Source organism: Longimycelium tulufanense, assembly GCF_014645795.1.
Lineage (GTDB): Bacteria > Actinomycetota > Actinomycetes > Mycobacteriales > Pseudonocardiaceae > Longimycelium > Longimycelium tulufanense.
The window spans coordinates 1-43,424 of record NZ_BMMK01000042.1; the positions used below are offsets into that span (position 1 = coordinate 1).

A 43,424-nucleotide genomic window follows, 5' to 3' on the forward strand; every position below is an offset into this window, starting at 1 on the left:
ACCAAGACCAGAAGACACAACTTTCAGACAAGGAAAACTGAGCCAAAAACTTGACGCGGGACAGCCGAGGAGTCGGTAGACGGTGGCGACGCTGGGGTTGCGGCCGCGGTTCTTGCCGGTGCGGATCACCAGGCGGGTGGCGATCTCCGGGACGGGCACGCCCTCGCGGTGGGGGCGGATGGCGGTGTGTTTCATGTCCTGGTCGGTGGCGGTGGGGCGGCCGCCGTGGCGGCCGCGTTATGAGTTGAGACATCTGTCCCGTTGTGCGAATCGGCATTTTATGACCTGTTCCAGAGGCCAATAGGGTCGGATTCATGGAGTGGAGTTTTCAGACGGCCGAAGAGCTCGCGGCTGCCTTGCGTGCCGGTGAAGTGACCTCGGTGGAGCTGACCGACGAGGCGATTGCCCGTATCGAGCGCGACGACAAGGTGATCAACGCGATCTGTGTGCCGGACTTCGACCGTGCGCGGGCCGCCGCGCGCGGCGCAGACCAGGCACGCGCCCGCGGCGAGGACCGGCCGCTGCTCGGTATTCCGGTGACGGTCAAAGAGTCCTACAACATCGCCGGGCTGCCCACGAACTGGGGCATGCCGCAACACCGGGACTATGTGCCGGCCGAGGACGCGGTACAGGTGTCGCGGCTCAAGGCCGCGGGCGCGGTGGTGCTGGGTAAGACCAATGTGCCGTTGGGGCTGCAAGATATCCAGAGCTTCAACGAGATCTACGGCACCACCAACAATCCGTGGGATCACGATCGCACGCCGGGCGGATCCTCCGGCGGATCAGCGGCGGCCCTGGCGTCCGGATTCTGCGCGCTGTCCATCGGCTCCGACCTCGCCGGTTCGCTGCGCACCCCCGCGCATTTCTGCGGCATCTATGCGCACAAGCCGACACTCGGACTGGCGGCAACCCGCGGCATGGTCGCGCCGCCGGCACCGCCATTGCCGGTCGACCTCGACCTCGCCGTCGTCGGTCCGATGGCGCGCACTGCCCGCGACCTCACGCTCCTGCTCGACGTCATGGCCGGACCGGACCCACTGACGCTCGGCAAGGCGCACGACTTGACGCTGCCGCCCGCGCGCCACGAGCGGCTCGGCGACTTCCGGGTCTTGGTCGTCGACGAGCATCCGCTCATTCCGACCGGGTCCGCTGTGCGGGCGGGCGTGAACCGGGTGGCCGACGCGCTCGCCGACGGCGGCGCCCGCGTCCAACGGCACAGTCGGCTGCTGCCCGACCTGGCCGAGGCCGCGACGCTCTACACGCAGTTGCTGTTCTCGGGCTCCGTCGCGCGTTTCCCCGTCGAAGCGCACGGGCAGCTGCGAACCCGCGCCGCCGGACTGAGCGCGGACGACCAGAGCCTCGACGCGGCGCGGCTGCGCGCCATGGTGTTCAGCCACCGCGACTGGATCGAGGCGAACAACCATCGCGAGCTCCACCGCCACGGCTGGCGGCAGCTCTTCGCCGAGTTCGACGCCGTGGTGTGCCCGATCACGCCCACTCCCGCGTTCCCGCACGACCACAACCCCGATCCGATGCGGCGTCGGCTCGACATCGACGGCGTCGAGCACCCGTACTTCGACCAACTCGTCTGGGCCGGTCTGGCCACCATGCCCGGCCTGCCCGCCACCGCCATACCAGCGGGCCGGTCCCCCGAGGGCCTGCCGGTGGGAGCGCAGCTCATCGGCCCGATGTTCGAGGACCGCACCCCACTGCGGCTGGCCGAACTGCTCGAGCAGAAGATCGGCGGCTTCCAGGCGCCGGAGTAGGGCGCATTACCGGGTGTCCGTCGAGGACGAGGCGCGGATGGCGAGCGAGGGCTGGGGCCTGGTCCTGACGCTCGCGGCCTGGCACGCGGGACCGGCCATGCCGGCTGTCCAGTCGCCTACCGGCGGCCGATGCCGGCCAACTGGCGACGCCGGGCCTCCGGGATCACCGACACATCCAGGCCGTCCACGCCCATGCCGCGCAGGAACCGGACCTTGTCCAGCTCGCCCTTGATCCCCGACGGGGACTAGGAGACCGCTGATTTCCGTGGGAAGCCGCCCGCACCCTCAAGATCGGACGATCCACCGCCTACGTCGCACTCCACCACGCCCCATCGTGAGCCTCACCGGTCGACATCCCAGCCGCGGCCTGACCCCGTTCCCACACCTGTACCCGATCTCCGGGAGGGGACCTCATCAACAGGGGTGTGGGTCGGGGTGCGGGCTGCCGTACTCGGAACTTGTTGTACCCAATAATTTCAGTGTCGACAAAAATAATCACCAACCACCACCCTAACAACAAGTCGGTTGCGGTCACGGTTGACCGTGCGCCAAGGGGAAAATCAGTCATCACGCCAATCGAAGCCAAGCAGCTCAACCCGCGCCTAGATGACTTATGCGGAGGTTGGGTCAGTGGTCGTAGGCGGTGAGTGAGCGGTGGACCGGGGCGCTGGTGTGGTCGTTGTGCCAGACCGCGGCGGTCAACGCGAGGATGCGTTGCAGCACCCGCACGATCACGCCGGTGGGGGTGTGGCCGCCGTGTCGTTCCAGATCAAGGTGGCCCTTGAGGGTCTGGTTGATGGATTCGATGGTCTGGCGGAGCGGCGTGAACAGTCGGGTGCCGGGCCGGGCGGGCTCGCCCTTGCGGGCCGGGCGCAGCAGGATGATCCCGGCCCCGGCCAGTTGCTGCTCGAAGTCCTTACCGTAGTAGTGCTTGTCCGCAATCAGGATCTGGCCGCGCCGGGCACCGGCCAGGTCGGGGTCGGCGTGCAGCATGGCGAGCAGGGTCTGGCGTTCGTCGGCTTTGGCGCCGGTGAGGGCGAAGGCCACCGGCAGCCCACCCAGGGTGCAGACCAGGTGCAGCCGCAGGCCGGGAGAAGAAGCGGGAATGGGAGGCGCAGTAGCCGTACTCGGCCCAGCCGGCCAGGTCCGAGCGCGTCACGGTGGGGCGGGAGCGGCCGCACTCCACCGGGGTGGAGTCGACCACCCACACGTCGTCGGTCCACAACGTGGTGTCGATGGCCAACACCCGGATCATCGTCGTGATGAGCGTGGGCGTGGCGGATCCAGCGGGCCTCGGAGGTGAAACCGAGCAGTGCCTGCATCACTGCCAGGGTGACCAGTTCGGCATCGGTCAGCCGAGGCTGCAGACCGATCGCCGGGCGCCACGGCGCCCATTCGGGGTGCTGGCGCAGCAGGTCATCGGTCCTGACGTACAGTGCGGTGGCGAGGGTGTCCAGGTCGTCGTCACACAATGATCATGGACACCCTCGCTTCATGCCCCCGGCACCCCTCCGCATAAGTCATCTAGCCGCGCTGGGCGGCGTTGGCCTGCAGTCGTGGTCCAGGATCGCCCGAGGCAGCAGAAGGGGCAGGGAGAGCGGTAGCCTACCTGCCCGGGCTGGCGATGAGACGCATCGCCGACCTCTACCCCGGCACCGCCAAGGCCGACGCCCGCGACGCCTACGTCATCGCCGATGCGGCCGGCACCCTGCCCCACGCGCCGGGTCGACGTCGGCGACGAGGCCCTGGCCGAGCTCGAGGTCCTGGTCGGCTTCGACGACGACCTCGCGGCCGAGACCACCCGCCTGACCAACCGCATCCGCGGGCTGCTCACCGGCATCCACCCCGCCCTGGATGAACACATCCTGGGACCCAAGATCACCCACCCCGCGGTGCTGGAGCTCCTCGCCCGCTGCGGCGGCCCCGCCGGCCTGCGCAAAGCCGGCCGCCGCAAACTGCGCTCGATTACGACCCGGGCAAGGATGTCCGCGATTACCAGCGTGGTTATACCCAACTGCTCATCGTGGGGAACTCGGCGGTGCTGGACTCCCGGCTGAACCGCCGTCGGAAGGAGATGCGACACGCCCAAGTCGCAGTATGATCATTGTTACATCTGCGGTGGTGTGATTTCTCGGTCTGTGGGAGCGGTAGGCGTGCGGCATCGCTGCCGAGGAAGCGGCCGTTCAGCGCCGTTTTCCGGCTGCTATAGACCAGTGGGGCCGGGCGCCGTGGGCCACATTTCCGTGCCTGCGCTGCGTCGGCAACAGCTTTTCCGGTCTTGTGGTCTGGAGTCGACTTCTCGCACAAGTCCGTGTTCACTGGAGCAGATCGGCGGCATGGCGATCACCGCAGTCCGGTGGAGCTGGTGCGACGGCACATTTCGCGAGACCGGCGAGCGAACTCCCATTCCGTCCGAGCAGCGATGCCGTGACCACCGAGTGCTACCGGAACGGTTGGCTGTCACGTTGGGCTGTTGCGGCCCGACGCCTTCGGCGAGCCTGGGCTTCGCGGCGAACTGTAGTCGGCACGAATTCCGGCCCGATATGGGCGCTGCGTGTGTTCTGGCCGCGGCGCAGCCCATCATGGGTGGCGTCACGGCGGGACAGGTGGGCACCGCACTCGTCGGCACAGACACAGACAGAACAGAAGGGCCGTGCGTGTTTGTCGCGACCCCGACACAGTCAATGGGAGTGGTGCGCCGTGGGGGAGGGGCGGCACGTGACGGCCTTCGGCAATGTCGATCATCGCGAGTGCCTCGAGGCGGCTTGGGCGAGTGTCGGCATTTCGGTGGCGCGGGCACGTAGGGAATGCAAATATCATTGGGAACGCCCCGAGTTCGGTGTCCGGGTTCGCGAGGCGCGGCACCGTAGCGCCGACAGCCCTGGCGCGACGACGGCCGGTTCAGCGTCTCGCACGGGAGTTTCCCCAATGGCCGCCCCGTGACAATGGGTGACGTCCGGCCTACCGAACTCTGCCGAGAGAAGGTCAGCAGATCCGTCAGGTCAGCGTGTGTCCGCGGAGGAAGAGGCGTCGTTGTCTCCCCGTTCCCGGGGCGCCGGTTGAGGCGTGTGCCGGGTGGTGCTGCGGGGAAGGCGGCGGTGACAACCGGGGCTCGAAGAACATGTCTCGAACCGTTCTGGCGCCAGCGGCGGGAGGGGGGCTGGCTCCCTGCCGGGTCCGCACCCCGGTAGGGGCTCGGTCGTGTCGTCGCATACACGTTTCGAATCGAGCAAATGTTTCTTGAACCGGTGACGATGGGGCGGGGACGTGTTTCTCCGGTCGGAGAGTCGTTCTTCCGTGGCCGTCGTGCGGGGAGCCCAGCAGAGCCCGTCGACGGGCGGTGGAGCGTGGCTCTCGCCCACCCCTAAATCATCCACAACAGACTGTCCATAATAGACTTTCTGGGACATCGCTGGGACATCGGAGGTTGGGTCCGGTCGGGTCGGGACGGGCTCTGACCAGGGGTAACGAGAAGATCGGGTGATCTCGCCGGTACGCCCCTGGGTGGGGGTGGTGGACGGGTATCTCGCCCCGCCCACCACGCCCGGTGTTCTCAGTCCTGGCCGTGGTGGCGCCACCAGTCCTGGCCGGTCTCGGGCAGGGTCTGGATCGGGTCGTAGTAGGGGTAGTGGCGGGTCAGGGCTTCGGGGTCGTCCAGTTCGATGTGGGTGCGGTAGTTCTTGGTCCAGTAGGAGATGCCGCGTTCGCGGTCGTATTCGGCGACCTGGTGCACCCAGCGCTTGCCGACGTAGGGCACGTCGCAGATGATCCGCGGGGTGGCGTAGCCGGGCAGGTAGCCCATGATGGCGTGCTGCAGGATCTGGGCTTCCCACACCGCGGTCCGCCAGTGCTCCGCGTTGGGGATCATGTCGCACATGTAGAAGTAGTAGGGGAGGATGTTGGCCTCGCCCTGCAGTGCGAAGCACAGGTCCAGTAGGTCGTCGGGCGTGGCGTTGACACCTCTGAGCAGCACGCCCTGGTTGCGCACGTCGCGGACGCCCACCTCCAGCGCCGTGCGGGTGGCCTCGGCGACCAGCGGTGTCACCGAGTTGACGTGGTTGACGTGGGTGTGGATCGCCAGGTTGACCCCCCGCCGGAGCGCGGTCCGCGCGACCCGTTCGAGACCTTCCACCACGCGTGGCTGCAGCCAGTGCTGGGGGAGACCGGCCAGTGCCTTGGTGGCCAGGCGGATGTCGCGGATGGTGTCGACGTCCAGCAGCCGCATCAGGAACGCCTCGAGCTGGTGCCAGGGCACGTTGGCCACGTCCCCGCCGGAGACGACCACGTCGCGCACCCCGGGGGTGCGCTTGAGGTAGTCCAGGATCTGTTCCTGCCGGTCGACCGGCTTGAGTCCCAGCTTGTGCTTGTCGACCTGGCTGGTGGAGTTGCCCACCAGGTCCATGCGGGTGCAGTGTCCGCAGTACTGCGGGCAGGTCGACAGCAGCTCGGCCAGGACCTTGGTGGGGTAGCGGTGGGTCAGACCCTCCACCACCCACATCTCCGCTTCGTGCAAGGAATCGCGGGTGGCGTAGGGGTGGCTGGGCCAGTCGGTGGCGCGGTCGGAGCGCACCGGCAGCATGTAGCGGCGGATCGGGTCGGCGTAGAAGGCGGCGGTGAAGGCCCGTGGGTCACCGGTGTCGACGTCGGTGCCGCAGGCCATCGTGTTGAGCATCTGCGGCGGCAGCAGCATCGACATGGTGGCCATCTGCTCCTGGTCGGCCACCAGGTCCGCATAGAAGTCCTCGGTGAGCAGTTCGCCCATCACGTTACGAAGCTGTCGGACGTTCTTGACGCAGTGGACCCGCTGCCACTGCGCGTCCCGCCACTGGGCCACGGTGACGTCACGCCAGCCGGGGAACCGTCGCCAGTCGGGCTCGACAAGCTCCCGTCGGGCGTATTCGTATGGCTGGTGTCCGGTGCGCGCGATCGCCTCGGAGACCGTGGTGCGGGTGTACTCCGGGGTGGTCGGTGCTTCGTGAACGACAGTCATATCTGCTCCTAGCCCTCAAGGTGGCGTAAAGATATGCTGCCACTAACCCGCTTTGACGTAAATATTTCGGAGGCTGGCGTGACGGACTCGGTCCTGACGCACAACGCACGGGTCGCGGGCGCTCCCTCTCCCTACGGCCTGCACCGGGTGCTGGAACCGACCGGGGTGTTGCCGCAGCAGGCCTGGCGGCTGGACCCCGACCCCCGCCCCTGGCCGGACGAGGTCATCGTCGACGTCGAGCGGCTCAACCTCGACGCGGCCTCCTACCGGCAGCTGCGGGAGGCCCACATCACCGGGGCCGCCATCCGGCACGCGGTGCTGCAGATCGTCGACGAGCGCGGCAAGATGCAGAACCCCGAGACCGGCTCGGGCGGCATGCTGCTGGGCACCGTGCGCGAGGTCGGCCCGCACTCCCCCCTGGGCCTGCAGGTGGGCGACCGCATCGCCACCCTGGTCTCGCTCACCCTGACCCCGCTGCGCATCACCGACGGCTTGGCCCGCTGGGACGGCACCTCCGAGCAGGTGCCCTGCGCGGGCACCGCGGTGCTGTTCGGCCGCTCGATCGCCGCGGTCCTGCCCACCGACCTGGCCGACGAGCTGGCGCTGTCGGTGTTCGACGTCTGCGGCGCCCCCGCCCTCACCGACCGGGTGGTCCGCCGCAAGACCGCCGAACGCGGCACCGCCCCCGCCGTGTGCGTGCTGGGCGGGGGCGGCAAGTCCGGCTCACTGTCGCTGGCCGCGGCCCGCCGCGCCGGCGCCCGCCACCTGCTGGCCGTGGTACCGACCGAGGATGAGGCCGCGCTGGTGCGCAAAGCCGGGCTGGCCGACCAGGTCGTCGTCGCCGACGCCCGCAGCCCAGTCGCCGTGCTGGAGGCCGTCGGCGACCAGGTCGACGTCACGGTCGTGTGCGTCGACGTGGCCGGCTGCGAGCACGGCGCGATCCTGGCCACCGCCGACGGTGGCACCGTCGTCTTCTTCTCGATGTCCACCTCCTTCCCGGCCGCCGCACTGGGCGCCGAAGGCCTGGCCGCCGACGTCGAGCTGCTCATCGGCAACGGCTACACCCCCGGGCACGCGGCGTTCGCCCTGGAGCTGGTGCGCACCGAGCCGGGGGTGCGCACGGTGTTCGCCGCCCGCGAACGGCAGACTCCGCAGGCGTGACGGATGTGACGACGATGGGCCGCAAGACCACGCTGCTGCTCGGGGGCCGGATCTACTCCCCGGCCGCCCCCGACGCCACCGCGATGGCCGTGGTGGACGGGGTGGTGGCCTGGGTCGGCCAGGACACGGTTGGCCAGGCCCTGCACCCCGACGCCGACGAGGTGGTGTGGCTGGAGGGGGCGTTCGTGGCGCCGGCCTTCGTCGACGCCCACGTGCACGCCACCGCCACCGGGCTGCAGCTGACCGGCCTCGACCTGGCCGGATGCACCTCGCTGGCCGAGTGCCTGCGGCGGCTGCGCACCCACGTGCACGCCCATCCCGGCGAGCCGGTGTGGGGCCACGGCTGGGACGAGACCGCCTGGCCGGAGGGTCGCCCACCCACGCGTGCCGAGATCGACCAGGCCGCCAACGGCGCCGCCGTGTACCTGTCGCGGATCGACGTCCACTCCGCGCTGGCCAGCACCGCGCTGCGGGAACGCGCCCCCCGGGCCGGCCAGGCCGCCGGCTTCGCCGCCGAGGGCCCACTGTCCCGCCAGGCCCACCACGAGGTGCGGCGCGCCGCCCTGGCCGCGCTCACCGACGTCCAGCGACGCACCGCCCAACGGGCGTTCCTGCGTCGGGCCGCCGCGCACGGGGTGGCCTGCGTGCACGAGTGCGCCGGCCCGGAGATCTCCGGCGCCGAGGACCTGGCCGCGCTGCTGGCGCTGGCCCGGGCCGGGGACCTGCCCGAGGTGGTCGGTTACTGGGGCGAGATCGGCGGGTGGGAGACTGCCCGTGCCCTGGGCGCCCACGGCCTGGCCGGCGACCTGTTCGTCGACGGGGCACTCGGCTCGCGCACCGCGGCCCTGCACCAGCCCTACGCGGATGCCCCCGACACCTGCGGGGCGCTGTACCTGAAGGCCGCGGAGATCACCGACCACGTCGTGGAGTGCACCCGCGCCGGCGTGCAGGCCGGCTTCCACGTCATCGGCGACGCCGCGATGACCGAGGTCGTGGAGGGATTCACCCACGCCGAGCAGGTGGTCGGGCGCCCCGCACTGGCCGCGGCACACCACCGCCTGGAACACGTCGAGATGATCACCGCCGACCAGGCCGCCCGCCTGGCCGCCTGGGGCGTGGTCGCCTCGGTCCAGCCCCTGTTCGACGCCGCCTGGGGCGGTGCGGAGGGCATGTACGCCCAGCGGCTGGGGCTGCCGCGCGGCAGCAGCCTCAATCCGTGGGCTCCGATGGCCGCCCACGGCGTGACACTGGCATTGGGCTCCGACGCCCCGGTGACCGAACTCGACCCGTGGGCGGCCGTGCGCGCGGCGGTGCACCACCGCACCACCGGGTCGGGCCTGTCCCCACGGGCGGCCTTCACCGCCCACACCCGGGGCGGGTGGCGCGCGGCGGGCGTGGACGACGGGACGACCGGCACATTGCTGCCCGGGGCCCCCGCCACCTACGCGGTCTGGGACGCCGGGGACCTGGTGGTGGCCGCCCCGGACGCGCGGGTGCGGCGCTGGTCGACCGACCCGCGTTCGCGGGTGCCGGCGTTGCCCGTGCTGGAACCCGGGGTGGCATTGCCCCGCTGCCGGCGCACGGTGCTGCGCGGGCGGGTGATCTACGAACGGGAGGAGCGGTGACATGACCGTGCTGGAGCTGGACCCGGGGCTGGTGCGGCGGGCCCGGCAGATGGCGGCCCGCGCTGCCGACCCGGTGATCGCTCTGGCCCGCGCGCACACCACCGTTGCGGTGGAGCGGGCCGCGCTGCGGCTGGCCGGCATCACCGGCGCCGACACCACCTACCGCTCCGGCGACGTGCCGTGGGTGAACCGGGTGGTGGACACGGTGCGCGAGCACTGCGGCCTGCAGCACGGGGTGGCGGTGCCGGCCTTCCACGCACTGGCCGAGCACGACCTGGCCAGCCTCACCGAGCTGGCCGAGGCCACCGCAGCCGGGCAGGTCCGCTTCACCGTCCCCACCGGACGCGCCCGCACCCGGGCGGCCCGGGCCGCGCGCACCGCGATCGCGCGTGGGCTGCGCCAGGTGGACCGCGCCCGTACCCGGCGGGACAAGCTCATCGCGCGCTGGGGCGATCCGCCGCAGCGGCCGTGGATCTATCTGATCGTGGCCACCGGCGACATCGACGAGGACGTCGTGCAGGCCGCCAACGCCGCCCGCGCCGGTGCCGACATCATCGCGGTGATCCGCTCCACCGGACAGTCGCTGTTGGACTACGTCCCCGAGGGCGCGACCCACCACGGTTTCGCCGGTACCTATGCCACGCAGGAAAACTTCCGCATCATGCGGGCCGCCATGGACGAGGTGAGCAAGGAGGTCGGCCGCTACATCCGGGTCACCAACTACGCCTCCGGGCTGTGCATGCCCGAGATGGCGGTGCTGGCCGGCCTGGAACGGCTGGACATGATGCTCAACGACTCCATGTACGGGATCCTCTTCCGTGACATCAACCCGATCCGTACCTTCGTCGACCAGCGCTTCTCCCGGCAGGTGCACGCCCGCGCCGGAATCATCATCAACACCGGCGAGGACAACTACCTCACCACCGCCGACGCGGTGGAGGCCGCCCACACCGTCACCGTGTCCCAGCTGCTCAACGAGCGTTTCGCGCACGAGGCCGGGCTGGCCGACGGGCAGCTGGGGCTGGGACACGCCTTCGAGATCAACCCCGAGCTGCCCGAGTCGTTCCGGCTGGAACTGGCGCACGCGTTGCTGGCCCGCTCGCTGTTCCCGGACGCCCCGTTGAAGTGGATGCCGCCCACCAAGCACATGACCGGCGACGTGTTCCGCGGCTATCTGCTGGACGGGTTCTTCAACCTCGCCGGTGTCCTCACCGGACAGAGCATCCTGCTGGTCGGCATGATGACCGAGGCCGTGGTGACCCCGTTCTTGTCCGACCGCGACCTGGCCCTGGCCAACGTGCGCTACGTGCTGAACGCGGCCGGCAAGCTCGCCGAGGACTTCACGCCCGAACCGGATGGGTTCATCGCCAAGCGTGCCCAGCAGGTGCTCTCCGAAGCGGTCGACTTGTTGGAGCGCATCGTCGACGACGGGCTGCTGGATGCCATCGCCGACGGCACCTTCGGGTTGATGCGCCGTCCCGCCGAGGGCGGCAAGGGCCACGACGGCGTGGTGGAGAAGGCCGAGGACTACTGCAACCCGGCCGTGGACCTGCTCGAGGAAGGGGCCACGCGATGACCATGACCCTCGACGGAGACCGTCCCGACGTCACACCCGCCGCCCGCGAGAACCGCAGGCGGTACGTGCGGCCCTACGGCGACACCACCGGCGACGGCATGGTGCAGGTGTCGTTCACCCTGCCCATTCCGCACGGGCCCCACGCCGAGGGCGCTGCCCAGCAGCTGGCGGCCAAGATGGGCCTGGACCCGGCGTTGGTCGTGCACTCCCACCCGATCGGCACCGACTTCACCTTCTTCGTGGTCTACGGGTCGGTCACGCACCTGGTGGATCTCGACGAGGTGCACGTCGTGGAACGCGAGTACCCGCTGCTGACCCCCGGCGAGATCAATGCCGCGGTGAAGAAGGCGTTGCGGCGCAAGCTCGTCGTGGTCGGCGCCTGTATCGGCACCGACGCCCACACCGTCGGGATCGACGCCATCCTCAACATCAAGGGCTTCGCCGGCGAGAAGGGACTGGAGTACTACCGCGAGCTGAAGGTGGTCAACCTCGGCGCGCAGGTGTCGGTGCCCGAGTTGGTCAAGCGGGCCCGTGCGGACAAGGCCGACGCTGTACTGGTATCCCAGGTGGTCACCCAGCGCGACGCACACATCCTCAACACCCGGGAGATGGCCGCGGCCTTCCGGGAGGCGATGGGGGAGCGGCGGCCGCTGCTGGTGGCCGGTGGTCCCCGCTTCGACCCGCGGATGGCCGACGAGCTCGGCGTGGACCGCGTGTTCGGCCGTGGTACCACCCCCGGCGAGGTGGCCAGCTACCTCGTGCACGCCCTGACGACGCAACGAAAGGCGCTGGTGTGAGTTCCCTGGTGGAAGGTTTCTCCGTCACTCACCGTCGGTACGTGCCACATGCGCACGTTCACTACGGCGGCAACCTCGTCGACGGCGCCTACAGCCTGGGCCTGTTCGGTGACGTGGCCACCGAGCTGTGCATTCACACCGACGGCGACGAGGGCTTGTTCGCCGGCTACGACCAGGTCGAGTTCGTCGCCCCCGTACTGGCCGGTGACGTCATCGAGGCCACCGCCACGCTCACCCGGATCGGCACCCGGTCCCGCGGCTTGAGCTTCGAGGCGCGGGTGGTGTGCCGGTCCACCCCGGACCGCGGGCCCTCCGCGGCGCAGGTGCTGGCCGAACCGCTGGTGGTCACCCGCGCCCGGGGCACGGTCGTCGTTCCTCCACAAGGGAGCTGAGCGAGCGAGTCCCCGTTCCCGGGGCTTTCCGGCCGACCCCGGTGGATAGTCCATACTGGACCATCCACCGGGGTGTCCGCTGGCCCGGGCCCCGGCGGACATGTCGACCAGGGCCGGCTCACACGGTCACGAAGTCCGGTGGCCGAGGGTGAACACGAAGCGGTCGGTGAACTCCAGCGGGTCCGCGGGGTTCTGCTCGGCGATCTCGGCCAAGCCACGCTCGAGCTCTTCGTCGGAGAAGGTGGACAGCACCGACATCCAGCGGTTGGCCACCAGCTGCAACCACCGCTCCCGCTCGATGGTCACCGGGAACTCCTCCACGGTGGTGGTCACCGTCAGCCCGGCCCGGCGCAGCGCGGCGGCCACCGTCTCCGCCTCGGGCTGCAGGGCCGCGAAGCGTTCCCAGGCGGCCCGGAACAGCGGGTAGTCGAGCTTCACCGGGGTCGCGACGACCAGGATGCGACCGTCGGGCGCCAGCCGGTTGGCCAGGCCGGTCAGGGTCTGGTCCAGGTCGGCGAAGTGGTGGACAGCCTCCTTGATCAGGATGGTGTCGAAGGCCGGACACGGCAACGCCACCCGTCCGGCCGCCACGTCCTCGGCCGTGGCCTGCAGGGGATGGAGGCGAGGGTCGCGGGGCAGACGCGCCAGCATGGCCGCCGAGGGGTCGATGCACACCAGGGGTGTGTGCTCGGTGGCAAACGGCAGCAGGCGGCGCAGGAACAGGCCGGTACCGGCGCCGATGTCGGCCATCCACCCACCGGGGCGGGGGAGCAGCCGACGGCGGATGTGGTCTGCCATCCAGTCCAGGTAGGCGGGGCGGTGGCCCCATGTCTCGTTGTAGGTGTCCGCAAGCCGGTCGTAGTGCTGCTGGAGCTGTTCTTCCACCTGGGACGTTCACCTTCCGCACGGGGTCGGGCCGGTCCGGTGACCATGTCATCACCTGCACGGCTGTACGCAGCAAGAATGGCGTGTGGTGACCGATCTCCACCACTCGAGCGCCCGCCAGTCGGGTGATGTCCGTCCGGATGGAGAGAACAGTGTGCATCCGGGCGGTGTGCCCACTACGGTTCCGTGCCCACGACCGCGGCCTGGGGAATGGAGTGGACGCTCCGGCGGGCCATGTGGGTCAGCTCCGGCGTCCCGGGATGCCGGGCAGCCCCGGGCACACCACCGTCGGGGGAGGTTCCGCCGATCTCGGCGACCAGTGGCGACCAGGATGCCGGTGCTCCTACCGACGAGCGATGAGCGCCAGGAGGCCCACGCCGATGAGCCCGGCGCCGATCCAGGACCACACGCCCAGCCGCTCACCCACGACGAGGACGCTGAGCACCGCCGCCACGACCGGTTCGACCAAACTCAACGTCGTCGCCGTGCTGGCGCCGACGTGCCGCAGCCCGGCCCCGAACAGCACGTAGGCCAGGCCCATCGGCACCACCGCGAGATACCCGGCGACCAGCGCACCCGAGGTGGTACTCCACAACTCTTCTCCGGTGAGCGCGAACACCGGAAGCAACAGGATCGATCCCATCCCGAACAGCAGGCCCATCACGCCGCGGGAGGGGTGCCCGGCCTGGATGAGCCGCCGTGCGGCATAGGAGTAGCCCGCATAGGTGGCGCCAGCCACCAGCCCGAGGACGACCCCCACCAGGACCGGCAGGGCCGCGCCGCCCTGCGGGCCGGCATGCCCACCGAGCACGAGCAAAATCGTCCCCACCGCGGAGATCGCGGTGGCCACTGCCCAGCGGCTGTCCAGGCGCACCCCCTCCAGGAGGCGCTCGAGCAGGGCCGCGAACACCGGGGAGGAGCCGATGGACACCACGGTGCCGATGGCGACCCCGGCATAGGCCATCGAGGAGTAGAAGGCCAACGGGTACACCGCGATGGCCGCCGCACCCGGCAGTGCGACCACGAGCATTCCCCGGCCCATACGTAGGAGGGCCGCACAGCGCGGCGCGAGCAGCGCCAAGATCAGGCCACCGAGTCCCATCGTCGCCGAACCGATTGCGACACCGCTGGCGGCGGGGGGAGCAAACGTGGCCGCGGTGCCCGTCGTGCCCCACAACGTGGCGGCGGCCACGATCGGCAGTGGACCGCGAGTGAGCTGCGCCGTCGACCGTGCGGGCACGTCACCGGACGAGTGGGCGGCCGGCTTCGTTTGTGTGGACACGTCGTTCCTCTGTCGACTGGGCTGGATCGGGCAAGGTGAACGAAGGCCGAGATGTCACTGCGTGTCAGCCGACATCCGAGATTCAGGCTCGGACCACGGATGGAAGAACAAATCCCCAGGGAAAACTCATGAGAAGAGTCTATCGGGTGACGATCATCCCGGCAACGACCGGCGCCCCTTCGCCGCGTACCGGCGTTGAAGCAGGTCGGCGACGCGTGGTGCGCCTGAATATCGGTCGAATTCTATGTGAACGTCAACCTGGGAGATTTGTGACAGGTCCGACAGAACCTGCCATCGATGATCACCTGAACGGACTATTGTGGCCCATTCATTGGATCTATATCCTGACGCCACCGACGGATAGTTGTTACGGTCAGCAATATTATTTTAGCTTCGTAAGGGTCTGGCTCCGAAGGGGATTGACGTGCTCGAACAGGACGTGGCCGGCACGGCGCTTGTCGCCGAGCCGATGGAGTCTGCGTTCTATGACCCCGACAACTCGTCCGCAATCATGCGGGTGGCTAACTTCCCGGACGCCATACTGCCGCTCCTGCAGATGGAGAGCCTGGTGACGCGGGAGACGGCCACCGTCTTCGGCTGTGGCGTCATCGTGGAGATCGGGTGTTACGACGGTCGCGCCCTCGAGGTGGCCCGTTTCGCGGGGACCAGGTATCTCGGGATCGACATCAACGAGCACGCCATCTCGATACTGCGCCGTCGTATTCGCCAGGAAGGTTTGGCGGGCATGGCTGACGCCATCACGGCCAATGTGCTCGAACACCGGAAGTGGAGCGGCGCGGTCGGCGGCGCGAAGCCGTTGTATCTGTTGCCGTTCAACCTGCTTGGCAACTTCCGTGACCCCAAGCAGATCCTCCAGGCGCTGGCCAGGGTCGGTGGGATAGTTGTCATTTCTGTGTTCAACTCGAGTCTGGTGGCCACCGAGATTCGCCGATCCTATTACCGGCGATGTGGCGTCGGTGAGTTGCAGGAGATGACGGCGCCGCGGGGAGGGGTGTTGTTCACCGGAGCGGACGGCTTCTATTCCCAATCGTTCGACGAGGCTGGAATACGTGAGCTTGTCCAGGAGTGCGGTGCAACCCTCCTGCGTTGGGCCACCAACCACATTGGTCATTGTGCGACGGTGCTTCTCGCTGACACGGCCGCCCAGTGAACGTTCCCGGGGCGGAAGACGCAACGGATCACCTTCGTGTAGTTTCGTGTAGCGCCTGAGATGTCTCGGCGCCCCGGCTGTTGTCGTCGGCCCTCAACGGTCCGGCCGGGGCTGGGCCCGACCCGGCACCGGGGGAGATTGAGACCGACCCGGAATGACCATGTCGGACAAACTGGTGCGAACCGCGGCGGCCTGGCCGGGCCGTACGCTGGTCAGGTGGCCGCACCGACCCTGACGCCGCAGCAGCCTGCGGCTGATCCCACCCGGACCCGGCGTCGCCGCCTGCCCGGACGGGCAACGTGGGCACGCCTGGCCGCCGCGGCCGCCGGTGGCGTCACCCTGTTCCTGAGCTTCCCGCCCCGCTCGCTGTGGTGGCTGGCCCCGGTCGGCATCGCCCTGTTCGGGCTGGCCGTATACGGCCGCCGCGCCCGCGCCGGCTTCGGCTACGGCACCCTGTTCGGCGCGGCCTTCCTCCTCCCGCTGCTGTGGTGGGTCGGCGTCTACGTCGGCTCGCTGGCCCCGCTGGCCCTGGGCGGGGTGGAGGCGTTGTTCTTCGGCCTGGTCGGGGCCGGGGTGGCCGCCACCTCCCGGCTGCCGGGCGCCCCGGTGTGGGCGGCGGCGATGTGGGTGGCCGGGGAGGCGGCTCGCTCCCGGGTTCCCTTCGGCGGTTTCCCGTGGGCCAAGCTGGCCTTCGGCCAACCCGAGGGGGCGTTCCTGCCGCTGGTCGCGCTCGGCGGCACCGCCCTGGTCGGCTTCGCCATCACCCTGTGCGGGTTCGGTGCCGCGGCGCTGGTGCGTCGCCTGGCCACGCGCCCCCGTCGCCCGGCCTGGCGCACCGCGGTGCTGCCCGCGCTGGCGGTGGTCCTCCCGGTGCTGGCCGGTGCGGCCAGCTGGCCCCTGGTGCGCACCGACGCCGAGGCCGGCACCGCCACCGCCGCCCTGATCCAGGGCAACGTGCCGCGGGCCGGGCTGGAGTTCAACGCCCAACGCCGCGCGGTCCTGGACAACCACGCCCGCCGCACCGAACAGCTGGCCGCCGACGTGCGCGCCGGCCGGGTGCCGCAGCCGGACTTCGTGATCTGGCCGGAGAACTCCTCCGACATCGACCCGTTCCGCAACGCCGACGCCTACGCCGTCATCGACCAGGCGGTGCGCGCGGTGAACGCCCCCACCGCACTGGGCGCCGTCCTGGTCGCATCGGGCGGCAAGTCCCGCAACACCGTGCTGCAGTGGGACCCCGGCACCGGTCCGGTGGACACCTACACCAAGCGGCAGCTGCAGCCCTTCGGCGAAACCATGCCGCTGCGGGAGTTCGTGCGCCTGTTCAGCCCCGAAGTGGACCGGGTCGGCTGGGAGTTCACGCCCGGCCACGAGGCGCGCTCGTTCACCATGGGCCCGGCCAGGGTGGGCTTGGCCACCTGCTACGAGGTCGCCTTCGACAACCGGGTCACCGACACGGTCCGTAGCGGTGCTCAGGTACTGGCCGTGCCGACCAACAACGCCACCTTCGGGGTCACCGACATGACCTACCAGCAGCTGGCGATGTCGCGCGTGCGGGCCGTCGAGCACGGTCGGACGGTGCTCGTGGCGGCCACCAGCGGGGTCAGCGCGGTGGTGCTGCCCGACGGGACCGTGCAGCACCACACCGGCCTGTTCACCGCCGATGCGCTGGTGGCGCAGGTGCCGCTACGCACGACGGCTACGCTGGCGACCCGGGTCGGTGCCCTTCCGGAGTGGACGCTGTCCGCGCTGGCGATGGCGGCGCTGGGGTGGGTCGTGGCGTGCGCCTTGCTGCGCCGCCCGACCGGCGCCCCGCGGGCGGGCACGGCCGCCACGGCCGGCGACTCGACCACGGACTGACGACCAAGGACGACAGGCGTCCGGCACGGCGCGGTGCCGGCGAGGAGGATCAAGGATGGCGGACCAGCGGGACGCCCAGGCGGGACATCTCGAGGACCTCGGCCGAGTGTTGGTGGTGATCCCCACCTACAACGAGCGGGACAACCTCGGCCCGATCGTCGGGCGGCTGCACGCGGCGGTACCGGCCGCGCACGTGCTCGTGGTGGACGACGGCAGCCCGGACGGCACCGGTGAGCTGGCTGACGAGATGGCCGCGGCCGACGAGCGGGTACACGTCCTGCACCGGACCGCCAAGGAAGGCTTGGGCGCGGCCTACATCGCCGGGTTCCGCTGGGCGATGGAGCGTGACTACGACGTCGTGGTCGAGATGGACGCCGACGGCTCGCACCCGCCGGAGGAGTTGCCGCGCATGCTGGACGCGCTGGGCCGCGACGGTGGCGGCGCGGACCTGGTGATCGGCTCGCGCTACGTGCCCGGGGGGCGCGTGGTGAACTGGCCCTGGCACCGACAGTTCCTCTCCCGCGGCGCGAACCTGTACGCGGGGCTTGCGCTGGGGGCCAAGGTCAGGGACATGACGGCCGGTTACCGCGCCTACCGGCGGGAGGTGCTGGAGAAGATCCAGCTGGGCACGGTGGCCTCGCAGGGCTACTGCTTCCAGATCGACCTGGCCTGGCGCACGATCGAGGCCGGGTTCGCGGTGGTGGAGGTGCCGATCACCTTCACCGACCGGGAGGTCGGCCAGTCGAAGATGAGTGCCAACATCGTGCGTGAGGCGTTGCTGCGGGTGACAAAGTGGGGGCTGCGCCGTCGGGGCCAGCAGCTGACGTCGTTGGTGACCGGCAAGCGCTGACCGGCCGGTACGCAGCAGGAGGGCCTCCCGGGAACGTCCCGGGAGGCCCTCCTGCGCTCGCTGTGGCTCGAGGTCGCCTCGACGGCGGCGCGAGACGCCTGGCGGTCAGGCGGAGCGGGAGCGGCGGCCGCGCAGCTCCTCCAGCCGCTCGTTGAGCAGCTCCTCCAGCTCCGGGATGGAGCGGCGCTCCAGCAGCATGTCCCAGTGGGTGCGCGGCGGCTTGGCCTTCTTGGCCTCCGGCTCGGCGCCGTCGGTCATCTTCGACTCGGTGCCGTGCAGGCGACACTCCCAGGTGGCGGGCAGCTCGGCGTCGTCGGAGAAGGGCACCTCGAAGTCGTGGCCCTTCGGACAGGCGTAACGCACCGACCGGCGCGGTGCGAGGTCGTGATCGCGGTCGGTCTCGTAGCTCACGGCTCCGAGCCGGCTGCCACGCAGTACGCGGTCGGCCATGTCGGTGTCCTTTCGCTCGGTTCGGGGGGATGGGGCCCCGGGTTGTGCTTACCCAGTGCAACGGCGGGAGCGTTCCCGTCGTTCCCGGATCGGGCTAGTTCGTTGCCCTCGGTGACGAGATTCACTCGTCAACGAAGGCTTCCTCCATAGGGATGCCATCGGAGCCGCGAGGTGACGCGTTATCCGACTGGCGGTGAACAAGACCACCCTAACGGGTTATGGACCTGGCGATGTGTGGGGCTATGCCAGGATCATTTGTCCCTCTTGGGCGATATTGGGACCAAGATCACCCCGCCTGAAGTGGCGACGGCACAGTACCTGGTAACGGACGGTAGTTGCCGGGGTGGGGGCGAGCGTGACACCCTCCGTGATCGCCGCCGCCGCACCGGTCGATGCCGACGCCTCGACCGCAGCAACGGCGGTGTCCGCCACCAGTACCTGGTCACCCGCACGGAGCACCCGGCCGTGGGCCACCCGGGCGTTGAACCGCCCCGGCGCGCCGCACCAGCACAGCACCTCCACCTGCACCGCCTGCAGCTCGTCGGCCAGCTCGAACAGCCGGCGCGACCCGGCGAACAGCTCGCTGCGGAAGTCGGTGGCGATCCCGAAGCAGTAGACGTCGACCTGCGAGTCGTCGGCCAGCTCCGCCAGCTGTTCCACCTGCTGGCGGGACAGAAACTGCGCCTCGTCGACGATGAGGTAGTCCACCCGGTGCCCGGCCGCCCACCGGCGCCGCACCACCAGGCCCAGATCGTCGTCCTCGTCCACCTCCAGCGCGCCCCGGGTGATGCCGATCCGGCTGGAGATCCGCGGCGTCCCGGACCGGTCGTGGCGCACCAACAACAGGCCGTGCCGCCCCTGCCGGGCGTGGTTGTGGTCGATCTGCAGGGCCAGGGTGGATTTTCCGCAGTCCATGGGGCCGTAGAAGAACCGCAACCGGCCGGTCACGGGGGCGCCACGCCGCGCTCCGGCCGCGGGGACGGCCGACAACGCGTCAGTCGGATCGGGCGGGGTGCTCACGAGTGCGCCACCCTAACGGCCGCCCTGGGCCAACCAGGTGAAGGCAGCAGCGCCGGCGTGCCGCACCGGCGTGCTCACGCCACGACCGGGGCGGCCCTCCGCCCGCGCGGCCCGGCATCACACGACGTCGAGGTGATCGGCCAGCGGCCGGCCGCACTCGGGTTGGTCGGGGACAGGACGGTGGCGGATGACGTGTCCATGCCTCTCGGTGGCGTATCCGGGACAACTGGGGCAGCCGGGGGACCGACGGCCGGAAGAGCAGAACCTGCGGGACGGTCGCCGGGGTGTCGAGCCGGAGGCGTTCCCGCGAAAGACGTTCCCGCAGCTCCACCGTGCTGGCCGAATCGTGTCCCCTCGTTCGTGTTTCGGTGACCGGGGTGGAGGTGCGTCGACAAAAAGCTGGTCCTCGTTCGCCCATAATGGCGGACGAAACGTCACCTCGACCGCAGTAGTCGAGATGTCCGCCGCTTGCAATCGTCGGCAGATCCATCGCCCGGCGAGGAGCCCGTTGGAGAACTGTGAACGGAACCTGGTGGACGGTCGTGGTGACCTCGTGCCCGGCGGGACGCAGTTCGCGTGACGGCGGACTGGTAAACACGGGCGAGCGCATTTGGGGGACAGCGCGACGTGGGGTGGCGAGGACGTCCTTCCCCGTGCGGCCGACAAATGGGCGGTCCGGGCGAGTACGCGAGTCTTGGCTGGTCCGAACGGGTTGTGTGGGCAACCGCGTGTATTGACACCCAAACTGGGGTGGTGCTCCAATGGTCCGTGGTGTGGTTGTCACCACTACTGGGGAGATGAATTTTATGTCTCAGTCCGAGGTTCACGCGCCTTTCGGCGTCGACGAGAAATTCCTTGTCGAAACCAGCAAGGCCGGGGCCGGTTGTGTGGTCTCGTCGTTCGACCCCTACATGTACGACTTCTACGGGGATGCGGAGGCGATTCTGAAGAACTTGGACGCCTCGGGTCTCTTGCTCGACGAGCGGCGCATGTTCATGCTGACCGTCCAGAGCGAGACCGGCGCCGAGGTCAAGCTCTTCGAGAAGGTCGAGGACACGACCTGGAATGTCAGGACGTGGCGTGGGGAGAACGCGGACGAGATCCACGCCAACATCCGGGAGATGTTGTTCCGCAACAAGGGTGTGTTCTGCACCGGGGAACAGGCCAAGGGCATCTTCCACAAGATGGAGCTGGAGTTCAGCGAGGACACGAACGCGCCGGCCCCCTACTCCCCGCGTGCCGCGTTCGGGCACCCCATCCGCGCCTACACGAAGGAGGGTTACGGCCGGGCATCGGTGACGTGCTTCTGCTGATCGGCCCGACGACACCGGATCGTGGACTGGCCCGAGGCTCCGGCCGTACGGGCCAGTCCCGTTGTGCCGTGGTGTTGTCGAGACCGTCCGGGCAGAGCGTCATGAGACCGAGGGATGGCGGGTGAGGCTGCACAGCACGCTCCTCCAACTGGCGGCCGGCCGGTTGAAGGGACCCATCGGCGTGGTGGCCGGGCTCGGTCTGGGGGTGTTCGGCTGCTGGGTCGCCCAGAGCCTGCTCGTGGCGCACCTGATCGTCGCGGCGTTGCGTGGGGCGTCCTGGACGGATCTGGGCTGGCCGGTCCTTGCCCTGGTGAGTGTTGTGCTACTGCGCAGCGGGTTGCTGTGGACCCGGGAAGCCGCCGCGCAATGGGCCGGTGTCGCGATCAAGAGCCGGCTGCGCGAGCAACTGTTCCGCACGCTGCTCGAGCTCGGTCCGGCGCGGTTGACCCAGCACCGGACCGGGGCCGTCAAGAGTATCCTCGTTGATGGAGTGGAGGGACTGCAGGGGTACTTCGCGCACTACCTTCCGCAGGCGGTCACGGCGACGCTCGGCTCGCTCGGGCTGCTCGCCTACCTGGCCACCGTGGACCCTGTGGTCGCTGCCGTACTGGCGATCTTCGTAGTGCTGGTCCCGGTTGCCCCGCTGTGGTGGCGGCGCGCGTTCGACCGCAGGGGCCAGCAGCACTGGTCGACCTACGAGGAGGTCGAGGCCGACTACGTCGACGCGATGCAGGGTATGACCACGCTCAAGCTGCTGTCGGCCACTGGACAGCTGCGACAGCAGTTCCGGCGCCGCACCCACCGCCTCTATGTCATGACCATGCGTCAGCTCGCCACGTCGCTGATCGGCAGCAACCTCACCACGCTGTTGGTCGGTGTGGGCAGTGCGACCGCGGTTGCGGTGGGGGTGCTCCGCGCGGGTGGTGGCCACCTCGGTGTGGCCGAGTTGCTGATCGTGTTGCTGCTGGCCGCCGAGTGCTTCCGGCCCTTCACCGAACTCGCTGGCTACTGGCACATGAGCTATGTGGGATTCTCCGCCGCCGACAGCATCAAGCAGTTGCTCGGCACCTCGCCGCCGGCGAGAACCGGGAATCGGGTGCCGACACATCCGAGCTCGGCGGCGGAGGTCACCAGCCACGAGATCACGTTCTCCGGGGTCCGCTTCACCTACCCCGAGCGCGACCGCCCGGCCCTGAACAACTTCGACCTGCAGGTTCGTCCGGGCGAGATGATCGCCTTGGTGGGACCCTCCGGCGCGGGCAAGACCACGGTCTTCAACCTGCTGCTGCGGTTCGTCGAACCGCAGGACGGCACGGTGACGCTGCGGGGCAGGAACCTGACGGACATTCCGGTCGAACAACTCCGCAACCTCGTCGCTCTGGTACCGCAGGACCCGTACCTGTTCCACGGCACCATCGAGGACAACGTTGCGTTGGGGCGAGCTGATGCCGACCCCGAGGTGATCCACCGTGCGGTCGCGCTCGCCGGGGCGGACAGGTTCATCAGGGCCCTGCCCGACGGCTACCGCACCCACCTCGCCGAGCGCGGGCTGACCCTGTCCGGTGGACAACGGCAACGCCTGGCCATCGCCCGGGCGCTGGTGCGCGACAGCCCGATCCTGTTGCTGGACGAGCCCACCTCGAACGTCGAGGGACAGGCCGATGCCGTGATCCAGGCGGCCCTGGCCTCGCTGAAGGGACGGAAGACGATCCTGGTCATCGCCCACCGGCTCTCCACCGTTCAGACAGCGGACCGGATCGTTGTGGTGCACCACGGCCGGGTCACCGAATCGGGCCACCACGACGACCTGGTGCAACGACGGGGCGACTACTACCGGATGCTCCGGCTCCAGGAGGGAGCCGCATGACCGCGGAGGTCTCCGACCAGCACGCAGCCTCGCGCCGGGCGAGCACGGGCCCGCAACAGGCCGATGACTCCTCGTGGCACCCGTTGCTGCGGTTGCTCACGGTGCTGGCCGAGCAACGCCCGATGCTGCTGGCGACCGTGGTCACCGCGGTCCTGGCCCAGCTGTGCACGATCGGCGCGACGGGGATTGCCGCATGGCTGGTCGGCCGAACCATCCTCGCCGGGGCCGCCGGTGGCGGCGAGACCGGTGGGCTGGCGCTGCTCGGCGGCACGGCCCTGACCGCCGGCATCCTGCACTGGCTGCACTCCTGGGTCTCCCATCTCTACGCGTTCCGCCTGATCGCCGCGTTGCGGATGAAGATCTTCGACGGCTTGGAACGGCTGGCCCCCGGCAGGTTGGTCCAGCGCCGGACCGGGGACGTCGTGGCCACCGCCGTCAGTGACATCGAGCGGCTGGAGTGGATCTACGCCCACCAGCTGCCGAGTGTGGTGGTGGCCCTGGTGGTCCCGGTAGCCGCCCTCGTGGGCCTGTCCTTCGTGGCACCGCTGATCGGTCTGGTCGTGGTGCTGGCCGCCGTGGTCCTGGGCACCGTGCCGGCCTGGCTCGCCGCGCGGGCACACGCGCAGGGCAAGGCGTTGCGTGCCGAGCTGGGACGCCTGCACGCCGATGTGGTGGATGGCGTCCAGGGGCTGCGCGAGCTGGTGGCCTTCGGTGCGGGCCGGCGTTACCTGCGAGGCATCGCCGAGGTGGCCCGCTCGTTGCGGGGTCTGCACCTGGCCTACGGCCGCCGCGCCGGCCTGGAGAACGGGACGGCCGACCTCATCGTGGCCTCCACCGTGGTCGTCGCGCTCGGCCTGGGCGTGGCCGCGGTGACCAGCGGGACGTTGCCCCGGGCCTGGCTTCCGGTCGTCGTGGTGCTCGCCGGGGCCGTACTGACACCGGTGATGCAGGTGGTGAGCACGTCCTCGGCCGTCGGTGAGCTGCGTGGCTGCGCTGCGCGGATCACCGCGGTCACCGACGCCCCCGCCCCCGTGGTCGAGCGGACCGACGCGCGTCGCCCACCGCAGGACCTGGAGCCTCGGGTGCGGTTCGAGGACGTCCGCTTCGCTTACGAGGCAGGCGGTCCGCCGGTGTTGCGTGGCGTGTGCTTCGAGATCGCCCCCGGCGAGGTCGTCGCCCTGGTCGGTGCCTCGGGCGCGGGCAAGAGCACCTGCCTGAACCTGCTGGCCCGGTTCTGGGACGTCGACGGGGGACGGATCACCCTCGGCGGCCACGACATCCGCGACTTCACCCTGGAAGGACTGCGGGGACTGCTGGCCGTCGTCCCGCAGGAGGTGTACCTGTTCCGGACCACGCTGCGGGAGAACCTACGCCTGGCCCGGCCGGCGGCGACCGACGAGCAGGTGCGGCACGCGGCGATGCTGGCCGGCGTGACCGAGTTCGCCGTCCAGCTGCCCGATGGCCTGGACACACCGGTGGCCGAGCGCGGGTTGAGCCTGTCCGGTGGGCAGCGTCAACGCCTGGCCATCGCCCGGGCGCTGTTGCGCGCCGCGCCCGTTCTCGTCCTCGACGAAGCTGTGTCCAATGTGGACATTGAAAACGAGTTGTTGGTGCACCGAACACTGGCCGAACTCAGACACGGCCGGGCCACCCTGGTCATAGCACATCGGCTGTCCACCATCCGAGCCGCCGACCGGATCGTCGTTCTCGACGAGGGCCGGATTGTCGAGTCGGGCAGCCATGACGAGCTGACCGCGCGCCGGGGCCGTTACGCCGAGTTGATGGCCGCAGGGCAGATCGAGCGCCCCCGATGATGGGGCGGGTGGTGTCGTCGAGCGGCAGGGCCACCGTGCTGTCGTTCCGTGCCCCACAACAGGTCTGCGCTTCGTGGCGCCTATCGGAGGCGGTCCTGCTCGGCCGAACGCGGCAATTCAGGCCGAACGCCCCCTGTGGTGCGCGCATGGGGCTATGCAGGGTGCTTGACACTACCGGCCCGGGCGACTGGAGGTTCGTTGGCAGCCAACCGCAGCATCGTGGTGCTCGGCACCTCCTCCGGCGTCGGCAAGACACTGATCACCCTCGCGCTGTGCCGCTGGCTCCGGTGGCAGGGCGTGCGCGTGGCGCCGTTCAAGGCAATGTCGATGCAACCCGGACACGCCGTCTACCAGACGACGTCGGCCACCGCGTGCGTGCACTACCACCAGGCATATCAGGCTGTTGCCGCCGGCGTGCGACCCCACCACGACATGAACCCGATCGCCGTGTGGGGCCACAATGGCGTGCTCATTGCCGCAGTGCGGGGCAGGAAGCACGACACCATCCTCTCGATGCCCGCACAGCGTCGCACGGCGACGGCACGGGAGGCGATCAAAGCTGGGTACGACCACCTTGCACGCCACCACGAGTTCGTGGTGGCAGAAGGGTGCGGAAGCCCGGTCGAGCTCAACATCAAGCATCGCGACGTCACCAACCTCTGGCTGGCCCAGGCCATCGACGCTCCCTGCGTCCTGGTGAGCAGCGCCGCCCAGACCGGGGTTTTCGCGTCGCTGCTGGGCACACTCGCCCTGATGACCGAACCTGAACGGCGACGCGTTATGGGGTTCATCGTCAACCGCTATGCGGGCGATCCCCGCGACTTCGCCTCCGGTATCGAGATTCTCCAGCAACGGGCGCGGCTGCCCTGTCTCGGTATCGTCCCGCACTGTCGGGACCTCGACCTGCTCGCTGACACACCCAGCGATCCGGACCAGGTCCGTACCCGGGTGCACTCCCGTCGGCTCGACACCGAGATCGAGGCGTGGGCACACCATGTGATCACACACCTGTCGTTGGACCGCTTGGGAGTTCGATGAACGCGGCCGAGCCAGGCGGCCCACACCGCGGTAGCGGTTTCGCAGCCTTCTCGGTGATCTGGTTCGGCCAAACCCTGTCGCTGCTCGCCAGCGGGATGACCAACTTCGCTCTCACCCTGTGGCTGTGGCAACGCAGCGAACGCGCATTGCCCATCACCATCCTCGAGTTGTGCTCCTACGCCGCCGTGGTCGCGCTCAGCCCGGTGGCCGGAGTGCTGGCCGACCGGTGGGGCCGGCGGCGGACCCTGGCAACGAGCAACATCGCCGCAGCGGGCGTGATCACGCTACTGTGGCTGCTCAACGCCCTGGGCATGCTGGGAGAAGCGTGGATCTATCCAGGCATGATTGCGTTGGGTGGATGCCTGGCCCTGCAATATCCGGCGCTGACCGCCGCCGTGACGTCGCTGGTTGCCGCCCGTGACTACGCGCGGGCCAGCGGGATGCTCTCGCTGTCGGTGTCGATGGCCGGTGTGGTCGCCCCGGTGGTCGCGGCGTTGCTGATGACCAACGGGGGCCTCGGCGCGGTGCTCGTGATCGACATCATCAGCTACCTCATCGCCGTGACCACGTTGGTCGTGCCCATTCCGCAGCCACCAGGGCGCGCCGCCAACCGTCGGCACCGGCTGCGTGCGGACCTGACCTTCGGATTCCGCTACATCGCCCGGCGGCCCGGCTTCCTCGCCCTGCAGATCGCCTTCTTCCTCTTCTACTTCGCCAGCATGTTCGGTGTCCTGCTGGGACCACTGGTCCTCGCGCGGACCCAGGGCGACGCCTCGGCCTTGGCCGGCGTGCTGAGCGCGGCCGGCATCGGCGGCATCCTCGGGGGGCTGGCCACGACCGCATGGGGCGGTGCGGGGATCCGCCCCCTGACCGTCATCCTCGGGGGATTCGTCCTCACCGGTCTGGCCGGGCAGCTTCCGTTCGGGATCAGCGACACCACCGCGATCTGGTGGGTGGGCTCCTTTGCCGGCGCGTTCCTGTTCCCGGCGATCCAGGCGGCAAACCAGACGATCTGGCAAACCATGGTGCCGGCCTTGGTGCAGGGCAGGGTGTTCGCCGCGCGACGCGTGCTGACCGAGTCGGCGGGCCCGATCGCGATGCTGCTGGCGGGTCCGCTGGCCGACGACGTCTTCGAACCCGCAATGCACCACGGCCCCCTGGTGTCGGCCCTGAGCTGGCTCGTGGGCACCGGCCCGGGGGCCGGAACAGCGCTGATCTTCGTGCTGGCCGCCCTGCTCTCGATCGCGACCGGGCTGTGGGGCCTGCGGGCGCGCGGCCTCCGGGAGCTCGCGGCGCTGTGCGCACGACACGAGGAGGCAACCACATCAGCCATCGCTGGGGAGGCACGACATGGCGGATGAATCCTGCAGCCATGCCGACGAATTCGGCCGCCGCGAGGCAACAGCCTCTCCCCGCACGACAGGCCCCCAACCAGGAGATCAACTCTGCCGGGCAACCGGTCGAGCCATGAACCGCTGGTCAGAACACGTACGGGACGGTGGGCCGCGGCGGGGTGTGGCCCGGACCTCTCTTTACGATGCAGCGAGTGAAGTTCTCGGTCACCATGATCAGGCCGGTCCTCCTGGCACAGCTGCGGGCGTGGGCGCCCTGGGTGCTGGCGGTGTCGCTGGCCGCCCACCTGCCGCTGATGGTCTCGCCGGAGATGACCTCGATGATCGACCTGCGGGTGTACCGCGAGGGTGCACCCGCGCTCTTCGGTGACCTCTACGGCTTCCGGCTGCCCGACCCCACGGGGATCTTTCCGCTGCCGTTCACCTACCCGCCGTTTGCGGCCCTGCTGTTCCTGCCGCTGTCGGTGCTGCCGTGGACGGTGCTCGTCTCTGCCTGGCAAGCGGTGTCGGTGCTGTGCCTGTGGTGGCTGGTCGAGCGCAGCCTGGCCCTGGTGAGCACCACCGACGCCGCCACCCGTCGCCGGGACGCCTTGCTGTGGACAGCCGTCGCGCTGTGGCTGGAACCGGTGCGCACCACCCTCAACTACGGCCAGGTCAACCTCATCCTGGCGGCGGTCCTCCTCGCCGGCCTGGCCCGGGCCCGCCCCGTCCTGGCCGGTGCCAGCGTGGGGCTCACCGCCGCGGTCAAGCTCACCCCCGCCATCTCTGGGCTGTACTTCCTGGTACGCCGCCGCTGGGCCGAGGCGGTGTGGTCACTGCTGGCCTTCGCCGCCGCGGTGGCCCTCACCTGGGTGATTGCGCCCGCGGCCTCCGCGCGGTTCTGGTTTCACACCATGACCGACGCCAACCGGGTCGGCCCGGTCGGCTCGGCCATCAACCAGTCCCTGCGTGGGGCGCTGGCCCGGACCCTCGGCCATGACGTCGGGTTCGGTGCTCCCTGGCTGGCGGCGGTCGCCGCGGCGGCGGTGCTGGGGGGTATGGCCCTGTGGCGCACGGCCCGCACCCGCGACACGTTGGCGATCGTACTGGCGGTGCAGCTGCTCGGGCTGCTGGTGTCCCCGATCTCCTGGAGCCACCACTGGGTGTGGGTGGTACCCGCGCTGGTCTGGCTGGTCCATGCCGCCTCCCGGGGCCGCCGCATGGCCGCGGTGGCGGCGCTGGCCTGGGTCGCCGCCACCGGTAGCTACGTGATCAGCTACCTGCTGACCCAGCAGCCCTCGATCTGGCAGATCCCGCGGCCCTGGCCGCTGTCGGCGCTGGGCTGGGTCTACCCGGCCTGCGCCGTGCTCACCCTCGTGGTCCTGGCCCTGCCTGCCGCTGGTCGCCGGCCCGTGGAGGCGGCGGTCGAGCAGGAGGACGCCGGGCAGCTCACCGTTCGCTAGCTGTGCTGTCCCGTCGGACGAGCCGCGGTCCCGGTGTCGTGACGCTGGTGTACGCGGGCCGGTGGGCGGGCAGGACGGTCCGTCTACCGACCAGAAAAGCTTTACAGGACCCGGGGTTCGGGGTTGCCCACCGCGCGGATGGCGCGCCGCACCGGCACGAGCGAGACCAGCACGAACCCGACGACGAAGAACACCACCAGCGAGATGATCGCCCACCGGAAGGAGCCGGTGAGCTGGCCGACCCCGGCGAACAGCAGCGGCCCCAGCCAGGAGGTCGAGCGCTCGCTGACCTCGTACAGCGAGAAGTACTGGGCTTCGCGGCCCGGGGGGATCATCTGGCTGAACAGCGACCGGGACAGCGCGTTGGTGCCGCCGAGCACCAGCCCGATGCCGACCGCCAGGCCGTAGAACTGCAGCCGTTGCCCGGCCTCCACGAAGAAGGCGGCCCCGATCACCCCGACCCAGACCACCAGGCTGGCCAGGATCGTCTTCTTCGCGCCCCAGGACCGGGCTACCAGGCCGTGCAGCATCCCGCCGAGGAAGGCGATGAACTGCACGATGAGGATCGTGGTGATCAGCACGTCCTCGGGCAGGCGCAGCTCGAACTTGCCGTACTGGGCGGCGACGTTGGCCACGGTGGCGATGCCGTCGGTGTAGACCAGGTAGGCACCCAGAAAGCCCAGGGTGAGGGGAAAGTGCCAGGCGTGGCGCAGGGTCGAGGCCAGCTCACGGAACCCGGCCTTGAGTGTCGCGGTCCCGGGCTCGGTGCCGTGCGGTGGCTGGTGACGGCGCAGCCGGGCCAGCGGGATCAGGGTGAAACCGGCCCACCACACCCCGGTGATGAGGAAGTTGATGCGCACCGCCGTGGTTTGGCCCAACCCCAGGCTGTCGTGGGCGAGGAACAACCCCAGCTGCAGCGCCAGGCACAGCCCGCCGCCGAGGTAGCCGTAGGCCCAGCCGCGCGCGGAGACGCCGTCGCGTTCGTCGGGGGTGGCGATCTCGGGCAGGAACGAGTAATAGATCACCACCGAGGCCCCGAAACCGATGTTGGCCACCACGAACAGCAGCACGCCCAGGGGCCAGTTCGTGCCGGCGACCAGTGCCAGCAGGCCGCTGGCCGCGGCCCCGGTGAAGGCGAAGGCGGCCAGCATGCGCCGCTTGTTCTGGGTGCGGTCGGCGATCGCTCCGGTGATGGGTAGCACCACCACCTGCACGACCGTGGCCACCGACAGTAGGTAGCCCCACAGGGACCCGGCCGGGAACTCGAACCCGAACAGCGCGATGTCGCAGTCGCGCAAGGTGTTGCCGTCCGGGCACGGGTTCGGGCCGTTGCGGGCGATGTCGGCCCGGGCGGCGTTCTGTGCCACCGTGGTCAGATACAGCGACAGGAACACGGTGACCACGGAGGTGGGAAACACCGAGTTGGCGAAGTCGTACCAGACCCAGCCGCGTTGTTCCCGGCGACGCTCCGCGGGGTCGGCTGTGGGTTCGGGGGGCGTGCCGACCGCGCTCACACTGCCTCCTTGTCGCTGTCCTTAGTAGACCGGAACTGTACTGACCCGAACGGGTGACGGCGTAGTGATCGTGATGGGAGTGTCGGACGGTTTGCGTCGATCGACGTGAAGCAGGGTCTGTCCACGTCGTCGAAAGGCAGTCTCTCGTGCCCACGACTCGACGACGGCGCCCGTCCCGGGCCTCAGCCGCTACCGACCGGTACACCAGGCCGGCGTCCCGCTGTGCGTCGGTGCGAACCCGAAATCACCAACGAGCACAAGGGAAGCTCATGACAGCGTCGACCCACCGCCGGGGCAGGGCACCAGAGTCGGGCCACGGGCACCCCGGGCCAGGAGTGTGCTGACCCCATCACAGGGCACGGCACCGCCGGAGATGCCGGCTCACACGGTGGCGGGCCAGTGGCCGCGGGCGCGCAGCACCTCGCGCAGCCGGTCCGGGCGGTCGGTGACCAGCCCGTCCACCCCCAGGTCCAGCAGGGCACCCATCTCGGCGGGGCGGTCCACCGTCCACACGTGCACCTCCAGGCCCCAGCGGTGCGCCAACCGCACCAGCCTGCGGTCCACCAGCGTCAACCGGCCGTGCCGCCGGGGAAGCTGCGCCAGCTGGCCCCGCACCACCCGCCGCGGCGCGAGGCCCCGCAGCCGCGCACCCGCCCACAACGCCCCTGCCGAGCGTGGCCCCAACGAGGTGATCAGCCGCGGACCGCCGGCGCGGCGCAGCCGGGTCAACCGCCGTTCGTCGAAGGAGGCCAGGCACACCCGGTGCCAGCTGTTGGTGCGGGCCAGGGTCCGCAGCACCGGCGCGACCGCCGAGTCGGCCTTGACGTCGACGTTGAGGTGGGTGTCGGGCAGTTCCTCGAGCACCTCCTCCAGGCGGCTCACCGGCTCCCGGCCCCCGATGCGGGCCCGCGAGACCCGCCGCCAGGGCTGGGCCGCGACCGGGCCGCGACCGTCGGTGGTGCGATCCAGCACGGGGTCGTGGTGCACCACCACGACCCCGTCGGCCGTGGCGTGCACGTCGGTTTCCAGGTAGTGGTAGCCCTCGGCCACGGCGCGGCGGAAGGCGCTCATCGCGTTTTCCATCCCGGCCAGCTCGCCGACGTGCCAGCCCCGGTGGGCGAAGGCACGCGGATGCGGTCCGTCGAGGTAGGGGTGGCGGGTGCGCACGAGGCCCCAGTCTGCCTGACCGGCCGCCCGTGCGCCGCCGCCAACAAGATCAACGTTTCGGGTGGTGGCGTGGCGCCCCGATGATCGGCCGGCCGGCGGATAACGTCGCCGCCCATGGACGTGGTGGCCGAGACGACGCCCCCGCTCACCCGCCGGGAGGTCCGGCACTGCGCCTGGTGCGGTCGCGTGTTGCCGGACAACGGGCGGGTGGGCCGCCCCCGCCGCTACTGCGGCCAGCCCTGCCGGCAGCGCGCCTACGAGCAGCGGGCCGCGGTCCAGCGCGGTGGATTGCCCGAGGATGCGGTCGTGCTCTCGGCGACCGAGCTGGCCGATCTGGCCGACCGCCTGTTCCAGTTGCGTTGTGCCGCCGAGGACGTGGTGACCGCGACCGAGGACGGTGCCGATGCGGGCGAGTTGCGTCGGATGGCCGGGGAGCTGGCCACCGCCGCGCACCGGCTGGAACGGCTCCGGTAAGACACATTGGCGCCCGCCGCGGCTTGCCCGTGGCCGCGTTCGGCGGCCACGATGTCGCCCGGCGGCAGGAGGAGCAGCAGGTGACGGATGCGCCAGACCTGCGCGAGGCGTGCGCGCAGGGTCGAGTGACCGACCTCGGGCGCCGCGGCGACCCCGTGGACGGGTGGCACCGCCTCGTGGTGCACCAGACCGACGTCGGCTACGGCGTCACTGACCCCGCTGGTCAGCTGCGCTGGGTGAACCCGGCGCTGGCTGCCCTGTTGGGGTTGGCCCCCGGCCAGGCCGTGGGCCGTTCGCTGCCGGCGCTGTTGCCGGGGGTGCCCGACGGGCCAAGGGACGTGGCGGCGTTGCTGGCCCCCTCGGGCGGGGATGCCGGGCATCGCTGGCTGGAGGTGTCCTGTACCGCGCTGGCCTCCGACACCCTGTTGTACCGGGCGGTGGACATCACCGCGTGGCGGGACCGGGAGCTGGAGGCCAGCCAGCAGGCCCAGTCGCTGCATCGGGCGCAGGTGTTGGGCCGGATGGGCAACTGGGAGTGGTTCGTGGCCGAGGACCGGGTGGTCTGGTCGGACGCGTTGCTGGAGATGGTGGGGTTTCCACCGGGTACGGAGCTGGACTACGCCACCTACGCCTCGCTGATCCATCCCGAGGACCTGCCGATCGTCGAGGACGCGTTGCAACGCGCGCTGGGCAGTGGGGAACGCTTCACCTACACCCACCGCATGCTGATGGCCGATCGCCGCACCGAGCGCATCTACGAGTGCTACGGGGAGGTCATCACCGATCCGGCCGGGGTGCCGGTGCGCATGCTGGGCACCGCCCACGACATCACGCAGGCCTACCGGCTGCACGCCGAGCTGCTGCGGATGGCCGAGGAGGACCCGCTGACCGGTCTGCCCAACCGGCGGGCGTTGACCCGGGAGCTGGAGCGGCAGTTGGCCGCCGGCGGCAGCGGTGCGTTGCTGCTGCTGGACTTGGACAACTTCAAGGATGTCAACGACCTGCGCGGGCATGCGGTGGGCGACCGCGTGATGCGCATCCTGGCCGCCACGCTGCGGGAACGCGTCGGGCAGGGGCAGACCATCGCCCGGCTGGGCGGGGACGAGTTCGCCGTGGTGTTGCCCGGGGCACGCAGCGAGGAGGCGGCGGCGTTCGCCAAGCGGCTGGGTACGGCGGTGGCCGCGCTGCCGGTGGTGGCCGGCGGTGCCACGACCCGGATGACGGTGAGCACGGGGGTGGCGCCGTTTGGGCCCGGTGACGGCTGGGAGGGTGTGCTCGCCAACGCCGATCTGGCGCTGTATGCGTCGAAGTCGGCCGGCCGCAACCGGGTGACGGTCTATGAGACCGAGCACTACGCCGACACGGCCAAGCGGGTGTCGGTGCTGGACCGGGTGCGGGCGGCGCTGGAGAACGGGGGCTTTGCCCTGCACGCCATGCCCATGGTCGACCTGCACACCGGCCGCACCGTGGGCCACGAGCTGCTGCTGCGCCTGGAGGACGGGCAGGGGCCCGCGCCCGGACCGGCGGAGTTCCTGCCCGCGGCCGAACGCACCGACTTGGTGCTCGACATCGACCGGTGGGTGTTGGGGCAGGCCATCGACGCCCTGGTCGCCTACCCCGACCCTGCGCTGCGGTTCAACGTCAACGTGTCCGGCCGCACCCTGGAGGATGCCGACTTCGGCTGTTTCGTGCTGGAGCGGCTGCAGCGGGCCGGGGTGGCCCCGGGTCGGCTCGGCCTGGAGATCACCGAGACCGCCGCGGTGACCAACCTGGACGCCGCCCGTGCCCTGGCGCTGGAGCTGCGCGCGGCCGGCTGCCGCATCACCTTGGACGACTTCGGTTCCGGGTTCGGCTCGTTCGTGCACCTCAAGCACTTACCGATCACGGGCCTGAAGATCGACGGGGAGTTCGTGCGCGGCATCGACGAGGGATGCCGGGACGCGGTGCTGGTCACCGGGATCGTGGAGATCGCCCGTGGGCTCGGGCTCTCGGCGGTGGCCGAGTGGGTGGAGCGGCCCTCGCAGGTGGAGGCGCTCAAGCGGTTGGGGGTGAGCGTGGCGCAGGGCTTCCACCTGGGCCGGGCCCGACCGCTGGATGCCGTGCTGATACCGCCGAACGGAGCATTGTCCGCGCCCGGGGGTAGCGCCCAGGATCGGTGATCGACCCTCGCCAGGCCACCTTCGCAGGAGCTGCCCGTGCCCACTGACGCGCCCGTGCGCGGCGTGCGCCGCATTGATCTGCTCAGCGACGACCCGTCCGCCTCGGTGCGGTTCTGGGGTGAGCTTCTGGGTTGGGTGGTCCTGCCGGTCCAGGCGGGCCGCCTGGACTGCTGGGTGGGGGAGCGGCAGGTGGCCACCTGCCGCCGGCCGGGCCCGGCCGAGCCGTTGGGTTGGCGGGTCGTGTTCGGTGGCGCCGCCGGTGGGGTGCTGGCGGGCCCGGACGGGGTGAGCGCGGCCTGCGATGCCGGCCGCGTCCAGCACGGTCCCACCGCACCGACGCCGCGGCCCGGCGAGCCCTGCTGGGTGGAGTTGGTGACCGAGGGGGAGACCGGGGCCCGGGCCGCCGACGACTACTGGCCGTCCCGCTGTGGGTGGACGGTGGCCCCGGCGGCGCCGGATGTGCCCGCGGGCACGGCGGCGCTCTACCGCAGCGGTGACTGGGCGGTGGCCGGGCGCCGGGTTCCCGATCCCGAGTTGGGGTCCGAGCGTGCGGGCTGGGCCTGCTACTTCGCGGTCACTGACGTGGCGGAGGCGACCCGCCGCTGCCAGGAGCGGGGCGGGGCGGTGCTCCGGGCGCCCGGGGCCACCCTGGCCGGCCAGGTGGGAGTGGTGCGGGATCCGGCGGGGGTGGTCGGTCACCTGCTGCACCAGCCCGCCGGCTGGGGTGGTGCCTGGCACAGCCCGTCCTCCAGCTGCGCCGCCGCGCCTTGTCACCCCCCGAACTTTACTGCAGAGTAGGTTCATGACTCGGACCTACTCGGCGTGGCAGCGGCTGTCGGGCCTGCCGCTGGGGCTGGGACGGCTGCTGTTCTCGGCCGGCATGGTGGCGCGGGTGCCCTACTTCGGCACGGTGCTGCCGCGCGTGGTGGGGCTGCGGCCGGGCTACTGCGAGGTGGCCGCCCCGAAGTGGTGGGGCGTGCACAACCACCTGGGTACCTTCCACGCGATTGCGGCCTGCAACCTCGCCGAGGTGGCGATGGGGATGCTGGCCGAGGCCACCGTGCCGGCCACGCACCGCTGGATTCCGCGGGGGATGACCGTGGAGTACCTCGCCCCGGGTCGCAGCGGGCTGCGCGCGATCGCGCAGCTGCCGGAGATCCCCCGGTTCGATGGCAAAGTCGACCTGCCCGTCCCGGTTCGCCTGGTGGATCGCGGCGGCACCACGGTGGTCACCGCCACGATCACCGTCCTGGTCTCACCCAAGAAATAGGCGGCGCCCACAGGCGAACGTGGCACGGCCGGGACTTGTCTGTCCTGCGTTCTTTCGCTCGGCGCCATCGCGCTGCGGCCCACCGGCCACGTGGTGCATCGGGGCCACCAACTCGGAGAGCGAAACATTCTGGGGGAGGCGGTCGTCAGGCGCGTGGACCGTGATCAGGCCATGCCCCAGAGGATTCCGGCGATAGGCAGGCCGGAACCGGAGGAGTTGTCGACCGTAGCGTCGCAGCGGTCGTCCCACCCAACAACGTTCACCGTCGATCACGACATGCGCGTAGGCGCAGTGGGTAAGAATCCTCGGTGTGCGTTGCGCCGACCATGAGCAGTCGGACCAGGCCGTACCGGACTGGCCGGATCCACGCCCATATTGGAAAATTTTACTTACCAGTTGAATTTCTTGCCTCGCAAGAAACGTTATTGACGATGTGGATCTCACGTGCCCTACTGGCGGTCGACCGCCGCCGGGTGAGGCGTTCGTGCGGCTGGAGGTGGGGCGTGTCCGGAAGAGTCGGGTAGGCCACTCTTCGCATTCCGTGTCACGTGCCATTGACGGCGACGAAGTTCATTTACGATACTCATCAGTATCGCAAATGTCGATCTTGTGTGGGTCGGTGCCGTGCACCGCGGCTTTCCACACCGACCCACCGATCACGCCGTTGCTTAGGGCGGGGGAGTACCTCGTGCGCATTCTGCTGGTGGCCAGCGCCTACAACAGCCTTGCCCAACGCTGCCACACCGAACTGCTCGACCGGGGCCACGAGGTCTCGGTCGAGTTGGCGTTGACCCCACAGACGCTCGTCGAGGCCGCCTGGTTGTTCCGGCCCGACCTCGTGGTCGCCCCCATGCTCACCGCCGCCATCCCACAGGCCCTGTGGTCCCGGGTCCCCTGCCTGATCGTGCATCCCGGCCCCAAGGGTGACCGCGGCCCCTCCTCACTGGACTGGGCGATCACGACCGGCGCACGGCGCTGGGGTGTCACCGTCCTGCAGGCCAACGAGGTGTTCGACGCCGGCGACATCTGGGCCTGGGCCCCCTTCGTGGTGGCCGAGTACGACAAGAGCTCGCTCTACCGCCACGAGGTCACCGAGGCCGCCGTGGAAGCACTTTTGCTGGCCGTGGCGCGCATGGCCAGCGGCCACCTCACCCCGGAGCCACTGGACTACGACCGCCACGACGTGATCGGCGAGCCCCGGCCCGCACTGCGCCAACCTGACCGCAGGATCGACTGGGCCCACGAACCGACCGAGGACGTACTGCGCAAACTGCGCGCGGCCACCAGCCAACCCGGCGTGCTCGACACCATCGACGGCGAGGAGTTCTTCCTCTACGGCGGCATCGCCGAGGACACCCTGCGCGGCCCGGCCGGGTCCCTGCTCGCGATGCGCGACACCGCCGTGTGCCGGGCCACCGCCGACGGCGCGGTCTGGATCACCCACGTCAAGCCCCGCACCCGCCCCGACGACAGCCGCCCGTTCAAGGTGCCCGCCACCGTGGGCCTGGCGTTACACCTGTCCGGCGTGCCCCAGGTGGCGGCCCCCCAGGGCCTGCCCGACCCCCGCCGCACCTACCGCGAGATCCACTACTGGGAACACCACCAGGTGGGATACCTGGAGTTCGACTTCCCCAACGGGGCGATGTCGACCCGCCAGTGCCGGCGCCTGCTGGCCGCCTACCGCTACGCCCTGTCCCGCCACACCCGTGTGATCGTGCTCGGCGGTCGCCGGGACTTCTTCGCCAACGGCATCCACCTCCACGTCATCGAGGACGCCCCCGACGCCCAGGCGGAATCCTGGGAGAACATCAACGCGATGAACGATCTGGTGGCGGCCATCCTCACCACGACCTCCCACCTCGTGATCAGCGCGGTCCAGGGCAACGCCGCGGCCGGCGGGCTGATGTTGGCACTGGCCGCCGACGAGGTGTGGTGCCGCTCCGGAGCGGTGCTCAACCCGCACTACCGGCTCATGGGCCTGTCCGGCTCGGAGTACTGGACCTACACCCTGCCCCGCCGGGTGGGCGAGCATACCGCCGAGGCACTCACCAGCCGGTGCCTACCCGTCAACGCCCGCCAGGCCCACGCGCTGGGCCTGGCGGACCAGGTGGTGCCCGGCGATCCCGCCACCTTCCGCACCCACGTCACCGCGCTGGCCGAACAGCTGGCCCACTCCGCCGACCTGCCCGGCCGGCTCGAGGACAAGACGCGCCGCCACCGCGGCCAGTCCCTGGAACGGACGCTGGAGCGCCACCGCGCCCGAGAGCTGGACCAGATGCGCGAGGACTTCGCCAGCGCCACCTACCAGGACCGCCGTTCCCGGTTCGTCCGCAGGATCCGCCCCGAGACCACCCCGGCCCACCTCGCCCTGCACCGCACCTGACACCTGACCCGCCGGGGAACCCCAACACCCTCACCGTCGCGTGCCGGCGGCGGCCGGCTGGTCCGGCAACGCCCGCCGGTGCTCGTCACCGAGCAGGCCCTCGAACAGGTCCCCGTCGCGCTCCACCCGCTCCAGCACCTGCCCGGCCGTGAACACCACGTCCTCCGCACGCGCGCACGCCTCGACCTCCTCCCAGGCCACCGGCGTCGACACCGTGGGCCGCGACCGGGCACGCAACGAGTAGGGCGCCACCGTGGTCTTCTTCGGGTTGTTCTGGCTCCAGTCGACGAACACCTTGCCGTGCCGGGCCTGCTTGCTCATCGTCGCCACCACCTGCTTCGGGGTCTGCCGGGCCAGCAGCTCGGCCACCACACGGGCGTAGTCGGAGGTGCGCTCCGCCGCGGGTACCGACACCGGCACATACACCTGCAACCCCTTGGACCCACTGGTCTTGGGAAAGGCCGCAAGCCCGTCGGCGGCCACCACCTCCCGCAGCCGCTCGGCCACCCGGCAACACTCCACCACCGTCGCCGGCGCCCCCGGATCCAGGTCGAACACCAGCAGGTCCGGATCACGCACACCACCGCGCGGCCCCACCGTCCACTGCGGCACATGCAGCTCCAACGAGGCCAGGTTGGCCACCCACACCAACGTGGGCACATCGTTGACCAGCGCGAAGTCGGCCGCCTCCGCACCCTTGGCGCTCCCCGGAGTGGGCACCCGCACGGTACGGACCCACGAGGGCGCATGCCGGGAGACGTCCTTCTCGAAGAACGAGTCGGCCTCCACCCCCTCGGGGTAGCGGCGCAGGGTCAGCGGCCGGTCCGCCACGTGCGGCAACAGCACCGGCGCGACACGCGCGTAGTAGTCGATCACCGCGCCCTTGGTGAACCCGATCTCGGGGTACAGGACCTTCTCCAGGTTGGACAGCCGCAGCCGCTGGCCCTCCACCTGCACCGTGACGGTGTTGCTACCCGGCATCGAGGCCGACCTCCCCGGCAGACTTGTCCGGGCGCAACCCCCGCCACGACGGCCCCCGCATCCGCCCGTCGCGCGTCCACTCCCGGAACACGACCTCACCAACCAGGGTGGGCGAGACCCAGCGGGCCTGCCGCGCCACCTCACGCGGCACCGCGACGAACGGGCAGCGGCGACGCTCCAGCCGCGACAGCCGGGAGCCCAGCTCGGCCAGGGCCTGCTCGGTGAACCCGGTGCCCACCAGACCGACGAACCGCAACCCGCCCTCAGCCGGCACCCCGCACAGCAACGACCCGATGGCACCGGCACGACGGCCCTGGCCCGGCCGCCAGCCCCCGATCACCACCTCCTGCGCCCGCAGGTGCGCCACCTTGACCCACTCCCGCGAACGCCGACCCGCCTGGTAGGGCGAGGACAACCGCTTGGCCATCACACCCTCCAGACCCTGCTCCCGACTGGCGTGCAGCACCGCCGCACCCCCACCGGCGAAGTAACGCGGCGTCTGCCAACGCGGCCCGGCCAACCCCAACCCCTCCAGCTGCCGACGCCGCTCGGTGTAGGGCAGGGCCAACAGGGAGCGGCCCTGCAGGTGCAGCAGGTCGAACACCAGGTAGGTCACCGGCTGGGTCTCGGCCAGCCGCCGCGCGCTGGCCTCGCTACCCACGTGCATGCGCCGTTGCAGGGCCGCGAAGTTGGGCCGGCCCCCCACCAACGCCACGATCTCGCCATCGAGCATCGCCTGGGTGCTGCCCATCGCCTCCCCCAACGCGCGCAGCTCGGGATAGCTTCGGGTGACGTCGTTGCCCTTGCGGCTGAACACGGTGACCCGCCCGCCCTCCACCCGCACCAGGGCCCGTACCCCGTCCCACTTGAACTCATAGGCCCACTCGGCGTCCCGCTCCGCCGGCGGAAGGCCACCGGCGGAGGCCAACATCGGCGCCAGCGACTCCGGCAGCGGCTCCCAGTCCGGCTGCTGCGGCGGATCGGAACGCCGCACCAGCCACTCATCGGAGTCGCTGTTTCCACCGCGACCACGGTGGCGTCGGAAGAAGACGTACCTGCCCCGCACCCGATCGCCGTGCAGAACGACGGAGACCTCGTCGGTGCTCCACTTCACCGTCTCGTACCGGCCCCGGTCCCAGATCGTCACCGTGCCGGCGCCGTACTCGCCAGCCGGGATCTCCCCGTCGAAGTCGGCGTACTCCAGCGGATGGTCCTCGGTGTGCACGGCCAGCCGCACCGTGCCCGGCTCCGGCGGCAGTCCCTTGGGCACCGCCCACGACACCAGCACCCCACCCCGCTCCAGCCGTACGTCCCAGTGCAGGCGACGGGCGTGATGCTCCTGGATGACGAACAACTCGTCCCGCCCCGGCCGCACCGCATCGCCCGCCGGTTCGGGGGTGCGGCGAGGACGGCGTTTGCGCCGGTACTCGGCCAGGGGATCGGGCATGACGGAGCCGGTTCAGGCCGGGCGCTTGCGGCCGCCGGTCCTGCGTTGCCCACTCTTGGCACGACCGGCCGTCTTGCCCCCGGTCTTCTCCCCGGCCTTGGTCGTCTTGGCCGCCGTCCCGGCAGTCTTGGTGGACTTGGCGGCACCGGTCGAACGGCTGGTGGCACGGCGCTGCCCACCGGCCTTGGCGCCGCTACGGCCACCGGCCGCCCGACCCCCGCCCCGGGAACTGCGCGCGGCCTCCACACTGCGCTCCAACGCCGTCATCAGGTCGATGACCTCACCGGCCGGCTCGGGCTCGGCCCGCTCGGGCAGCTCCGCACCCTCGGCCTTGGCCTCGATCAGCTCGGCCATCGCCTCCCGGTAGTCGTCGCTGAACTCCTCCGGGTCGAAGTCACCGGCCATGTTCTCGATCAGCGACTCGGCCATGGCCAGCTCCTGCGGCCGTACCGTGGTGTCGCCCTCTAGGAAGCCGAACTCCGGCGCGCGGATCTCGTCCGGCCACAACATGGTGTGCAGGACCAGCACGTCCTCGCGGGCGCGCACCGTCGCCAGCGTCTCGCGCTGCCGCAGGGTGATCTTGACCACGGCGAGCTGGTCGGCGCGCTGGAGGGCCTGGCGCAGCAGCACGTAGGGGCGGACGGCGTTCTTCTCCGGCTCCAGGTAATAGGCGCGCTGGAAGTACAGCGGGTCGATCTGCTCGGCGGGCACGAACTCCAGCACCTCGATGGCACGGTCGGTGGAGATCGGCAGCTTGTCGAAGTCCTCCTGGTCGAGGATGACCATGCGGCCGTCCTCCAGCTCGTGCCCCTTGGCGATGTCGGCGTACTCGACCTCCTCACCGTCCAGGCTGCACACCCGTTTGTAGCGGATGCGCCCGCCGTCAGCGCGATGGACCTGATGGAACCGGAAGTCGTGCTCCTCCGTGGCCGCGAACAGGCGGACCCCGATCGTCACCAGCCCGAATGAGATCGCTCCCCGCCACATCGCCCTCATGCGCCCTGGGTACCTCCAACGGAGCAACCCCGCACCCTTGTTTCACCCACTCGGGTGTATCCGGGGGAGTGGGGGAGGGCAACGTCCTACCCCATGCGGCCCCGCTCGGGCACCTCCATCCGCATCCGCACCACCGTGCCGGCCGGCCCCGACCGCACCTGCACCAGATCACACAGGTGATGCACCAGCCACAAACCACGCCCGCTGTACCGATGGGGTTCGGGCGGCAGCCGCCCAACCAGCGGGTCGAGGATGCGACCGGCATCACGCACCTCGCACACCACCGACCCCCGGTGCCGCCACACCCGCACCAGCCCACGCCCACCACCGTGCCGCAGGCTGTTGGCCGCCGCCTCGCCCATCGCCAGCACCAGATCGTCCACCCGCGCCGGCGGCAGGCCCGCCTCCCGGGCCACCCGCGCCACCGTATGCCGCGCCCGCCGCAGCTCCGACGCCGTGAACGCCACCCCCACCGCAACCCCCGGCGGCTCCGGCAACGCCCCGGCCAACGGATCCACGACCTCAACCCCTCCACCGGCCCGGTGCGCCCCGTCCCGCCACACGAACGGATGGTGCCGGCACGCCCGGGACACCACCCCCGCCGGCAACCCCACCACGTCATAGGGACACAGCAACCACCACGCCGGCACCAGCCCGAACGCCACGTTCACCAGCGCCTCACTCCGCTGGCACTCCACCAGCTCCTCCGGCGACCGACCCGGCCACACCGGCTCTCCGACGCCCCGCACCCGCCGCCCACCCGCGGTGTGCTCCCGCACGAACTCGTACCACACCGAGATGATGCGCCCCGGGTTCCGCCCCACCCCGGTCATGTCCACGAACCGCACCCGCTCGCCCACCGCACCCAGAACCCGCCTCAACAGGTCGAGCCGACGCCCGGGCACCGCCACCAACACCGGCTCCCCACCAGCCACGCCCGCACGCACGAACTCCTGCACGACACCCACGTACTCCGGCTCACCGCGATACAGCAGCGCCTCGTGCCGAAACCTCGTCGGCGAGCCCAGCGCAACCATGCCCGCCTCCTCACCAGCCCGGCATCGCACCACCGCTCCGCACCAGCAGCTCCCAGCACCGCCACGGGCAGCCCCGGAGAAAAAGGGAGAGCCCACGGGCCCGGTCAACCTTCTCCTGTGCCCGCGATACCCCCGCCGCAGCGACGCAAAACCGCTGCTCGCGGGCCGCAACCCGAGCGTGACCCACGCCCACCACCGCGATGCCCACCCACCACACGACCCCTACTCCTCGGAGACCAGGTCCAGATCACCCAACTTCCGATAGGTGCGGTTCGACGCCGCCGCCAGCCGACGCTCCCGACTGGTCGACTCGATGTAATGCTGGCTGGAGGCCAACGACGCATGCCCCAACAACCGCATGATCTCCGACGCATTGGCGCCGTCCTCGGCCAACCGCGTGGCAAAGGTGTGCCGCAACGCATGCAGGTTCGCCCCCACCGGCACCCGATCGTGCAACCCCGCCCACCGGAAGCAGGACTTCACCAGATACTGCAACGCCCCACGACTCATCGGCTCCCCACCGCGATCCACCAACAACGGCGAAGACCGCCGCACCCGATCGCCCGGAAACCGCCGCCGCCGCGACACCAGATACGCCTCGACCACCCGCTCCATCGCCGGCTCGATCGGCACCGACCGCTCCCGGCTGCCCTTACCCCGCACGTGCAGCCGCTTCTCCCCGGGCCGCCCCACCACACAGCCCACGGTCAACGCCAACATCTCGCTGGAACGCAACCCACACAGCAACCCCAACGCCAGCACCAGCAGATCCCGCTCCGGCCACGGATCCCGCGCACGCCGCCCCCCGGCCACCGCCTCCAACAACTGCTCCGGCGTGTCCTCACCCCGCAACGGCTTGGGGGAGTGCGGCGGCACCCGAGGCCGCGCCACCGCTCCCATCGGATTCCCCGCCAACCACCCCTCGACCACGCAGAACGTCAACAGCTGGTTCCACGTCGACCACGCACGCAGCACCGAACTCCGCGCATGCGTATCAGCGAACACGCCGAACGCCCGCCGCAACGACTCCGCCGTCACCTCCGACAGCAACAACTCCTCGGCCGCCCGACCACACACCTCGGCCAACCGCGCCCGCACCCCGGCAATATCCCGCCGATAGGCGGCCGTGGTGTGCGGCGAATCCTTTCGGGGCCGCCGAGCATCGAAGAACGCCTCCTCGACATCGACCAGCCGCATGGCCGCACCAACCTCCCTTGCGCGTCACCACGTCCCGCGTAGTCGATCATGCACGAGGCCCCGACAGCACTGAACTGGTCCCCGGGGGTGTGTCAAGTTAACGGTGGATCGCGTTGATGTGGTTACTTCCTTGCTGCGGACAGTCGTC

At 70.3% G+C, this 43,424-nt stretch carries 32 protein-coding genes and 3 pseudogenes; 21 read left to right on the forward strand and 14 right to left on the reverse strand.

The features are described from left to right. Nucleotides 1-195: pseudogene (locus tag IEY55_RS32335) on the reverse strand (hypothetical protein); the annotation flags it as partial. A 119-nt stretch (nt 196-314) separates the two neighbouring features. Between IEY55_RS32335 and IEY55_RS27545 the strand changes: the two are divergent. Next, complete coding sequence (locus IEY55_RS27545) at nt 315-1,766, forward strand: amidase (RefSeq protein WP_189061486.1); 1,452 nt, start codon at nt 315-317, stop codon at nt 1,764-1,766. A 627-nt stretch (nt 1,767-2,393) separates the two neighbouring features. On the opposite strand, the pseudogene IEY55_RS33130 reads toward IEY55_RS27545, so the two are convergent. Then, nucleotides 2,394-3,238: pseudogene (locus IEY55_RS33130) on the reverse strand (transposase). A 107-nt stretch (nt 3,239-3,345) separates the two neighbouring features. On the opposite strand from IEY55_RS33130, the pseudogene IEY55_RS27555 reads away from it, so the two are divergent. Next, nucleotides 3,346-3,724: pseudogene (locus IEY55_RS27555) on the forward strand (IS110 family transposase); the annotation flags it as partial. A gap of 1,595 nt (nt 3,725-5,319) precedes the next feature. Here the strand turns inward: IEY55_RS27555 and IEY55_RS27560 are convergent. Further along, nucleotides 5,320-6,756, reverse strand: a complete 1,437-nt coding sequence (locus IEY55_RS27560; protein WP_229686810.1) for a KamA family radical SAM protein — start codon at nt 6,754-6,756, stop codon at nt 5,320-5,322. Nucleotides 6,757-6,834: 78 nt separating this feature from the next. Here IEY55_RS27560 and kdd point away from each other — a divergent pair, with 78 nt between their 5' ends. The 5 genes from kdd to kal are packed head-to-tail and all read left to right on the forward strand — an operon-like array spanning nt 6,835 to nt 12,307. Beyond that, nucleotides 6,835-7,917 carry an L-erythro-3,5-diaminohexanoate dehydrogenase gene (gene kdd / locus IEY55_RS27565; RefSeq protein WP_229686811.1) on the forward strand — a complete coding sequence of 361 codons (1,083 nt, stop codon included), beginning with the start codon at nt 6,835-6,837 and terminating at the stop codon, nt 7,915-7,917. A gap of 14 nt (nt 7,918-7,931) precedes the next feature. After that, nucleotides 7,932-9,542 (forward strand): amidohydrolase, encoded by a 1,611-nt coding sequence (locus IEY55_RS27570; RefSeq protein ID WP_189061513.1) that lies wholly within the window; start codon nt 7,932-7,934, stop codon nt 9,540-9,542. A gap of 1 nt (nt 9,543) precedes the next feature. After that, entirely contained in the window at nt 9,544-11,118 is a 1,575-nt protein-coding gene (kamD, locus tag IEY55_RS27575; RefSeq protein WP_189061487.1) for a lysine 5,6-aminomutase subunit alpha, read from the forward strand. Next, the gene (kamE, locus tag IEY55_RS27580) at nt 11,115-11,915 is read left to right on the forward strand and encodes a lysine 5,6-aminomutase subunit beta (RefSeq protein ID WP_189061488.1); all 801 of its coding nucleotides are present in this window, start codon (nt 11,115-11,117) and stop codon (nt 11,913-11,915) included. Before kamD ends, kamE begins: the two co-directional genes overlap by 4 nt. 8 nt (nt 11,916-11,923) lie before the next feature. Then, entirely contained in the window at nt 11,924-12,307 is a 384-nt protein-coding gene (gene kal / locus IEY55_RS27585; protein WP_505735184.1) for a 3-aminobutyryl-CoA ammonia lyase, read from the forward strand. Between the two features lie 126 nt (nt 12,308-12,433). Here the strand turns inward: kal and IEY55_RS27590 are convergent, their stop codons facing one another. Further along, nucleotides 12,434-13,192 carry a class I SAM-dependent DNA methyltransferase gene (locus IEY55_RS27590; protein WP_189061490.1) on the reverse strand — a complete coding sequence of 253 codons (759 nt, stop codon included), beginning with the start codon at nt 13,190-13,192 and terminating at the stop codon, nt 12,434-12,436. 343 nt (nt 13,193-13,535) lie between these two features. Further along, a complete protein-coding gene (locus IEY55_RS27595; protein ID WP_229686813.1) occupies nt 13,536-14,474 on the reverse strand; it encodes a DMT family transporter in 939 nt (312 codons plus the stop codon). 424 nt (nt 14,475-14,898) lie between these two features. On the opposite strand from IEY55_RS27595, the gene IEY55_RS27600 reads away from it, so the two are divergent. The 3 genes from IEY55_RS27600 to IEY55_RS27610 all read left to right on the forward strand — a co-directional run bounded on the left by IEY55_RS27600 (nt 14,899) and on the right by IEY55_RS27610 (nt 18,355). Then, on the forward strand, nt 14,899-15,645 hold the full coding sequence (locus tag IEY55_RS27600; protein ID WP_229686814.1) for a class I SAM-dependent methyltransferase: 747 nt from the start codon (nt 14,899-14,901) through the stop codon (nt 15,643-15,645). A gap of 216 nt (nt 15,646-15,861) precedes the next feature. Beyond that, nucleotides 15,862-17,505 carry an apolipoprotein N-acyltransferase gene (gene lnt, locus IEY55_RS27605; protein WP_229686815.1) on the forward strand — a complete coding sequence of 548 codons (1,644 nt, stop codon included), beginning with the start codon at nt 15,862-15,864 and terminating at the stop codon, nt 17,503-17,505. 55 nt (nt 17,506-17,560) lie between these two features. Further along, the gene (locus IEY55_RS27610) at nt 17,561-18,355 is read left to right on the forward strand and encodes a polyprenol monophosphomannose synthase (RefSeq protein WP_189061492.1); all 795 of its coding nucleotides are present in this window, start codon (nt 17,561-17,563) and stop codon (nt 18,353-18,355) included. Nucleotides 18,356-18,460: 105 nt separating this feature from the next. Here the strand turns inward: IEY55_RS27610 and IEY55_RS27615 are convergent, their stop codons facing one another. Next, complete coding sequence (locus IEY55_RS27615; RefSeq protein WP_189061493.1) at nt 18,461-18,805, reverse strand: RNA polymerase-binding protein RbpA; 345 nt, start codon at nt 18,803-18,805, stop codon at nt 18,461-18,463. Between the two features lie 240 nt (nt 18,806-19,045). Then, nucleotides 19,046-19,825, reverse strand: coding sequence for a thymidine kinase (locus IEY55_RS27620; protein ID WP_189061494.1), 780 nt, complete (start codon nt 19,823-19,825; stop codon nt 19,046-19,048). 806 nt (nt 19,826-20,631) lie between these two features. Here IEY55_RS27620 and IEY55_RS27625 point away from each other — a divergent pair. The 6 genes from IEY55_RS27625 to IEY55_RS27650 all read left to right on the forward strand — a co-directional run bounded on the left by IEY55_RS27625 (nt 20,632) and on the right by IEY55_RS27650 (nt 28,651). Then, nucleotides 20,632-21,138: a hypothetical protein gene (locus IEY55_RS27625; protein WP_189061495.1), complete on the forward strand. Its 507-nt coding sequence runs from the start codon at nt 20,632-20,634 to the stop codon at nt 21,136-21,138. Between the two features lie 121 nt (nt 21,139-21,259). Next, nucleotides 21,260-23,005 carry an ABC transporter ATP-binding protein/permease gene (locus tag IEY55_RS27630; protein WP_189061496.1) on the forward strand — a complete coding sequence of 582 codons (1,746 nt, stop codon included), beginning with the start codon at nt 21,260-21,262 and terminating at the stop codon, nt 23,003-23,005. Beyond that, nucleotides 23,002-24,819, forward strand: a complete 1,818-nt coding sequence (locus IEY55_RS27635) for an ABC transporter ATP-binding protein (protein ID WP_189061497.1) — start codon at nt 23,002-23,004, stop codon at nt 24,817-24,819. The genes IEY55_RS27630 and IEY55_RS27635 overlap by 4 nt, the downstream gene beginning before the upstream one ends. 198 nt (nt 24,820-25,017) lie before the next feature. Beyond that, complete coding sequence (locus IEY55_RS27640; protein WP_189061498.1) at nt 25,018-25,857, forward strand: AAA family ATPase; 840 nt, start codon at nt 25,018-25,020, stop codon at nt 25,855-25,857. Then, nucleotides 25,854-27,218, forward strand: coding sequence for an MFS transporter (locus IEY55_RS27645; protein WP_189061499.1), 1,365 nt, complete (start codon nt 25,854-25,856; stop codon nt 27,216-27,218). Before IEY55_RS27640 ends, IEY55_RS27645 begins: the two co-directional genes overlap by 4 nt. Before the next feature lie 185 nt (nt 27,219-27,403). Further along, a complete protein-coding gene (locus tag IEY55_RS27650; RefSeq protein ID WP_229686816.1) occupies nt 27,404-28,651 on the forward strand; it encodes a mannosyltransferase in 1,248 nt (415 codons plus the stop codon). A gap of 101 nt (nt 28,652-28,752) precedes the next feature. On the opposite strand, the gene IEY55_RS27655 is transcribed toward IEY55_RS27650, so the two are convergent. Then, nucleotides 28,753-30,165, reverse strand: a complete 1,413-nt coding sequence (locus tag IEY55_RS27655) for an MFS transporter (RefSeq protein WP_189061500.1) — start codon at nt 30,163-30,165, stop codon at nt 28,753-28,755. Nucleotides 30,166-30,546: 381 nt separating this feature from the next. After that, nucleotides 30,547-31,332, reverse strand: a complete 786-nt coding sequence (locus IEY55_RS27660) for a glycerophosphodiester phosphodiesterase family protein (RefSeq protein ID WP_189061501.1) — start codon at nt 31,330-31,332, stop codon at nt 30,547-30,549. A 114-nt stretch (nt 31,333-31,446) separates the two neighbouring features. On the opposite strand from IEY55_RS27660, the gene IEY55_RS27665 reads away from it, so the two are divergent. The 5 genes from IEY55_RS27665 (at nt 31,447) to IEY55_RS27685 (ending at nt 37,618) form a co-directional block, all read left to right on the forward strand. After that, nucleotides 31,447-31,806 carry a hypothetical protein gene (locus IEY55_RS27665; RefSeq protein WP_189061502.1) on the forward strand — a complete coding sequence of 120 codons (360 nt, stop codon included), beginning with the start codon at nt 31,447-31,449 and terminating at the stop codon, nt 31,804-31,806. Between the two features lie 80 nt (nt 31,807-31,886). Beyond that, complete coding sequence (locus IEY55_RS27670) at nt 31,887-33,965, forward strand: putative bifunctional diguanylate cyclase/phosphodiesterase (RefSeq protein WP_229686817.1); 2,079 nt, start codon at nt 31,887-31,889, stop codon at nt 33,963-33,965. Between the two features lie 36 nt (nt 33,966-34,001). After that, nucleotides 34,002-34,763 (forward strand): VOC family protein, encoded by a 762-nt coding sequence (locus IEY55_RS27675; RefSeq protein ID WP_189061503.1) that lies wholly within the window; start codon nt 34,002-34,004, stop codon nt 34,761-34,763. A 4-nt stretch (nt 34,764-34,767) separates the two neighbouring features. Further along, nucleotides 34,768-35,235 carry a hotdog fold domain-containing protein gene (locus tag IEY55_RS27680; protein WP_189061504.1) on the forward strand — a complete coding sequence of 156 codons (468 nt, stop codon included), beginning with the start codon at nt 34,768-34,770 and terminating at the stop codon, nt 35,233-35,235. Between the two features lie 688 nt (nt 35,236-35,923). After that, nucleotides 35,924-37,618, forward strand: coding sequence for a hydrogenase maturation protein (locus IEY55_RS27685; protein WP_189061505.1), 1,695 nt, complete (start codon nt 35,924-35,926; stop codon nt 37,616-37,618). A 30-nt stretch (nt 37,619-37,648) separates the two neighbouring features. Here IEY55_RS27685 and ligD (IEY55_RS27690) read toward each other — a convergent pair whose 3' ends face one another. From ligD (IEY55_RS27690) to IEY55_RS27710, 5 genes are all read right to left on the reverse strand, one after another. Beyond that, entirely contained in the window at nt 37,649-38,599 is a 951-nt protein-coding gene (gene ligD, locus IEY55_RS27690) for a non-homologous end-joining DNA ligase (RefSeq protein ID WP_189061506.1), read from the reverse strand. Continuing rightward, a complete protein-coding gene (gene ligD / locus IEY55_RS27695; RefSeq protein WP_189061507.1) occupies nt 38,589-40,046 on the reverse strand; it encodes a non-homologous end-joining DNA ligase in 1,458 nt (485 codons plus the stop codon). The genes ligD (IEY55_RS27690) and ligD (IEY55_RS27695) overlap by 11 nt, the downstream gene beginning before the upstream one ends. 12 nt (nt 40,047-40,058) lie before the next feature. Further along, nucleotides 40,059-41,042, reverse strand: coding sequence for a non-homologous end joining protein Ku (gene ku, locus IEY55_RS27700; RefSeq protein WP_189061508.1), 984 nt, complete (start codon nt 41,040-41,042; stop codon nt 40,059-40,061). A gap of 86 nt (nt 41,043-41,128) precedes the next feature. After that, the gene (locus IEY55_RS27705) at nt 41,129-42,079 is read right to left on the reverse strand and encodes an anti-sigma factor RsbA family regulatory protein (protein ID WP_189061509.1); all 951 of its coding nucleotides are present in this window, start codon (nt 42,077-42,079) and stop codon (nt 41,129-41,131) included. A 222-nt stretch (nt 42,080-42,301) separates the two neighbouring features. Continuing rightward, entirely contained in the window at nt 42,302-43,276 is a 975-nt protein-coding gene (locus tag IEY55_RS27710) for a tyrosine-type recombinase/integrase (RefSeq protein ID WP_189061510.1), read from the reverse strand. Nucleotides 43,277-43,424 lie beyond the last annotated feature (148 nt).

Excerpts from the sequence above, each read along its gene's own strand:
- IEY55_RS27625 (WP_189061495.1), top strand. The coding sequence starts at position 20,632 with ATGTCTCAGTCCGAGGTTCACGCGCCTTTCGGCGTCGACGAGAAATTC.
- IEY55_RS27615 (WP_189061493.1), bottom strand. The coding sequence starts at position 18,805 with ATGGCCGACCGCGTACTGCGTGGCAGCCGGCTCGGAGCCGTGAGCTAC.
- kamE (WP_189061488.1), top strand. The coding sequence starts at position 11,115 with ATGACCATGACCCTCGACGGAGACCGTCCCGACGTCACACCCGCCGCC.
- IEY55_RS27665 (WP_189061502.1), top strand. The coding sequence starts at position 31,447 with ATGGACGTGGTGGCCGAGACGACGCCCCCGCTCACCCGCCGGGAGGTC.
- IEY55_RS27710 (WP_189061510.1), bottom strand. The coding sequence starts at position 43,276 with ATGCGGCTGGTCGATGTCGAGGAGGCGTTCTTCGATGCTCGGCGGCCC.
- kamD (WP_189061487.1), top strand. The coding sequence starts at position 9,544 with ATGACCGTGCTGGAGCTGGACCCGGGGCTGGTGCGGCGGGCCCGGCAG.
- ku (WP_189061508.1), bottom strand. The coding sequence starts at position 41,042 with ATGAGGGCGATGTGGCGGGGAGCGATCTCATTCGGGCTGGTGACGATC.
- IEY55_RS27680 (WP_189061504.1), top strand. The coding sequence starts at position 34,768 with ATGACTCGGACCTACTCGGCGTGGCAGCGGCTGTCGGGCCTGCCGCTG.
- IEY55_RS27610 (WP_189061492.1), top strand. The coding sequence starts at position 17,561 with ATGGCGGACCAGCGGGACGCCCAGGCGGGACATCTCGAGGACCTCGGC.
- ligD (WP_189061507.1), bottom strand. The coding sequence starts at position 40,046 with ATGCCCGATCCCCTGGCCGAGTACCGGCGCAAACGCCGTCCTCGCCGC.
- IEY55_RS27645 (WP_189061499.1), top strand. The coding sequence starts at position 25,854 with ATGAACGCGGCCGAGCCAGGCGGCCCACACCGCGGTAGCGGTTTCGCA.
- IEY55_RS27570 (WP_189061513.1), top strand. The coding sequence starts at position 7,932 with ATGGGCCGCAAGACCACGCTGCTGCTCGGGGGCCGGATCTACTCCCCG.
- IEY55_RS27705 (WP_189061509.1), bottom strand. The coding sequence starts at position 42,079 with ATGGTTGCGCTGGGCTCGCCGACGAGGTTTCGGCACGAGGCGCTGCTG.
- ligD (WP_189061506.1), bottom strand. The coding sequence starts at position 38,599 with ATGCCGGGTAGCAACACCGTCACGGTGCAGGTGGAGGGCCAGCGGCTG.
- IEY55_RS27545 (WP_189061486.1), top strand. The coding sequence starts at position 315 with ATGGAGTGGAGTTTTCAGACGGCCGAAGAGCTCGCGGCTGCCTTGCGT.
- IEY55_RS27560 (WP_229686810.1), bottom strand. The coding sequence starts at position 6,756 with ATGACTGTCGTTCACGAAGCACCGACCACCCCGGAGTACACCCGCACC.
- IEY55_RS27635 (WP_189061497.1), top strand. The coding sequence starts at position 23,002 with ATGACCGCGGAGGTCTCCGACCAGCACGCAGCCTCGCGCCGGGCGAGC.